The sequence below is a fragment of the Pseudomonas sp. TTU2014-080ASC genome, from assembly GCF_001446935.1.
GTDB lineage: Bacteria > Pseudomonadota > Gammaproteobacteria > Pseudomonadales > Pseudomonadaceae > Aquipseudomonas.
In genome coordinates, this window is sequence record NZ_LKKK01000011.1 from 853,605 (window position 1) to 908,590 (window position 54,986).

General features: G+C 55.6%; 59 protein-coding genes and 2 pseudogenes (1 of these 61 only partly in view). 26 read left to right on the forward strand and 35 right to left on the reverse strand.

All coding sequences use genetic code 11. The features are described 5' to 3' along the window. Positions 1-34 carry the end of an elongation factor P maturation arginine rhamnosyltransferase EarP gene (gene earP, locus AO726_RS14400; protein WP_058068742.1) on the forward strand. The gene continues 1,100 nt to the left of window position 1, outside the view, so only the last 34 of its 1,134 coding nucleotides appear in the window; the start codon falls outside the window, past its left edge; its stop codon occupies positions 32-34. Between the two features lie 46 nt (positions 35-80). After that, positions 81-656 carry an elongation factor P gene (gene efp / locus AO726_RS14405; protein ID WP_058068743.1) on the forward strand — a complete coding sequence of 192 codons (576 nt, stop codon included), beginning with the start codon at positions 81-83 and terminating at the stop codon, positions 654-656. 60 nt (positions 657-716) lie between these two features. On the opposite strand, the gene AO726_RS14410 is transcribed toward efp, so the two are convergent. After that, positions 717-1,679, reverse strand: a complete 963-nt coding sequence (locus AO726_RS14410) for a LysR family transcriptional regulator (RefSeq protein ID WP_058068744.1) — start codon at positions 1,677-1,679, stop codon at positions 717-719. Positions 1,680-1,785: 106 nt separating this feature from the next. On the opposite strand from AO726_RS14410, the gene AO726_RS14415 reads away from it, so the two are divergent. Further along, entirely contained in the window at positions 1,786-2,541 is a 756-nt protein-coding gene (locus AO726_RS14415; RefSeq protein ID WP_058068745.1) for a sulfite exporter TauE/SafE family protein, read from the forward strand. On the opposite strand, the gene AO726_RS14420 is transcribed toward AO726_RS14415, so the two are convergent. Next, a complete protein-coding gene (locus tag AO726_RS14420; protein ID WP_058068746.1) occupies positions 2,531-3,385 on the reverse strand; it encodes a LysR family transcriptional regulator in 855 nt (284 codons plus the stop codon). The genes AO726_RS14415 and AO726_RS14420 overlap by 11 nt on opposite strands. Before the next feature lie 166 nt (positions 3,386-3,551). Between AO726_RS14420 and AO726_RS14425 the strand changes: the two genes are divergently transcribed. The 4 genes from AO726_RS14425 (at position 3,552) to queF (ending at position 6,349) form a co-directional block, all read left to right on the forward strand. Then, positions 3,552-3,716: a DUF1127 domain-containing protein gene (locus AO726_RS14425; RefSeq protein ID WP_342633124.1), complete on the forward strand. Its 165-nt coding sequence runs from the start codon at positions 3,552-3,554 to the stop codon at positions 3,714-3,716. Between the two features lie 40 nt (positions 3,717-3,756). Then, complete coding sequence (locus AO726_RS14430) at positions 3,757-4,686, forward strand: DMT family transporter (RefSeq protein ID WP_058068747.1); 930 nt, start codon at positions 3,757-3,759, stop codon at positions 4,684-4,686. Between the two features lie 90 nt (positions 4,687-4,776). Further along, a complete protein-coding gene (pyrF, locus tag AO726_RS14435; RefSeq protein WP_058068748.1) occupies positions 4,777-5,475 on the forward strand; it encodes an orotidine-5'-phosphate decarboxylase in 699 nt (232 codons plus the stop codon). Positions 5,476-5,518: 43 nt separating this feature from the next. Beyond that, positions 5,519-6,349, forward strand: coding sequence for an NADPH-dependent 7-cyano-7-deazaguanine reductase QueF (gene queF / locus AO726_RS14440; RefSeq protein ID WP_058068749.1), 831 nt, complete (start codon positions 5,519-5,521; stop codon positions 6,347-6,349). 41 nt (positions 6,350-6,390) lie between these two features. Here queF and AO726_RS14445 read toward each other — a convergent pair whose 3' ends face one another. Both AO726_RS14445 and AO726_RS14450 read right to left on the reverse strand, forming a co-directional pair. Continuing rightward, a complete protein-coding gene (locus tag AO726_RS14445) occupies positions 6,391-6,657 on the reverse strand; it encodes a DUF4404 family protein (protein WP_058068750.1) in 267 nt (88 codons plus the stop codon). A gap of 119 nt (positions 6,658-6,776) precedes the next feature. Then, entirely contained in the window at positions 6,777-7,403 is a 627-nt protein-coding gene (locus tag AO726_RS14450; protein WP_241492118.1) for an HAD family phosphatase, read from the reverse strand. A 209-nt stretch (positions 7,404-7,612) separates the two neighbouring features. On the opposite strand from AO726_RS14450, the gene AO726_RS14455 reads away from it, so the two are divergent. Continuing rightward, positions 7,613-8,314, forward strand: coding sequence for an MlaA family lipoprotein (locus AO726_RS14455; RefSeq protein ID WP_058068752.1), 702 nt, complete (start codon positions 7,613-7,615; stop codon positions 8,312-8,314). A gap of 53 nt (positions 8,315-8,367) precedes the next feature. Here AO726_RS14455 and AO726_RS14460 read toward each other — a convergent pair whose 3' ends face one another. Further along, on the reverse strand, positions 8,368-8,667 hold the full coding sequence (locus tag AO726_RS14460; RefSeq protein ID WP_058068753.1) for a PilZ domain-containing protein: 300 nt from the start codon (positions 8,665-8,667) through the stop codon (positions 8,368-8,370). 208 nt (positions 8,668-8,875) lie between these two features. Here AO726_RS14460 and rssB point away from each other — a divergent pair, with 208 nt between their 5' ends. Next, positions 8,876-10,060 (forward strand): two-component system response regulator RssB, encoded by a 1,185-nt coding sequence (gene rssB, locus AO726_RS14465; RefSeq protein ID WP_058068754.1) that lies wholly within the window; start codon positions 8,876-8,878, stop codon positions 10,058-10,060. Between the two features lie 8 nt (positions 10,061-10,068). Beyond that, positions 10,069-10,551 carry an anti-sigma factor antagonist RssC gene (rssC, locus tag AO726_RS14470; protein WP_058068853.1) on the forward strand — a complete coding sequence of 161 codons (483 nt, stop codon included), beginning with the start codon at positions 10,069-10,071 and terminating at the stop codon, positions 10,549-10,551. A gap of 49 nt (positions 10,552-10,600) precedes the next feature. Here rssC and tal read toward each other — a convergent pair whose 3' ends face one another. After that, the gene (tal, locus tag AO726_RS14475) at positions 10,601-11,527 is read right to left on the reverse strand and encodes a transaldolase (RefSeq protein WP_058068755.1); all 927 of its coding nucleotides are present in this window, start codon (positions 11,525-11,527) and stop codon (positions 10,601-10,603) included. A gap of 41 nt (positions 11,528-11,568) precedes the next feature. Then, entirely contained in the window at positions 11,569-12,579 is a 1,011-nt protein-coding gene (gene dusA, locus AO726_RS14480; RefSeq protein WP_058068756.1) for a tRNA dihydrouridine(20/20a) synthase DusA, read from the reverse strand. A gap of 344 nt (positions 12,580-12,923) precedes the next feature. On the opposite strand from dusA, the gene AO726_RS14485 reads away from it, so the two are divergent. Next, entirely contained in the window at positions 12,924-13,142 is a 219-nt protein-coding gene (locus AO726_RS14485) for a DUF2970 domain-containing protein (protein WP_058068757.1), read from the forward strand. 1 nt (position 13,143) lies between these two features. On the opposite strand, the gene AO726_RS14490 is transcribed toward AO726_RS14485, so the two are convergent. Continuing rightward, entirely contained in the window at positions 13,144-14,247 is a 1,104-nt protein-coding gene (locus tag AO726_RS14490; RefSeq protein ID WP_241492119.1) for an ABC transporter substrate-binding protein, read from the reverse strand. Between the two features lie 137 nt (positions 14,248-14,384). On the opposite strand from AO726_RS14490, the gene pnuC reads away from it, so the two are divergent. Next, positions 14,385-14,951, forward strand: coding sequence for a nicotinamide riboside transporter PnuC (gene pnuC / locus AO726_RS14495; protein ID WP_058068758.1), 567 nt, complete (start codon positions 14,385-14,387; stop codon positions 14,949-14,951). Beyond that, positions 14,948-15,487: an AAA family ATPase gene (locus tag AO726_RS14500; protein ID WP_058068759.1), complete on the forward strand. Its 540-nt coding sequence runs from the start codon at positions 14,948-14,950 to the stop codon at positions 15,485-15,487. Before pnuC ends, AO726_RS14500 begins: the two co-directional genes overlap by 4 nt. 107 nt (positions 15,488-15,594) lie before the next feature. Here AO726_RS14500 and AO726_RS14505 read toward each other — a convergent pair whose 3' ends face one another. Both AO726_RS14505 and AO726_RS21460 read right to left on the reverse strand, forming a co-directional pair. Further along, positions 15,595-15,882, reverse strand: coding sequence for a DUF3509 domain-containing protein (locus AO726_RS14505; protein ID WP_058068760.1), 288 nt, complete (start codon positions 15,880-15,882; stop codon positions 15,595-15,597). A 68-nt stretch (positions 15,883-15,950) separates the two neighbouring features. Further along, complete coding sequence (locus tag AO726_RS21460; RefSeq protein ID WP_058068761.1) at positions 15,951-16,172, reverse strand: hypothetical protein; 222 nt, start codon at positions 16,170-16,172, stop codon at positions 15,951-15,953. 429 nt (positions 16,173-16,601) lie between these two features. On the opposite strand from AO726_RS21460, the gene dnaX reads away from it, so the two are divergent. The 4 genes from dnaX (at position 16,602) to AO726_RS14530 (ending at position 21,021) form a co-directional block, all read left to right on the forward strand. After that, a complete protein-coding gene (gene dnaX, locus AO726_RS14515; protein ID WP_058068762.1) occupies positions 16,602-18,692 on the forward strand; it encodes a DNA polymerase III subunit gamma/tau in 2,091 nt (696 codons plus the stop codon). Between the two features lie 18 nt (positions 18,693-18,710). Further along, positions 18,711-19,037 (forward strand): YbaB/EbfC family nucleoid-associated protein, encoded by a 327-nt coding sequence (locus tag AO726_RS14520; RefSeq protein WP_058068763.1) that lies wholly within the window; start codon positions 18,711-18,713, stop codon positions 19,035-19,037. Between the two features lie 89 nt (positions 19,038-19,126). Next, entirely contained in the window at positions 19,127-19,726 is a 600-nt protein-coding gene (recR, locus tag AO726_RS14525; protein ID WP_058068764.1) for a recombination mediator RecR, read from the forward strand. 146 nt (positions 19,727-19,872) lie between these two features. Then, positions 19,873-21,021, forward strand: a complete 1,149-nt coding sequence (locus AO726_RS14530; protein ID WP_058068855.1) for an acyl-CoA dehydrogenase family protein — start codon at positions 19,873-19,875, stop codon at positions 21,019-21,021. Positions 21,022-21,083: 62 nt separating this feature from the next. Here AO726_RS14530 and AO726_RS14535 read toward each other — a convergent pair whose 3' ends face one another. The 3 genes from AO726_RS14535 to AO726_RS14545 form a co-directional block, all read right to left on the reverse strand. After that, positions 21,084-21,296, reverse strand: coding sequence for a cold-shock protein (locus AO726_RS14535; protein WP_058068765.1), 213 nt, complete (start codon positions 21,294-21,296; stop codon positions 21,084-21,086). A 179-nt stretch (positions 21,297-21,475) separates the two neighbouring features. After that, the gene (locus AO726_RS14540) at positions 21,476-22,324 is read right to left on the reverse strand and encodes an SDR family NAD(P)-dependent oxidoreductase (RefSeq protein WP_058068766.1); all 849 of its coding nucleotides are present in this window, start codon (positions 22,322-22,324) and stop codon (positions 21,476-21,478) included. Continuing rightward, entirely contained in the window at positions 22,321-23,874 is a 1,554-nt protein-coding gene (locus AO726_RS14545; RefSeq protein WP_058068767.1) for a flavin-containing monooxygenase, read from the reverse strand. The genes AO726_RS14540 and AO726_RS14545 overlap by 4 nt, the downstream gene beginning before the upstream one ends. A gap of 112 nt (positions 23,875-23,986) precedes the next feature. Here AO726_RS14545 and AO726_RS14550 point away from each other — a divergent pair, with 112 nt between their 5' ends. Then, a complete protein-coding gene (locus AO726_RS14550; protein WP_058068768.1) occupies positions 23,987-24,694 on the forward strand; it encodes a TetR family transcriptional regulator in 708 nt (235 codons plus the stop codon). A gap of 35 nt (positions 24,695-24,729) precedes the next feature. Here AO726_RS14550 and AO726_RS14555 read toward each other — a convergent pair whose 3' ends face one another. From AO726_RS14555 to fnr, 3 genes are all read right to left on the reverse strand, one after another. Further along, positions 24,730-25,560 (reverse strand): metal-dependent hydrolase, encoded by an 831-nt coding sequence (locus tag AO726_RS14555; protein ID WP_058068769.1) that lies wholly within the window; start codon positions 25,558-25,560, stop codon positions 24,730-24,732. Positions 25,561-25,764: 204 nt separating this feature from the next. Further along, the gene (locus AO726_RS14560; protein ID WP_058068770.1) at positions 25,765-26,313 is read right to left on the reverse strand and encodes an adenine phosphoribosyltransferase; all 549 of its coding nucleotides are present in this window, start codon (positions 26,311-26,313) and stop codon (positions 25,765-25,767) included. Between the two features lie 70 nt (positions 26,314-26,383). Continuing rightward, positions 26,384-27,112 (reverse strand): fumarate/nitrate reduction transcriptional regulator Fnr, encoded by a 729-nt coding sequence (fnr, locus tag AO726_RS14565; RefSeq protein ID WP_058068771.1) that lies wholly within the window; start codon positions 27,110-27,112, stop codon positions 26,384-26,386. Between the two features lie 151 nt (positions 27,113-27,263). Here fnr and AO726_RS14570 point away from each other — a divergent pair, with 151 nt between their 5' ends. After that, positions 27,264-27,713 carry a hypothetical protein gene (locus AO726_RS14570; protein ID WP_152987292.1) on the forward strand — a complete coding sequence of 150 codons (450 nt, stop codon included), beginning with the start codon at positions 27,264-27,266 and terminating at the stop codon, positions 27,711-27,713. 13 nt (positions 27,714-27,726) lie between these two features. Here AO726_RS14570 and hemN read toward each other — a convergent pair whose 3' ends face one another. The 14 genes from hemN to ccoN (AO726_RS14640) all read right to left on the reverse strand — a co-directional run bounded on the left by hemN (position 27,727) and on the right by ccoN (AO726_RS14640) (position 41,426). Further along, on the reverse strand, positions 27,727-29,109 hold the full coding sequence (gene hemN, locus AO726_RS14575; RefSeq protein WP_058068773.1) for an oxygen-independent coproporphyrinogen III oxidase: 1,383 nt from the start codon (positions 29,107-29,109) through the stop codon (positions 27,727-27,729). Positions 29,110-29,197: 88 nt separating this feature from the next. Further along, complete coding sequence (locus AO726_RS14580; RefSeq protein ID WP_058068774.1) at positions 29,198-29,881, reverse strand: sulfite exporter TauE/SafE family protein; 684 nt, start codon at positions 29,879-29,881, stop codon at positions 29,198-29,200. Further along, positions 29,874-30,086: a cbb3-type cytochrome oxidase assembly protein CcoS gene (gene ccoS / locus AO726_RS14585; protein WP_058068775.1), complete on the reverse strand. Its 213-nt coding sequence runs from the start codon at positions 30,084-30,086 to the stop codon at positions 29,874-29,876. Before ccoS ends, AO726_RS14580 begins: the two co-directional genes overlap by 8 nt. 60 nt (positions 30,087-30,146) lie before the next feature. Further along, positions 30,147-32,555, reverse strand: coding sequence for a heavy metal translocating P-type ATPase (locus AO726_RS14590; RefSeq protein ID WP_058068776.1), 2,409 nt, complete (start codon positions 32,553-32,555; stop codon positions 30,147-30,149). Positions 32,556-32,563: 8 nt separating this feature from the next. After that, on the reverse strand, positions 32,564-33,076 hold the full coding sequence (locus AO726_RS14595) for a FixH family protein (protein WP_058068777.1): 513 nt from the start codon (positions 33,074-33,076) through the stop codon (positions 32,564-32,566). 11 nt (positions 33,077-33,087) lie between these two features. Continuing rightward, a complete protein-coding gene (gene ccoG, locus AO726_RS14600; protein WP_058068778.1) occupies positions 33,088-34,500 on the reverse strand; it encodes a cytochrome c oxidase accessory protein CcoG in 1,413 nt (470 codons plus the stop codon). Between the two features lie 165 nt (positions 34,501-34,665). Then, positions 34,666-35,661, reverse strand: coding sequence for a cytochrome-c oxidase, cbb3-type subunit III (ccoP, locus tag AO726_RS14605; protein ID WP_058068779.1), 996 nt, complete (start codon positions 35,659-35,661; stop codon positions 34,666-34,668). Beyond that, positions 35,658-35,843: a CcoQ/FixQ family Cbb3-type cytochrome c oxidase assembly chaperone gene (locus tag AO726_RS14610; RefSeq protein ID WP_058068780.1), complete on the reverse strand. Its 186-nt coding sequence runs from the start codon at positions 35,841-35,843 to the stop codon at positions 35,658-35,660. Before AO726_RS14610 ends, ccoP (AO726_RS14605) begins: the two co-directional genes overlap by 4 nt. 6 nt (positions 35,844-35,849) lie before the next feature. Beyond that, positions 35,850-36,458 (reverse strand): cytochrome-c oxidase, cbb3-type subunit II, encoded by a 609-nt coding sequence (ccoO, locus tag AO726_RS14615; protein WP_058068781.1) that lies wholly within the window; start codon positions 36,456-36,458, stop codon positions 35,850-35,852. After that, positions 36,458-37,900, reverse strand: coding sequence for a cytochrome-c oxidase, cbb3-type subunit I (ccoN, locus tag AO726_RS14620; protein WP_058068782.1), 1,443 nt, complete (start codon positions 37,898-37,900; stop codon positions 36,458-36,460). The genes ccoO (AO726_RS14615) and ccoN (AO726_RS14620) overlap by 1 nt, the downstream gene beginning before the upstream one ends. 355 nt (positions 37,901-38,255) lie before the next feature. Beyond that, positions 38,256-39,191: a cytochrome-c oxidase, cbb3-type subunit III gene (gene ccoP / locus AO726_RS14625; RefSeq protein WP_058068783.1), complete on the reverse strand. Its 936-nt coding sequence runs from the start codon at positions 39,189-39,191 to the stop codon at positions 38,256-38,258. Then, positions 39,188-39,373 carry a cbb3-type cytochrome oxidase subunit 3 gene (locus AO726_RS14630; RefSeq protein WP_177330555.1) on the reverse strand — a complete coding sequence of 62 codons (186 nt, stop codon included), beginning with the start codon at positions 39,371-39,373 and terminating at the stop codon, positions 39,188-39,190. The genes ccoP (AO726_RS14625) and AO726_RS14630 overlap by 4 nt, the downstream gene beginning before the upstream one ends. A 5-nt stretch (positions 39,374-39,378) precedes the next feature. Continuing rightward, on the reverse strand, positions 39,379-39,987 hold the full coding sequence (gene ccoO, locus AO726_RS14635; protein WP_058068784.1) for a cytochrome-c oxidase, cbb3-type subunit II: 609 nt from the start codon (positions 39,985-39,987) through the stop codon (positions 39,379-39,381). Then, on the reverse strand, positions 39,987-41,426 hold the full coding sequence (ccoN, locus tag AO726_RS14640; protein WP_058068785.1) for a cytochrome-c oxidase, cbb3-type subunit I: 1,440 nt from the start codon (positions 41,424-41,426) through the stop codon (positions 39,987-39,989). Before ccoN (AO726_RS14640) ends, ccoO (AO726_RS14635) begins: the two co-directional genes overlap by 1 nt. Before the next feature lie 102 nt (positions 41,427-41,528). On the opposite strand from ccoN (AO726_RS14640), the gene AO726_RS14645 reads away from it, so the two are divergent. Beyond that, entirely contained in the window at positions 41,529-42,209 is a 681-nt protein-coding gene (locus tag AO726_RS14645; protein WP_058068786.1) for an alpha/beta family hydrolase, read from the forward strand. A gap of 90 nt (positions 42,210-42,299) precedes the next feature. Continuing rightward, entirely contained in the window at positions 42,300-42,884 is a 585-nt protein-coding gene (gene nfuA, locus AO726_RS14650) for a Fe-S biogenesis protein NfuA (protein ID WP_058068787.1), read from the forward strand. Positions 42,885-42,970: 86 nt separating this feature from the next. Here nfuA and AO726_RS14655 read toward each other — a convergent pair whose 3' ends face one another. Then, positions 42,971-44,011, reverse strand: a complete 1,041-nt coding sequence (locus tag AO726_RS14655) for an RNA methyltransferase (RefSeq protein WP_058068788.1) — start codon at positions 44,009-44,011, stop codon at positions 42,971-42,973. A 113-nt stretch (positions 44,012-44,124) separates the two neighbouring features. Between AO726_RS14655 and AO726_RS14660 the strand changes: the two genes are divergently transcribed. After that, positions 44,125-44,427 carry a DUF1883 domain-containing protein gene (locus tag AO726_RS14660; RefSeq protein WP_058068789.1) on the forward strand — a complete coding sequence of 101 codons (303 nt, stop codon included), beginning with the start codon at positions 44,125-44,127 and terminating at the stop codon, positions 44,425-44,427. 26 nt (positions 44,428-44,453) lie between these two features. Here AO726_RS14660 and AO726_RS14665 read toward each other — a convergent pair whose 3' ends face one another. Then, positions 44,454-45,359 (reverse strand): DMT family transporter, encoded by a 906-nt coding sequence (locus AO726_RS14665; protein WP_058068790.1) that lies wholly within the window; start codon positions 45,357-45,359, stop codon positions 44,454-44,456. 171 nt (positions 45,360-45,530) lie between these two features. Between AO726_RS14665 and aceK the strand changes: the two genes are divergently transcribed. The 4 genes and pseudogenes from aceK to AO726_RS14680 all read left to right on the forward strand — a co-directional run bounded on the left by aceK (position 45,531) and on the right by AO726_RS14680 (position 49,785). Continuing rightward, complete coding sequence (gene aceK / locus AO726_RS14670; RefSeq protein ID WP_058068791.1) at positions 45,531-47,258, forward strand: bifunctional isocitrate dehydrogenase kinase/phosphatase; 1,728 nt, start codon at positions 45,531-45,533, stop codon at positions 47,256-47,258. A 271-nt stretch (positions 47,259-47,529) separates the two neighbouring features. Next, positions 47,530-47,811, forward strand: a pseudogene (locus AO726_RS21625) (PAS domain-containing protein); the annotation flags it as partial. Between the two features lie 321 nt (positions 47,812-48,132). Next, positions 48,133-49,095: pseudogene (locus AO726_RS21630) on the forward strand (methyl-accepting chemotaxis protein); the annotation flags it as partial. A 75-nt stretch (positions 49,096-49,170) separates the two neighbouring features. After that, entirely contained in the window at positions 49,171-49,785 is a 615-nt protein-coding gene (locus AO726_RS14680) for a tRNA-uridine aminocarboxypropyltransferase (protein ID WP_058068793.1), read from the forward strand. Between the two features lie 98 nt (positions 49,786-49,883). Here AO726_RS14680 and AO726_RS14685 read toward each other — a convergent pair whose 3' ends face one another. Genes AO726_RS14685 through AO726_RS14695 form a run of 3 tightly spaced genes read right to left on the reverse strand, consistent with a single transcriptional unit; the run spans position 49,884 to position 54,791 of the window. Beyond that, positions 49,884-51,242, reverse strand: coding sequence for an HlyD family type I secretion periplasmic adaptor subunit (locus AO726_RS14685; protein ID WP_058068794.1), 1,359 nt, complete (start codon positions 51,240-51,242; stop codon positions 49,884-49,886). 8 nt (positions 51,243-51,250) lie between these two features. After that, positions 51,251-53,410: a type I secretion system permease/ATPase gene (locus AO726_RS14690; RefSeq protein WP_058068795.1), complete on the reverse strand. Its 2,160-nt coding sequence runs from the start codon at positions 53,408-53,410 to the stop codon at positions 51,251-51,253. Between the two features lie 25 nt (positions 53,411-53,435). Then, on the reverse strand, positions 53,436-54,791 hold the full coding sequence (locus tag AO726_RS14695; RefSeq protein ID WP_058068796.1) for a TolC family outer membrane protein: 1,356 nt from the start codon (positions 54,789-54,791) through the stop codon (positions 53,436-53,438). Between the last annotated feature and the right edge of the window lie 195 nt (positions 54,792-54,986).

The following is a 54,986-nucleotide window of genomic DNA, read 5'->3' on the forward strand; positions in this document are numbered from 1 at the left end:
AGCGCTGGTGCAGTTTTACCTAAATTGGCTATGATACGCGGCCAAAAATTCTGTCACTCCATTCAAACCCGGATATTCGTATGAAAACCGCACAAGAAATGAAGCCCAACAGTGTGGCCCTGATTGATGGCCAACCTTGGCTGATCCAGAAAGCTGAATTCACCAAGTCCGGTCGTAACAGCGCCATCGTTAAGATGAAGCTGAAGAACCTGCTGAACGGTTCCAAGACCGAGACCGTTTACAAGGCCGACGACAAAATGGAGCCGGTTATCCTTGAGCGCAAGGAAGTAAACCTGTCCTACATCAGCGGCGAAGACTATGTATTCATGGATCCTGAGTACAACTCTTACGAGCTGCGTGCTGAAGACCTGGAAAGCGTTCTGCCGTTCATCGAAGAAGGCATGACCGATATCTGCGAAGCTGTGTTCTTCGAAGGTAAAGTGATCTCCGTTGACCTGCCGACCACCATCGTGCGTCAGGTTGTGTACACCGAGAACGCTGCTCGTGGTGACACTTCTGGCAAGGTGATGAAGCCTGCCAAACTGCGCAACGGCACCGAGATCAAGGTTGCTGAATTCGTTGAGATCGACGACTGGATCGAAATCGACACTCGTGACGGTTCCTACAAGGGTCGCACTCAGGCGCCACAAGCCTAATCCGCTTGTCCGCTGTAAAAAGCCCGGCCATATGCCGGGCTTTTTATTTTCGTTTGAAAGTCAGTACAGGGCTGCGGGTAGATAAGCCTGCAGGGCCTGATCCCACGGGGGGGGAAAGCCGAAGCGCTGTTGCAGGAATGTCAGTAACAAGCGAAGGCGCGGACTGCTCTCTCTTTCCAGGCGCAGGGCATAGATACCGCTCGGTTCAGGGGGCGGCAGGCCGTTTTCACAAAATAGTGGTACCAATTCGCCACGTAGCAAGTATTCGCTGATCAGCCAGGTGGGCAGGTGGGCGATGCCGAGTCCGGCTAATGCACTGAATAGCAAGGTTTCGGCGTTGTTGGCGGTCATCCGAAGGCGTTTGGGGCGAAAGTGTTGCAGTTTGCCGTCGTGTTCGAAGCGCCAGGCGAAGGGCGGTGCAAGGCTGTCCCAGTCCAGTCCGTCATGTTCAAGAAGCTCAGTCGGATCGCGGGGGATACCGCGTGAGGCGACGTATTCGGGGCTGGCGCAGAGTATGCGCACCATCGGCGCTAACGGTGTGGCCACCAATCGTGAGTCTTCTAAGGGGCCGATGCGTAGAACCAGGTCCACTTCGCCGAGGTGGGTGCCATGTAGGTCGACAAAGCTATCAATCAGGCGGAGTTGTACATCAAGGCCCGGATAGGCGACCAGAAACTCTGCAATCGCAGGGGCTAGGTGGCGGCGGCCAAAGGGGGCAGGCGCGTCGATGCGAATCAGGCCTTCAGGCGCGCTACTCAGGGACACTGCTTCGGCCCGGGCTAAGTGCAGTTCAGCCAGTATTCGCCGCGCCCGCTCAGCAAATGCAAGTCCGGAGGCTGTGGCGCGGACCGCGTGGGTACTGCGGCTGAATAAGGTGCTACCCAGTGAGCGCTCGAGTGCATCGATACGTCGGGCAACAGCGGATGGCGTCAGAGGATGGCGACGGGCAGCTGCAGAAAAACTGCCGGTTTCGAGGACATCGAGGAATAGATTGAGCTGATCTGTCAGGGTGTCTGGGTTCATTGATGTGCTTGCCTTTGCGAATTGCGCATAGCCATTGTGCGTGGCTGTGCGTTTCGCTGCTAGCGCTGCGTCACTAGGCTATGCCGTTCTAGGTCAGGAGGCGCGCATGAGTCTGATGGATTTTGTTCTCAATGTAGTGTTAGGCGCGGTGCTTGGCAGTCTGGGTGGGCTATTTGGTATTGGCGGCGGCCTGATTGCGATTCCAGCGCTTGGGGTGCTATTCGGCCTTGATCAACAACTGGCGCAAGGCACGGCGCTGGTGATGGTGGTGCCTAATGTGATGCTGGCTTTGTGGCGTTATCACCAGCGCAACCGCATCAATCCACGGCACGCGCTGATCCTAGCGGCCAGCGGCTTTGTCTTTGCGCTACTGGGGGCGCGCTGGGCTGTTAGTCTGGACGCCGAACAAATGCGAATAGCCTTTATAGTGTTTCTAGTCCTGCTGGCGTTTTATACCGTGCTGCGTTTGTTCAGTCCTGCGGTCCATAGCAGCGGCGAGCTACGTTATCCGTGGCCGTGGCTCGGTATGTTGGGCGCTGGAGCCGGTCTGACAGGCGGGCTGCTCGCGGTTGGCGGTGCGGTGGTGGCGACACCTGTTCTGACGATGGTGTTCGGGGTAACGCAGGTTGCGGCACAGGGGCTTTCGCTAGCTCTGGCGTTGCCTAGCACGGTGGTGACGCTGGTGACTTATGCGCTGCACGATCATGTCAATTGGCTGCTGGCCATCCCGCTGGCCATAGGTGGCTTGCTGAGTATTAGTTGGGGGGTGCGGCTCGCACATGCCTTGCCTGAGCGTGTATTGAAGGCTTTGTTCGCTGTATTCCTGCTGGTTTGTGCGGTGCTGTTGGGGCTTAAAGTCTGAAACCTTCGATGATGTATTCAGCCAGGGTTTCGCTGACCTGATTCCGTCGCCGTGGGTTGTGCATCAGAACGATGCTGGCCGTTGGCAGTGCAGGCATGGACTCCGCTTCGCTGAGTATCTGTAGCTCGGCTGGAATCAAGCTTTGCAACTGAGCGGTAATCGCCAGACCTGCGCTGGTAACGGCCATAATCGCAGAGAGGCCGGCACTGGTATAAGCAACCCGATAATCACGGCCTATCCCATCAAGAGCGTTGCGCACCCAGCCGTTACAAAAGCAAGGTGGGGTGAACAGTGCCAGGGGCAAGGTCTGCATTTCGTGCAAGTTGCTGCCGCGAGCCTGTGCCCAAGCCAGCTGTTCCTGACGTAATAGCTGGCCGTTTTCGTTGCCTGGCTCACGGGTGACTATGGTCAGATCCAAGTCCTGACGTTGCAGCAGTTGAGTACTTGGCTCGCAGTGCATCTCCACCTGAATCAGAGGGTAAGTCTGGGCGAAGCGCAATAGGATGCTGGGCATAAAGCGCATGACGTAATCATCTGGTGTACCTATGCGCACGGTACCGACCATATGTGGCTCGCGCATGCTATTGAGCACTTCGGCATGCAACTTGAGGATTCGTCGGGCGTAGCCCAATAGCAGCTGGCCTTCGACTGTCAGGCTGACTTGCCGGCCATCCCTGACAAAGAGTGCGCGCTGCAAAACGTCATCTTCCAGGCGTTTGATCTGCATGCTGACCGCTGATTGTGTGCGGTTAACCACTTCAGCGGCGCGGGTAAAACCGCCGTGTTCAACAATGGCGACGAATGTACGCAGCAGTTCGCTGTCGATGCTCGGGTAGTGGCTCATTCATCAACCTCTGGAATGGATTGCATAAGAAAGATTCGTTTGATTGATGTTAGTGGCGGCGCAACACTCTCGCCAAGCTCTAAAGGAGGGCGACGAGATGAGTGGTCAACAGACTTTCAACAAATTTGCTTTGCTCGTGAAGGCAGTGCCGGATGCTGCGCCAGCCATGCGCAGAGTGGTTCGCCAAGTGCTGCGTTGGTGGCAGCTGGCCCGGCAGCGGAGGCGTCTAGCGGCACTTGATGAATGCGCACTCAAAGACTTAGGGCTGAGCAGGGCAGATGCAATACAGGAAAGTGAGCGGCCTTTCTGGGATGATCCTCTGTCTCGTTAGTCACAGGATGCGGCTACAGGCTTGGTGAGTGAGTGGTGTGATGAGTGGAGTGCGTAAAGAGGCTGATCTGTTTCTGTTCGGTCTGATGGTGCTGCTGTGTGCTCTGTGGGGATCGCAGGGGGTTGTTATCAAACTGGCTGCGCAGGATGTTGCAGCGATGATGCAGGTCGCTTTGCGTTCGGGGATCGCTGCGTTGCTGGTGGCCTGTGTGCTGTTATGGCGTCGTGACTGTCAGGGCTGGATCGGCAGTACATGGCGTCCCGGCGTGCTGGCTGGGACGCTGTTTTGCCTTGAGTTTTTGTTTATTGCCCAGGGGCTGCAATACACCACAGCATCGCATATGTCTGTGCTGCTCTATACCGCGCCTATTTTCTCTGCATTGGGCCTGCACCTGATGCTGGTCAGTGAACGCTTGCGTTGGTTGCAGTGGGTAGGCGTATGCGTGTGCTTTATAGGCATTCTGGTGGCTTTTGCCTGGGGCATAGAGTTCTCGGATCTGAAGGGGCGAGTGCTGTTCGGTGATGCTTTGGGTTTGTTGGCGGGAATAGCTTTTGGCGGGACTACTGTCGTCGTACGCGGATCACGTTTGTCCGAGGCACCAGTGCCCCTGACGCTGTTTTACCAGTTGGGCACTGCAACTGTGTTGTTGCTGATTTATGCGCTCGTGTCGGGGCAGGTGAAGCCGCTGGTTTGGAGTTATCTAAGCGTGGGTAGCGTGCTGTATCAGGGAGTGTTGGTCTCTTTCTTCAGCTATCTGGCGTGGTTTTGGTTGTTGCGCCGCTATTTGGCTTCGAATATCGGTGTATTTGCTTTTATGACGCCGATGTACGGCGTGCTGTTTGGCGTGCTGATTCTCGACGAGCCTCTCACCGCTAATTTCATTGTCGGTGCGTTGTTGGTGTTACTGGGCATCATGCTAGTAAGCAATCACGCCTTGATTTCACGGCATTTGCTGCGGGTGAGAGGCTGAGTTTGTGGGGATGATCAGTGCCGAGTGCGGCAAGCGGGCGGCGCTTCCGCTACAATGCGCGGCGAATTTGCTTAGCCGAGAGCCTGTACCATGTCCGCTTGCCAGACCCCCATCATCGTTGCCCTGGATTTCCCGACCCGCGCTGCCGCTTTGGCGCTGGCTGATCAGCTTGATCCCAAGTTGTGCCGGGTGAAAGTCGGTAAGGAGCTGTTCACCAGTAGCGGTGCTGACGTGGTTGGCACATTGGCTGAGCGGGGCTTTGAGGTCTTCCTGGACCTGAAATTCCACGATATTCCCAACACCACCGCCATGGCCGTTAAGGCCGCTGCCGAGATGGGGGTGTGGATGGTTAACGTGCACTGTTCCGGTGGGCAGCGCATGATGGCGGCCTGCCGTGAAACGCTGGATAAACTGAGCGGTGCAAAGCCGCTGCTGATTGGCGTAACGGTGCTGACCAGCATGGAGCGTGAAGACCTGGCCGGTATCGGTTTGGATGTTGAGCCACAGGAGCAGGTGCTGCGCCTGGCTGCTTTGGCAGAAAAATCTGGGATGGACGGCTTGGTGTGTTCAGCTCAGGAAGCTCCGGCACTCAAGGGGGCTTTTCCGTCACTGAAGTTGGTCACGCCGGGCATTCGTCCTGCAGGCAGCGCTCAGGATGATCAACGCCGCATTCTGACACCGCGTCAGGCGATGGAGGCAGGCTCGGATTATCTGGTGATTGGTCGTCCGATCAGTCAGGCAGCCAATCCGGCTCAGGCGCTGGCCGCAGTTGCAGCTGAGCTGGCCTGAGCGCCTGGCTTAACTTTTCCCGTTTCTTGATAGCAGGTTTTTTATGCATCCCGCTGCTGAAGATTCGCCACTGGGTAAATCCAGCGAATATGTCGCGACGTACACGCCGTCGCTGCTGTTTCCCATTCCCCGCGCAGCCAAATGGGCGGAGCTGGGGTTAAGCGCCGAGACCTTACCTTATCAAGGCGTAGACTTTTGGAACTGTTTCGAACTGTCCTGGCTGCTGCCATCTGGCAAACCTGTGGTGGCCATGGGTGAATTTGCGATTCCGGCGGACTCGCCCAATATCATTGAGTCCAAGTCGTTCAAGCTGTACCTGAACTCGCTGAATCAGACAGTGTTCAGCGATGCCGAGCAGTTACAAGGCGTTCTGGTCAAGGACCTGTCAGCAGCAGCGGGCAAGCCTGTTGCTGTGCGGGTTCGCAGTTTGGCGGAGGTCACGGCAGAAGGTGTATCGGTGCCTGAGGGGGAGTGCATTGATGAGCTGGATGTCAGCATCAGTAACTACGAGCAGCCGGCTCCTGAATTGCTCCGTTGTGATGCGTCGAAGCAGGTTGAAGAAGCGCTGCACAGTCATTTGCTAAAGTCGAACTGTCCAGTAACAGGACAGCCAGATTGGGGCACTGTAGTGGTGAAGTATCGCGGGCCTGCGGTAGATCGCAGCAGCTTTCTGGCGTATTTGGTGAGCTTCCGCCAGCACGCGGACTTCCATGAGCAGTGTGTGGAGCGCATTTTTCTCGATTTACAGCGCCTGCTCCAGCCGCAATCACTGACGGTGTATGCGCGTTATGTCCGTCGTGGCGGATTGGATATCAACCCTTACCGCAGTACTGAGGCCATCAGTCCGGCCAATCAGCGTCTGGTGCGCCAATAATAAAAACCCCAGCCTACGTGCTGGGGTTTTTATTTCCTCTCTTAAATACCGATGTTGGCCAGCGTTTGCAGGATATTGCGCAAGGTACCGGCCAGAGTTGGATGGCTGCTTTCAAAGCGTTCGATGGCAAGGTTGACGCCATCCACTAGGTTGGCGTCAGGCGCGGCTGCCATTTGCTCGGCCAGTTGCAGCTCAATTTCCTGGCTCAGAATAAAAAGCTCCGTGCGTTCTTCCGTGCTCAGCTGAGTCTGTTCGGACAGTTGCTTACGCAGGTCCTGTAACTGTTGTTGCAGTTGGGTCGTCGGCATCAGGATCTCCCTTACTTGGCAGAGCGGCATAACAGCTCAATCACGAAGTACCTCACCTTGAAGACTAATCCATCGTCACCGGCCTTGCTTGCTCTGGATCAAGCTCAGACTCAGGCTGACTAAGGCTTCTCACCTTTGACTCGTCGTTGAGTGATATCCGCGAGGCACTCAGGCACATCTGTGATCTGATCAATCACTGAGTGTACGCCCATGCGGTACAGCGTTAGGATTGCAGTGCTACGTAGGTCATCTCTGCGGCCTTGTGGCAGGGCTTGCCATGCCTCTTGAGAATATCCGCAGAGCGAACCGCATACCGCCAAACCGACAGTCCACAAGCCCGCATTCAATCCAGCCTGCAGTACCAGAGGATTGCCGCTGACCAGAATGCAGCCATGAATTGAAGGGGCGTTTAGAGTGGCCAGAGCCTGCCATAGGCTGTCTGGAGCAGGCAGGCTACGACCGCTGTCCAGTGTGATTCCGGGCAGGTCGGCCGGTAGTTGAGTACTCAGGACTTTTGTCAGTGTTGGTCCCAAGGTCTCGACCCATGCACAGGTGATGGCCTGGCTCTGCAGTTGCTGGGCAACAGACACGGCTCCCCGAATGGGCTGCGCCAAGTCTGCAATTGCTGGCTGGATATTGGGCGAGGTGCTTTCAGCTGTGTTGTTCAGGGATGATGCGCGCGCGCCAAAATCCACCAGGCAGCCAGAAAGGCTAAATAGAACTGCATTGAGGGCAGGTGTGTTCATGGGCCATCCCATTGTTAGTCTGACTAACAATATGAAACTAGAATGACGTTCATGTGACGTTACCGCCCGGCTGGGTGTGAACGCTGTCAGTACTCACGCTGATTTTTGTTGTTTATATAAAGACATTGCTGCTGTTGAAGAGATGGCGCTTTATACTTCGAAACTTGATGTCAGGCAGAATGCTGCCGGCAATACGAGGAGTAAACCGGATGCAAGTAACCGCTGAGAACTGGCTCAAGCCGTTGAGCCGATTGGCTGCCTGTGCAAGTTTTGCGTTACTGCCAGTTGTAGCGTGTGCCAGTGAAGATGACCCGTGGGAGGGTTACAACCGCTTTATGTTTGAGGTCAACGATACCGTTGATGCTTACACCTTAAAGCCACTTGCCAAAGGATATCAGGCTGTAACCCCGGACTTTCTTGAAGATGGCGTGCACAACGTGTTCCGCAATATCGGAGACGTGAGCAATCTGGCCAACAACCTGCTTCAGGGCAAATTGCACAACGCTGGGGTTGATACCAGTCGTCTGATCGTTAACACCACGTTCGGCGTACTGGGCTTTTTTGATGTGGGCACCAAGATGGGCCTGCAGCGCAGCGATGAAGACTTCGGTCAAACGCTGGGCAAGTGGGGCGTAGGTAGTGGCCCTTACGTGGTTCTGCCGTTGTTGGGGCCGAGCACAGTGCGCGATGCCATCGGCAAGGTGCCAGATGCTTACCTGACAGCACCGGCTGCTATTGATCATGTACCAACACGCAATACAGTAATTGCGGTTCAGGCAGTGGATCTCCGCGCCAGTTTGCTGAAGGCCGAGCGCTTGGTCAGCGGCGATAAATACATTTTCCTGCGCAACGCGTACTTGCAAAATCGTGAGTTCCGCGTCAAAGACGGGCAGGTTGAAGACGACTTTTAATCTTCCCCCTGAAAAATGGCGGCCAGTGTGCCGCCATTTTTGTATCACTACATTTACTTCATCTGCAGGATGGCGAGCCCCAGCGATTGCTTGCCGTTTTCAAGAAGGTTGACCCTGACAACCTCAGCCTCCGCTTCGAGCCCGCGCAACTCACTGTGATCAGAAGCGATATGCACCTGTACCTTATCGCCGAGCCTGACGTTGCTTGCAGCCTCAAGCTGCATCCCGGTGCTTGATAAATCAAGGCATACGGCGGGGATCTCCTTACCGTCATGGTGCAGGCTTACAGCTGCTTCCATACGCATGCGGATGTAGTCGCGTTTCTCGCTGTAGGCTCGGTCAGGTGAGCTCATGGGCATTTCCTCTTTTGGTCAGGGGGTGCAGCCTTCTTATTAAACCGGCTTATTTAAGGCCGAAAGTCTCTCTTGGACAACCGTTATCAGCTTGAATCGTGGTCCGGATGGGAGTACCGTCTGCGCCTGAATATGTGCCGAGTACGCATGTTTCATGTTTTAGGTTTGGCGTACCAACTTGGCCCGGCGCAGTTTGTCTGGAAATCTCATGCACAAAACCAGTGCCACGCTGCTGATAATTGACGACGACGATGTAGTGCGAGCCAGTTTGGCTGCCTACCTTGAAGACAGTGGTTTTCACGTGCTGCAAGCCTCAAACGGCCTGCAGGGGCTGGACGTCTTCCAAAGCAAGTCTCCTGATTTGGTCATCTGTGATCTGCGCATGCCGCAAGTTGACGGATTGGAGCTGATTCGCCGAATTAATGCACTTCAGGTTGAAACCCCGGTAATTGTGGTTTCTGGCGCTGGGGTGATGTCTGATGCCGTTGAGGCTCTGCGTTTGGGGGCTGTCGACTACCTGATCAAACCCTTGGCTGATCTAGCTGTGCTTGAGCACTCCGTGCATCGCGCGCTGGATCGAGCTAGTTTGCGCAAAGAGAACCAACGCTATCGTGAGGAGCTTGAGGCCGCCAATCGCGAGCTTCAGGCCAGCCTGCACCTGCTTCAGGAGGATCAGAACGCAGGGCGACAGGTGCAGATGAATATGCTGCCGGAGACGCCTGGGGAGATTGATGAGTTCAGCTTTGCCCATCAAATCATCCCGTCTCTTTACCTCTCAGGTGACTTCGTCGACTACTTCCGTGTAGATGACTCGCGCATCGCCTTTTATTTGGCCGATGTTTCTGGTCATGGCGCGTCATCGGCATTCATCACCGTATTGCTTAAGTTTATGACCACTCGTCTGTTGTACGAGTCGCGTCGTTCCGGTGTTTTGCCGGATTTCAAGCCATCAGAGGTGTTGGGGCACATCAATCGCGGGTTGATCAACTGCAAGCTGGGCAAGCACGTCACCATGCTCGGTGGGGTGATTGATCAAAATAGTAATCGCCTGACCTACAGCATCGGCGGACATCTGCCTCTGCCTGTGCTGTTCACTGACGGCAAGGCTCAGTATCTGGAAGGGCGCGGCTTACCGGTTGGTCTGTTCCAGGAAGCTGAATATTCTGATCTGGAGCTGGACTTGCCAGAGTCCTTTAGTCTGACGCTCCTGTCTGATGGGATTTTTGACCTGCTGCCTGGAGACACGCTCAAGGACAAAGAAGCGCAACTGCCCCGTATTATTGAGTCTGCGGGCGGCTCGTTGGATGGTTTGCGTGAAGCCTTTGGGCTGGCCAAGTTACACGATATGCCGGATGATATTGCGTTGCTGGTGTTAAGCAGGAACCTTGCATGAGCCTTGGGATGAATCCTGGTCGAATTCAATTTGCTGAGCAGGATGGGACTTTTGTTCTGAAGTTTGTCGGTGAAGTTCGCCTGACACTCTGTTCCGCTTTGGATGCGACTATTGAGAAGATTTTCACTGCGCTGAATTTTTCGGCAATCGTGATTGATCTGACAGAAACACGCAGTATCGACAGTACGACGCTGGGTTTGCTGGCCAAGTTGTCGATTTTGTCGCGGCAGAAAATCGGTTTGTTGCCGACTGTAGTGACTACCCACGAGGACATTACGCGCTTGTTGCTGTCCATGGGCTTTGACCAGGTGTTTAACATCGTTCAAAAGCCGGTGGAGTGCCCTGACAGCCTGAACGATTTGCCGTCACAGGACGAGTCGGAAGATGTGGTGCGTTCCCGCGTGCTGGAGGCTCACCGGATTCTGATGAGCCTTAATGAATCCAACCGCGAAGCCTTTCATGACTTGGTCAATGCATTAGAGCATCATTGATGCTGACTGCTTAAACAAACAGGGCGCTCATTGAGCGCCCTGTTTGTTTTCAGGCCAAGCTGGCGAGCAGTTTTTCCAGTTTTTCTTGGTCGCGAGTGAACAAGCGGATGCCTTCAGCGAGTTTTTCGGTCGCCATGGCATCTTCGTTCATGCCCCAGCGGAACTGGGTTTCGTTGAGTATCTGCTTACTTTCGGCTGAACGGCCTGGGCTGAGTACGCGTTTCAGCGGTTGTGTGTCGTCCGCCAGTTGCTGCAGCAGTTCCGGGCTGATGGTCAGGCGATCGCAGCCTGCAAGCTGCTCTATCTGCCCGATATTGCGGAAGCTGGCCCCCATCACCACGGTCTGATAGTTATGGGCTTTGTAATAGTTGTAGATCCGGGTCACAGACAGTACGCCTGGATCTTCCTCGGATGTGTAATCGCGACCTTCAGCTTTTTTGTACCAGTCGTAGATACGACCTACGAACGGTGAAATCAAAAACACCCCGGCATCGGCACAGGCTTGTGCTTGGGCAAATGCAAACAGCAGGGTAAGGTTGCACTGGATCCCGGCCTTCTCCAATTGCTCGGCCGCGCGGATGCCTTCCCAGGTGGAGGCAATCTTGATCAGCACGCGCTCGCGACTGATGCCTGAGGCTTCATACAGCTCGATCAGGCGCTCTGCGCGGCGCAGAGTTGCGCTGGTGTCGAACGAGAGGCGGGCGTCCACCTCTGTAGAGATGCGTCCTGGAATGACCTTAAGAATCTCACCTCCTACCGCCACGCCAAAGTGGTCACTGGCCAAGCCAAGATCTCCCTTCGCTGAGTGGATAGACTTTTGCAAGAGAGAACTGTAACCCGGTAATGCGGCAGCTTTGAGCAGCAAGGACGGATTGGTCGTTGCATCGACCGGTTTAAGGCGAGAAATGGCGTCAAGGTCGCCAGTGTCGGCGACCACTGTAGTGAATTGTTTGAGTTGTTCCAGCTTGGATGTCATGACACGGCCTTGTCGTTACGAATGCAGCGACATTACCCGAGTCAGTGGCCTTGCAGCAATTCACTCGCCTGATCAAATAACGCTAACGGCGTGTCTGTTTTGTGAATGTCGACCGAGAGTAACTGGCGGAACTTGCGGGCACCTTTGAAGCCTTGCGCAAGGCCGAGCATATGGCGGGTGACGTGATGCAGGGTGCCGCCTTCTTCAATGTGGGCGGCAATGTAGTCGCGCATGCTGATAAAAGCATCGAAACGGCTTAAAACAGGGCGAGACGAGTCAAATAGCTGCTGATCGACCTCGGCAAGAAGGTACGGGTTTTGATAGGCCTCCCGACCGAGCATGACGCCGTCAAACGTGTGAAGGTGCTCCTTGCATGCTTCCAGTGTTTTGATGCCGCCGTTGAGAATGAACTCCAGCTCTGGAAAGTCCTGCTTAAGCTGCGCAGCAACGTCGTAGCGCAGTGGTGGAACTTCACGGTTTTCTTTAGGCGACAGACCTTCGAGTATCGCAATACGGGCGTGCACGGTAAAACTGGTGCAGCCAGCCTCTTTGACTGTGCCGACAAAGTCGCACAACTCGGCATAGCTGTCGCGACCATTGATACCAATCCGATGTTTGACTGTAACTGGGATGTCGACAGCGTCCTGCATGGCTTTCACGCAGTCAGCGACCAACTGAGGGTGGCCCATGAGGCAGGCACCTATCATGTTGTTCTGCACGCGATCACTGGGGCAGCCTACGTTCAGGTTGATTTCATCGTAACCCGCCTGTTGCCCGAGTTTGGCGCTGGCTGCCAAGTCGGCGGGAGCGCTGCCACCCAGCTGCAGTGCCAATGGGTATTCGGCAGCGTTGTGACGCAGAAAGCGCTGCGCATCGCCATGCAGAAGCGCACCGGTAGTGACCATTTCGGTGTAGAGCAGCGCATGCTGTGACAGCTGGCGGTGAAAATACCGGCAGTGACGATCCGTCCAATCCATCATCGGCGCAACGCTAAAGCGGCGGGACAGGGAAGGACGCGTGGTTGCTGGGTTTGAGGCTGATTTCTCGGGCATTGAATTTGTCTTTTGGGGTGTCGTTCTCGCCCGTAGATTTTTTGATGCCCGGTGCTACGTTGTAGCACTTAGGTCGTGTGAGGGGGCGATAGCGGCGCGCTCGTGTGAGGGCGGTGGCATAGGCTATGCCTCGCAGATCAGGATCAAGCGAGACGGGAGAATAGTTTATCAAGAAAGAAGGCTTCCGAACGCAAGGTGGCAGCCCATATATGTACCAAGCGCCTGAGACTAAGCTGGTGGGGCCCGATTTATTCGTCTGTGCTGTACGGGCAGAGTGACCCCAAGCTGATTTACAGTGGCGCATATCTGTTGCACAGCTACGCTTTCCTAGGGAGGTACTTGCTATGGATAAAGATAATAGTGATCAGCCGCTCACCTGGCGAGAGCTGCTTCAGAGCGTGCTCAGTGCTGCGCTGGGCGTGCAGAGTGGGAAGAACCGAGCCAGAGATTTTTCAAGGGGCAAGCCCAGTCAGTTCATTGCACTGGGCATAGGTTTTACGGCGATGTTTGTCTTGCTGGTGTATTGCCTAGTGCGGCTGGTGTTGTATATGGCCGGCGTTTGAATCAATGCGTGAGGCTCTGTATCGAGAACTGATAGTCCTCGAGCTCGGGATGGTAGACCGCGCTGAAGTCTTTAAAGTTGAGTTCGTAGTCCGGTAATTTCAAGTGCAGCATGAGCTGCTGCGCCTGTTCTGCGTCCAGTAGGGTAAACAGGTTGTCGACGCGGTCTTTGCCGCCACGCTTCGCGAAGTCCTCGCCTGAGTGGTAGTCATGGAGCATCACCAGTGCCCAGCCACCAAGGGAAAAGTGGCCGCTGGCGAGAGCGGAAATTTCGTTGTTGACCCTGGCTTGAAGCACTCTGTCAGAGTTATTTAAGCCCGACAGGTACAGATCCTGCCCGGGGATTTTGCCCATTTCTCGGGCTGCCTTCATCACACCGAATGCCATCTCGTCATTAGCCGACCAGACCAAGCGAGGTGTGTTGTAGCGCTTGAGAAGGATCTTGGCTTGATCGTAAGCCCGCTGTTCGCTCCACTCGCCAAACACGACCTGGTGAAGCTTGATTTGTGGGTGTTCACTCAAGGCGCGGAGCAGGCCTCGTTCACGCAGGGTGGATGATGGTGTGGAGCGGACTCCGGCAAACGCGAGCATTTCAGCCGGTGCTCCTTTCGTTTTGGAAATGAGCTCTTTAGCCATCAGATAACCGGCGTCTTCATCGTTGGCGATGATGCTGCCAATCCAGTTCTCATAGCGTTCACGGGTTCCACCGCTGATTTCCTGTTGCTCAGGTGTCAGGGTGCTGTGGAGGCTAAACAACTTGACGGATGAGTCGGAGAAAATACGAAGAATTTCAGGGCCGACGTACATCTCGTTCACAAAGATCACGTAGTCAGGCTTGGTGTCGTTTTCGGCGAGTGCTCGGGCTGATTGAATGATGTTCTCGCGATCACGTTCACCGTAAATCACGCTCAAATTCAAACCGAGATTTTTCGCAGCTGCGTGCATGAATTGACTGTACGTGACCCAGAACGGCTCATTGGAAAACCCTGGGTTCAGAAATACAACTTCAGGCGTGTGACGTTGGGAAGTAGTGGTAGCTGCCTGGCTGAATTGCAGAGAGGCCAGTACTACAACAGCACCTATAAAGCGGATTACAAAGCTGAACACGCGTACTCTCCTGCTAAGAGCGCGCAGTATATCCGGAAAATAGGGCCTGTCAGATAGAGGTAAAGGTATGAAGTGTAAAGGAACAGACCGTTTTAAAGCATACCGTTACAATCCTTGTTCATTGTTTTGGAAGTGTTATGTCTCTTATTGAAATCATCGCCACAGCGACAGGGGTACTGGCTGTTTGGCTTACTATTCGGCAGAACCCTTGGTGCTGGCCGGTTGGGCTGGTGATGGTGTTGCTGTATACATGGATTTTTTACGACAGCAAGCTCTACTCAAACATGCTTTTACAGTTGGCTTACGCTCTGCTACAGGGCTATGGCTGGTGGCAGTGGGTGTACGGTGGAGAGGCTAAAGCCGGGGTTAAGATCGGACGTTTATCTGCGTCGAGGTTGTTTCAGGGTGTTTCTCTGGGTGTGATTGGGGGATGTGGGCTGGGTTATCTCATGTCTGCATACACCGACGCGAGTGCGCCTTGGCAAGATGCATTTCTGAGCGCGTTCAGCCTGGTTGCGCAATGGTGGATGGCGCAAAAGCACATGGAGTGCTGGCTATTGTGGGTGGTATTGGATGTGCTGTTTGTCGGTCTTTTTCTTACTCAGGCGCTGTATTTAACCGCCTTCTTGTATGCGGTGTTCACGGCTCTGGCAGTGCGCGGCTGGGTGGTCTGGCGGCGTGAATATGTAGTGGCCACTGCATGAAAGTTCTCGTGCTCACAGGTCCGGAATCCTCAGGTAAGAGTTGGCTGAGCTGCTTGGTTAAAGAGCGGTTTGGTGGCGTTACGGTTGGTGAATATGTTCGCCACTTTATTGAGCAGACGGGACGAGATACCTGTCTCGATGACATAGAGGTGATCGCCAGGGGCCAGTTACAGTGGGAGGACTCTGCCAGGGCTGAACGCCCCAGCTTGCTGATTCTGGATACTCACCTGCTGAGCAATATCCTTTGGAGCCAGACGCTGTTTGGCAGCTATCCCCATTGGTTGGAGACGGAACTGCTGGAGCGTCATTACGACTTGCATCTGTTATTGAGCCCAGCAGATGTTGAGTGGGTAAGTGATGGGCAGCGATGCCAGCCAGAACTTTACTCGCGCCAAATGTTTTATCAGGACTGTAAGGGGTGGTTGATCAAACACGATCAAGCGTTTGTTGAGATCGCAGGAAACTGGTCTGAGCGCCGTAATGAAGTACTTGATACCGTAGGCCGCTGGTTGGATCTGGCCGGTACCTCACAGTAAGTTGCGATTTACTGTAGTGAAAAAATCGTGGCGATGTCGTTAGGCATTAGGGGCGGGCGATAGCGGCCAACGCATTTCATTATGTAGGCCGCTACGAATTGCGACAGTTATTCCGCCTGATAAGTCAGCAGGCTGTCTTGTTCTTTCAGAGCTTTTCTGAGATCGGATGGAATACTTCCAGAGCGCATTGCCAATTCCAGTCGAATGTTTTCCAGCGTTTGCGCAAACGAGTCCGGGTCGCCTCGCTGGGCACGGGTCAATACGCGGCTGTAGGAAGTGGCATCGTTATCGTCAAGCAGAGAGAGTACGATGCCTCCGTCCGGGCGCGGATTGCTGAATGTTACCCGTAGGGGCGAGAACATTTTTTCCAGAAAATCCTGGTTGATGTTATCCATAACTATTCTCCACCTAATAGCTGAAGCAACTGAGAGTGCTAATCAAAAAAATAGTTCTTATTAAAGCGCTAGCTCGAAATAGCTTGTTTGGCTTTATCAATAACCTGTTGCAGATTAGACCTACTGTACTGGCCGGGGTAGAGCCGTTGAGTGTGTTTGGCAATGCCAGACTGGTTAACGACTGTGAAGCTGAAGCTGCTTTTACGAGCTGCAACAATATGACACTCAAGGGGTGAAAACGCGTTACTCAGGATGTTGATGGCATCCCTGATTTCATGATGTGTATTCATTTTTATAATGTTTCCTAGACGCTATGCGCTTCTGTGCGCAAAGTAAAACTCCATGCAAAGGACCCACAATCAGGTCACAAAAGTATGGAACTGAGTCTGCGAGCGAATAAATAATCCGCCAGCAAGGGCAGTACCGTGAGGTTGGCTAAGTCTGCTTTAGAAGAGATGGCCAAATCAGTCATGTTGGCGTGCTATCAGAGCTGTGCGGCACTTAAGGTGCGCTCTGGATGCTGCCAGTAAGGTGAGCCGCTAGCGGCTTGGTGACTTACAGCTTGGTACAACAAACGGAATAATACGGGTTTGGTTAAAAAATATCCAGTAGATTTATCTGATCACGTTTCTGGGCGGCATATTCCTGCGTGCGGATGCAATTTGCCCCTTGCTCCGTTAGGATTAGTCTTCATTTGCTTTCTCTCATGATAGGTATCAATGAGTTATCAGGTATTAGCGCGTAAGTGGCGTCCGCGCTCATTCAACGAAATGGTTGGGCAAACTCATGTGCTCAAGGCGTTGATCAACGCATTGGACAGCCAGCGCCTGCACCATGCCTATCTGTTCACCGGCACCCGCGGCGTCGGTAAGACCACGATTGCCCGGATTATTGCCAAGTGCCTTAACTGCGAAACAGGCATCAGCTCGACACCGTGCGGTGTGTGCTCTGTTTGTAAAGAAATCGACGAAGGCCGTTTTGTTGATCTGATTGAGGTCGATGCTGCGAGTCGAACAAAGGTTGAAGACACCCGCGAGCTGCTTGACAACGTGCAGTACTCGCCTAGCCGTGGGCGCTTCAAGGTTTACCTGATTGACGAAGTTCACATGCTTTCAACCAGCTCTTTCAACGCATTGTTGAAAACGCTGGAAGAGCCGCCACCTCATGTGAAATTTCTGCTGGCCACTACCGATCCGCAGAAGTTGCCTGTCACCGTGCTGTCGCGCTGTTTGCAGTTCTCACTGAAGAACATGCCGCCGGAGCGGGTTGTGGAGCACCTGAGCCATGTCCTCACGGCCGAGCAGATTCCTTTTGAGAACGATGCTCTTTGGTTGTTGGGGCGTGCGGCTGATGGATCGATGCGCGATGCAATGAGCCTTACCGACCAAGCTATCGCTTTTGGTGAAGGAAAGGTGCTGGCTGCAGATGTTCGGGCCATGCTTGGGACCCTTGATCATGGGCAGGTGTATGGTGTGCTCCATGCTCTGCTGGAGGGCGATGCCCGCAAGCTGATTGAAGCCGTCCGCCACCTTGCTGAACAGGGGCCGGACTGGAATGGTGTGCTGGCTGAGATGCTGAATGTCCTGCATCGTGTGGCAATCGCTCAGGCACTGCCGGAAGCCGTGGATAACGGGCAGGGCGATCGTGAGCGTGTTCTCGAGTTGGCCCAAGCGTTGCCGAGTGAAGATGTTCAGTTCTACTACCAGATGGGGCTGATTGGCCGTCGCGATCTTCCGCTTGCGCCAGAGCCGCGCAGTGGCTTTGAGATGGTCTTGCTGCGGATGTTGGCCTTCCGCCCGGCAGACAGTCAGGATGCCCCACGGATAGCGCTAAAGCCACTGGGAATCAGCAAGGCCACAGCTGATTCTGCCAACACCGAAGTGGCCAGTGTCGAAGCTTCGACACTGGCGCCTAATGTGTCGGCAGTTGCACAGCCGCAGGTGACTGCTGAGGTCGCAGCTGTGGTGCCTGAGCCCGCCGCAGTACCTTTGGTTGAGTCAGAGCAGGCAGAGCCTGCTGAAGTTGTGGCTCAGGCTGAACAGCCAGTTGTGGCAGATGTTGCTCCTGAGCCCGCAGTTGAAAACTCAGTGGCTGACGTTGACTTGCCGTGGAACGAGCCACAGCAGGTTGAAGCGAAAGTCACCGCCGTTGCGGAGACGGCTGAGCCCGAGCCTGTTGCCGCAGTTGAAGTTCTCCCTACTGAGTCAGAGCCTCAGGTTGAGCCCAGCCCGAAAGCTGTCTCTGAGCCTGTTGCAGTCATTGAAGAGGCAGCCGAAGACGATGATGAGCCGCCACTGGGTGACTATGACTACGTCGATGTAGACGCTGATTCCTTCGACTATGATTTCTCAGCCGCCCAAACCGAAGAAGTCACTGAGCCTGAAATTCTGCCCGCTGTTGCGCCTGCAACGGGACTTGCAGCCGACTGGCTGGAAATGTTCCCAAAATTAGGCCTGTCAGGCCTGACCGGTAGTATCGGCGCTAACTGCACACTGATAGCGGTCGAGGGTGATGACTGGCTGCTGCATTTGGATCCGGCTCATTCGGCGCTGTTCAATGCAACTCAGCAGCGTCGGCTCAACGAGGCCCTCAATCAGTACCAGGGCCGTGAAGTGAAGCTGCGCGTTGAGCTGTGCAAGCCAGAGCAAGAGACACCGGCGCAAGCGGCCGCAAGGCATCGTGCTGAGCGCCAGCAAGAAGCCGAACGCGCTATCCAGCAAGACCCGATTGTTCAACAGATGATTCAACAGTTCGGTGCAGTTATCCGCGCCGAAAGCATTGAGCCTCTGAATAATAACCTCAACGCCTAATTACCGAGGATTGACACCATGATGAAAGGTGGAATGGCTGGCCTGATGAAGCAGGCCCAGCAGATGCAGGAAAAAATGCAGAAGATGCAGGAAGAGTTGGCCAATGCCGAAGTGACCGGCCAGTCTGGCGCAGGTTTGGTCAGCGTAGTTATGACAGGCCGTCACGATGTTAAACGCATCACCCTAGATGACAGCCTGTTGCAGGAAGACAAAGAAGTTCTGGAAGACCTGATCGCTGCGGCAGTGAACGATGCCGTTCGTAAGGTGGAACAGAATAGCCAGGAAAAAATGTCCGGCATGACGGCGGGACTGCAACTGCCTCCGGGCTTCAAAATGCCATTCTAATGCTCCTTACAGGGCGCAACTTTATAAGTTCGCCCTGTATCTAAGTTTGAGTTGCGCCCACGTTCTTGCGTCTCCAGCCGAGTTGTTACATGAGCTTCAGCCCCCTGATCCGTCAGCTTATCGATTCCCTACGTAGCCTTCCCGGTGTCGGGCAGAAGACCGCGCAGCGTATGGCATTACACCTACTTGAGCGGGATCGGGCCGGTGGTGTGCGTCTGGCGGAAGCGCTCAGCGCTGCAATGGCGGGCGTGGGGCATTGCCGGCAGTGCAGAAGCCTGAGTGAAGACGAGGTTTGCCAGCTGTGTCTGGATGAGCGTCGTGATAATAGCTTGCTGTGCGTTGTGCAGGGACCGGTGGATGTGTATGCGGTTGAGCAGACGGGCTATCGTGGTCGCTATTTCGTACTCAAGGGGCATCTGTCTCCGCTGGATGGGCTTGGCCCTGAGGCCATCGGTATTCCTGAGTTGTTGCAGCGCATAGAGTCTGGCCAGTTCAGCGAGGTTATTCTTGCCACCAACCCAACGGTTGAAGGTGAGGCGACAGCTCACTACATCGCTCAAATTCTCTCCAGTAAGACTTTGCACGTAACCCGCTTGGCTCACGGCATGCCACTCGGTGGCGAGCTGGAGCTGGTGGATGGCGGTACCTTAGCCCATGCGTTGGCCGGGCGGCGTCCGATTACGTTCTGATTCGCCCCCAACCCCAGATCATCTCTTTTGCCCTGCGCTGGCATGCGCGGTCGCGGGTGCGTGCCCGGCAATAAGATTAGGTGAATATCTTGATAACCAAGCAAGCGCTTGGTAAGGTTTCCGCAAATAACAACGGGACCTTTCAGATGGCCGCATTCCAAGAATACTTTGACGAGTCTCATCAGTTGGTGCGCGACTCCGTCCGCCGATTTGTCGAGCGCGAAATCCTTCCTTTTATCGATGAATGGGAAGAGGCTGAAAGCTTTCCTCGTGAGCTGTACAAGAAAGCCGGTGACGCCGGGATTCTGGGGATCGGTTTTCCCGAGCAGTTTGGCGGAAGCCACGAAGGTGATCTTTTTGCCAAGATTGCTGCCAGTGAGGAGCTGATCCGTTCCAGTTCAACTGGCTTGGTGTCTGCTTTGTGTTCACTGGATATTGGTCTGCCTCCAGTCTTGAAATGGGCTAAGCCACACATCCGTGACCGTGTTGTGCCGGAAGTGCTGGCGGGCGAGAAGATCATCTCACTGGCAATCACTGAGCCGGGCGGTGGTTCGGATGTAGCCAACCTTAAAACTCGCGCGGTTAAAGAAGGGGATTTCTACCGGGTCACCGGCAGCAAAACCTTTATTACCAGCGGCACTCGCGCGGACTACTACACTGTGGCGGTGCGCACTGGTGGTGAAGGTTTTGGCGGTGTAAGCCTGCTTCTGATAGAGAAGGACACCCCCGGTTTCACTGTTGGCCGTAAGCTCAAGAAAATGGGCTGGTGGTGTTCTGACACGGCTGAATTATTCTTCGACGATTGCATGGTTCCGGTGGAGAACCTGATTGGCGTTGAGAACATGGGATTCGCCGGGATCATGGCTAACTTCCAGTCGGAGCGATTGGCTCTGGCGCTGATGGCGAACATGACGTCGCAGATGGCACTGGAGGATGCGCTTGCCTGGGCTAAAGATCGTAAGGCGTTTGGTAAGCCAATCAGCAAGTTTCAGGTGATCAAACACCGGCTGGCGGAAATGGCCACGCAGCTGGAGGTTTCTCGCGAGTTCACTTACCGCCAGGCTGCGAAGATGTCGGCGGGCAAGAACGTGGTTAAAGAAATCTCCATGGCCAAGAACTTCGCTACAGATGTGTCTGACCGCATTACTTATGACGCGACTCAGCTGCTGGGCGGCATGGGCTTTATGCGTGAGAGCCGCGTTGAACGCTTGTACCGCGATAACCGTATCCTGTCGATCGGCGGCGGCACGCGGGAGATCATGAACGAGATCATCAGCAAGCAGATGGGGCTGTAAGTTTTACCTGCCGCAAAAAACAAACCCCGCATTACGCGGGGTTTGTTTTTTAGCAAGAGAGGTTAGGAAACCTTAACCTCTTCAGCCTGCATACCTTTCTGGCCACGAGCGGGCACGTAGGTAACTGTCTGGCCTTCCTTCAGGGTTTTGAAGCCGTCAGCCTGGATTGCTTTGAAGTGCACAAAGAGGTCGTCGCCACCGTTTGCTGGGGTAATGAAGCCGAAGCCTTTCTCATCGTTGAACCATTTAACGGTGCCAGTTTCGCGATTTGCCATGGTGTGTCTCTTGAATCGTTTTGACGTGCAGGGCCAGACGAGGCGCCTACGTTGTAGACCGGTTATCAGTACCCGGTCGAATCATAATATGCGGTTTTTCTGAGAAACGCTGCCATTTAGATCAATAATTCACGTGGAATCTGCTCGCCGGCTCACACTTGCGTACCAGCTTTGTTGCATCAGCGATTGCCTTTGGCAGCCATGCGCATAGCGGCCGTGACCAAACGCTGATAACCAGCTGGCAACAGACGCTGCATCAGATCTGCCATGCGCGCGTCGGTCCCAATCAGAATCCTGCGCTTGTTCTTCAGGACGCCATCGAGAATCACCTGAGCGGCTTTTTCCGGGGTTGTTTTGAGCAGTTGGTCGTTGAACTGACTCTTGGCTGAGGCTGCATTGGTGCCGGTCAGGCTATCCATGCTGGCGTTCATTCGAGCACTGTTGGCGATATTGGTTTTGATTCCGCCTGGGTGCACGCAGCTGGCCGAGATCCCGTATCCTGCTATATCCAGCTCTTGGCGCAGGGCCTCGGTAAAACCGCGTACGGCAAACTTGCTGGCGTTGTAGGCGCCCATGCCGGGCTGAGCAAAAATCCCGAAGATACTGGAGATATTGACGATATGGCCACTGCCGCTGGCTTTGATGTGTGGCAGAAAGGCTTTAGTACCGTTTACAACACCCCAGAAATTAATGGACATGATCCATTCATAGTCGCTGTAATCATTGCCCTCCGTCGTGCCACCTTGGGCTACACCAGCGTTGTTGATGAGCAGATTAATGCGACCGTGCTCAGCGATCACCTGGCTTGCCCAGTCCAGCACTTCTTGGCGCTGCGCCACATCAACTTTGTGCTGTGTAATGCGAATGCTGTTTGCTTTAGCCAGTTCAACAGTCTGTGCAAGGCCCTCGGTATTCACATCAGATAGGGCCAGGTGGCAGCCCTGGTGGGCTAAATTAAGGGCCAGCGCTCGTCCGATACCTGAGCCTGCGCCGGTTATGGCGGCAACTTGATTATTGAATGACTTCATACACTGACTTCCTTGCGTGAGGGGGTAATGGCTTGGCTTTGTGCGGGGTGAACCGGATGTTTGCGGCTGTAGTGATAGGCAGGGGCATCGAAGTTGTGGGTCAGTAAGCGGTAGCGCCAGGTGAAACCTGGCCAGATCGTGCAGTTGCGACCGCTGACAGGGTGTAGGTACCAGCTCTGGCAGCCACCTGCATTCCAAACAGTGTTACTGAGGCTGCCCTGCAGCGTGTGGTTGAAGGCCTCCTCAACATGCTGTTTGACTTCAAGACTCTGCAGATCAAGGCGATCCAGTTGTTGCAGGGCTTTGAGCACGTAGTTGATCTGTGACTCGATCATGTAAACCATCGAGTTGTGGCCGAGCCCAGTGTTGGGGCCCATGAGCAAAAAGAGATTTGGGAAGCCGCTGGTCATGGTGCCTTTATAGGCTCTCGGCCCTTCGGGCCAGGCGTCGGTCAGGTCAACGCCGTTGCGGCCGAAAATTGCGCCACGTGGGATGGGGTCACTGGGGGTGAAGCCGGTGCCGAAAATAATCGCGTCGACCTGCCGCACGGTGCCGTCCTGAGCACGGATTGCATCGGGTAGGATTTCATCAATGCCGTCGGTGATCACCTCGACGTTGGTCTGTGTCAGGGCCGGGTAGTAGTCATTGGACATCAGCACGCGTTTGCAACCCATGAGGTAATCAGGCGTGAGTTTGGCGCGCAGTAGTGGATCCTGGACCTGTTTTTTGAGGTACCAGAGGGCAAATTTTTGCGCTAACGACATCGACTTGGGCAGCAGAGCAAAGCCGATTACACGGCTTTCCAAAAGACTGTAAATAAAGCCACGCCAAAGCTTTTGTAGGAATGGATAGCGCTGAAACCTCTCACGCTCCCGCACACTGATCTGCCGGTCGGGCTTGGGCAGAATCCACGGTGCTGTGCGTTGGTAGAGGTGCAGTGAGCCTGCTAATTTCTGCAAATGCGGTACGAATTGAATGGCCGATGCGCCAGTACCTACTACGGCCACGCGTTTGCCGCTGAGTGGATAGTCGTGATTCCACTGCTGGGAGTGAAAAATCTCGCCATTGAAGATATCCAGGCCTTTGATTGCCGGAATGGATGGAGTGGACAGAGCTCCCATCCCGGAGACAACGAACTGCGCGGTGTAGCGTTTTCCGTGCTGGTCAGTCAGCAGCCAGTGTTCGTGTTGCTCATCCCAATCAAGCCGTTCAATCGCGCAGCCCAGGCGTGTCTGCGATTGCAGGCCGTACTTGCTCCAACAGTGCTCAAGGTAGCCTTTGATTTCCGGCTGTGTGGCAAACATCCGGTTCCATTTAGGATTAGGCTCGAATGAGTAGGAATAGAGGTGTGATTGAACGTCACAGGCGCAGCCAGGGTAGTTGTTTACCCGCCATGTACCTCCGACGCCCTGATCCTTTTCGAACAGCAGAAAGTCGTCTTCTTGCGCCTGTTTCAAGCGCATGGCCATTCCAAGACCGGAAAAACCTGTGCCGATAATGGCAATTTTGCAGTGTTCAGCGGATTGCGGATGGGTTGCGGCTGAGTTCATGACCAAGCACCTATTATTGTTATTGCGTGGTTGTATACAACTGTATACCAACTTATGCCGCTGTATACTATCGGGCAAGATAAGAAATAACTGGCCAGCATTTGGGTAGGGTATGTCATCAAACGAAACCAGCAACGGCACGTCAGCGCCGGGTAAGCAGTCGCTGATTGATGCGGCGTTGCGTCTGACTAGCACCAGCCGCAGCATAAGTAGCGTTGGTCTGCGCGAGTTGGCCAGAGAGGCAGGGCTGAACCCAAATACCTTCTACCGGCATTTTCGGGATGTTGATGATTTAGGTCTGACCATCATTCGTCAGATTGCCGCTCAACTCCGCCAGCCGCTGTGCGCATTACGACGCGAGGCGGCTGAGCGTGCCGAGCTATCACCTTCAACGGGTGCAAAGTTATTTGGCATTGATCTGCAGCGCGGTCGTTTGGTCTGCCATGAAACCGTCGAGCTGTTTTTCGATTTTGTTGAGCAGAATCCGGAAGCTTTCATGGTCGGCGTGCGAGAGCTGCACGGCCCCTCACCGGTTCTGCGGGTGGCGCTGGCTGAGCTGATGCATGACTTTGCCGAGGATATGGCCGAGGACATCATCGCTTACAAGCTACTGCCAGACATGCTGACGCGTGCGCAGGTGCTGGAAATTTCCAGCCTGATCAGCCGTAACCTGTTTCAAGCGGCTTTGGACTATATCGGCTTCCCAGAGCGCCGACAGGCAGTGCGGGCAATGGCGGAAGAGCAAATTGTGATGCTCTTTACCGGAGCCAGCGTGTTGCAGAGCATGGGGCAACTGCAGCTGGCTGATCTCAGCAAGTAAGGCGCAGGCGCTGGGTTCAGCGCCTGCTGACTGTGTTAATTGTTGAAGCCCAGCCGCTCGCGCCAGCGTTGCTCAAGAGGCTTGGTGACGTAGTCGTTAGGATGAAAACCGGGGCGGTAATAGCTCAGATAAGGACGCAGCAGCTGAGTCAGAAAGCCATTGCGTGGGCTGAGCAGCGTCTTCAGGCCTTTGCCCCAGCTGCGCCAGTTGAATAGCTGGCCGTCTTTACGTAGCAAGTGAACCTGAAACCAGCCAATTACACCGAAAAACAGCAGTGTAGACAGCAGCATCATGCTAACCCGGGTGAAGTAACCACCGCCTACAGCTTGATAGGTATCGTAGGCGACGGCCTTGTGCTCATTTTCCTCAATCGCGTGCCAGAGCCAGAGCTGGTAGAGACGCGGGTCGTTCATCTGGCAGCTTAGGTCTTCACGTTGCAGCATCTGCTCGGCCATGGTCGCGGTGAAATGCTCTAACGCGCAGGTGATGGCCAGACGCTGTTTGACGGTGCTAAAGCGCGTCACCCATTCGAGCAGGACTTTGATTCTTAGCTCCAATCGGTGCAGATCAATGTTGTGCTTGGCCGCGTACTCGTTATAAGCCGCATGCTCTTTGGAGTGCATGGCTTCCTGACCGATAAAGGCACTGATGTCCTTTTTCAGCTGGGGATCCGTGATGTGATCACGGACGGCGCGGACGCTGTCGACAAAGAACTTTTCACCATAGGGAAACAGCGACGACAGGTTGTTCATGTAATGACTGAGGAATGGATCGTTAGCGAACCAGTACTTTGGGCTGTCTGCAAAGTTGAAGTCCATACGGCGGACCGGAAAACTGGCAGCAGGCAGTTTGGCGTGTGCGGACATTGTTCGACTCCTGAGCGTGGGTGGATCTGCAGTATCGAATCTTGTGGCTGTATTGCAGATTACTCTGCCTTTGCATCTTTGGCTGTCAGCGCGCGTTAGGGGAGGTCATTTCCGGCCAGATGTACAAAAAATCACCAACTAATGATTGGCGTGTTGTTCAGGCGGGAGGGGTAGGGAGGGTGCCCAGCAGTGGGCACCAACAGGTTATTGCTCTGTGAGGCTGTAGCAGGTCAGGGCGAAGGTCGGGATGCCGCTATCTTGAAGTTTCTGTGAACCGCCCAGTTCGGGCAGATCAATTATTGCAGCAGCTTCAACCACGCTGGCGCGCATGCGCCGTACCAATTGCGCGGCTGCCAGGAGGGTTCCTCCTGTGGCGATCAAGTCATCAAAGATCAGTACTTTGTCGCCTTCGCACAAGCTGTCACTGTGAACTTCGAGCTTAGCCTCGCCGTATTCGGTCTGATACGCCTCGCTGATCACATCCGCAGGCAATTTACCTTGCTTGCGAAAGAGCACTAGCGGTTTGTTCAGCGCGTACGCCACTACAGAACCTACCAGAAAGCCTCGGGCATCCATTGCGCCGATGTGGCTAAAGTCAGCATCGATGTAGCGTTGAACAAAGGCATCGACCACCATGCGCATGGCGCGGGGGGACTGAAACAGAGGCGTGATGTCGCGAAAGATGACGCCGGCTTTGGGGAAGTCCACAACCGGGCGGATGTAACTCTTGAGGGTCAGGTCATCGTAGGGCATGAAAATATCCTGCTACGTTGCCAGCGCATACAGGGCAGTGTTGAGCTGCCCTTGTTTATGCGGTGGGATCTTACTGGTTACCGCCTGCCAGGGAGCAGAGCTCAATTGGGTCAAGAATGCGAACCTCCTTGCCCTCGGCTTCGAGCAGTTTGTTTTGCTGAAAGCGGGTGAAAACACGCGACACGGTTTCAACTGCCAAGCCCAGATAGTTGCCGATTTCATTGCGTGACATCGACAGACGGAACTGATTGGCGGAGAAGCCGCGGGCGCGGAAGCGGGCTGACAGATTGACCAAGAAGGTGGCAATACGCTCGTCTGCGGTCTTTTTCGACAAGAGCAGCATCATTTGCTGATCGTCACGTATCTCGCGGCTCATGATGCGCATCAGTTGGCGGCGCAGCATTGGCAGCTGTAGGGCCAGTTCATCAAGACGCTCAAACGGAATTTCGCAGACAGAGGTGGTTTCCAAGGCTACGGCTGATACCGGGTAGATTTCGCTGTCCATTGCTGACAAGCCGACCAGTTCGCTGGGCAGATGGAAACCGGTGATCTGTTCATCGCCAGCATCGCTCAGGCTGAAGGTTTTGAGGGCGCCGGCGCGCACAGCAAAGACGGAATTGAAGGCATCACCCTGGCGGAATAGGAATTCACCTTTCTTTAGTGGACGGCCTCGTTTAACGATTTCGTCGAGGGCGTCCATGTCTTCAAGGTTCAAAGAGAGGGGCAGGCACAGCGTCGCCAAACTGCAATCTTTGCAATGAGCTTGGTGAGACGCATGAGTTTTGATGCATTCAGACATCGCAGGAGTTCCTGAATTAAGCAACTACATACTTAAGGGTAACTCAGTGGCGGGGTGCCAGCCAAATGAATGCTAACAGTTAGTTCATTAAAGGTCGGGGGTGTTAAGGCGATATAGATATGTGTCTTTTTATTTCATAAAGATGATTGCTATGAAAGTAACTACTACGGAAATAGCCACCCGGATAAATGCATCAATTAAACCGCTGAATATGGAACTAGCTCAGGCAGAGCCTCAAGGCGAGGAGTTCTACGAGAGTGTTCGGGTCAGTCTCTCCGCATTTGGGCAGGCTAAGACGGCTACGGATAAGGCCAACAAAGAAATAGACCAGAGCCAGTTGCCGGGGGATGTGAAGCTAATCCTCAAGATGATCCGCGAGTTAAAACAGAAAATCGCGGAGCTTGTGGCCAAATTGAACGAAACAATGGCTGATTCGGCGCTGAGTACAGAGGAGCGGGAGTTGGCTGTTGATTCAATTCAAATGGAAATGTCTACGTTGCAAGCGGCACTCACAGATGCGAATGCCGCTTTGCTTGATGCACTGCAACGGAGCGGGCTTTCTGAGGCGCAGGTAGCGCAGGCAATGAGTTTGGCTGTCTGATAGCGTCGCTGGCTCAAATCACCCTGGAAAAGCGCTGTTGGCTGGCTTCGTGCAGGTAGTGGTCAAACAGCATACACAGCGAGCGCACCAGTAATCGTCCGGCCGGTTTGACTTCAATGCTGTCTGCGTTCAGTTCAATCAGCCCGTCTTGGGCCATTTGCTCAAGGGATGGCCAGACATCGGCAAAGTACTGGAAAAAGTTGATTCCATAAGCTTGTTCGATGTCGGCGAAGCGCAAATGAAAGTGGCAGATCAGTTGCTGGATTACGGCACGCCGCAGTCGGTCATCGTCGTCACAGGTCAGGCCGCGGTAAGTGGCCAGTTGATTGGCCTCAATCCGATCCTGGTAGGCGCTCAGGTCGCTGCTGTTCTGGCAGTACAGGTCGCCGATCTGGCTAATCGAGGAAACGCCAAGGCCGATCAGGTCGCAATGACCGTGCGTGGTGTAGCCTTGGAAGTTGCGCTGCAGGGTGCCGTCTTCTTGCGCAATGGCCAGTTCGTCATCAGGCAGGGCAAAGTGGTCCATGCCGATGTAGCGGTAACCCGCAGCACTCAATTGCTCAATGCTGGCCTGGAGCATGGCGAGTTTGTCGCCAGGGCTGGGCAGGTCACTGCTATTGATACGCCGTTGCGGCATAAAACGCTCGGGCAGATGGGCGTAGTTAAACAGTGAAAGTCGGTCGGGCTGCAGGGCGATGATTTCGGCCACGGTCTTGCGGAAGCTTTCCGGGGTTTGCAGTGGTAAACCATAGATAAGATCGATATTCACCGAGCGGAATTGCAGGGTGCGGGCAGCCTCGATGATAGCGCGGGTTTCTTCCAGCGATTGCAGGCGGTTAACCGCACGTTGTACGGCTGGGTCGAGATCCTGTACGCCGATGCTAATGCGGTTGAAGCCGAGCTCCCGAAGCAGGCCCATGGTCGACCAATCGGCTTCGCGCGGGTCGATTTCGATGCTGTAGTCGCCAGAGTCGTCATCCAGCAAATTGAAGTTCTGACGCAGATGGCCCATCAGCTGGCGAAGTTCATCGTGGCTTAGGAAGGTCGGGGTACCGCCGCCGAAATGTAACTGCTCCACAGTCTGCTTTTTATCCAGATGCTGAGCGATGGAGTGGGCTTCCTGCTGCAGGCGTTCCAGATAGGGCTGGGCACGTCCTCGGTCTTTGGTGATCACCTTGTTACAGCCGCAGTAGTAGCAGATGTGGGCGCAGAACGGGATGTGTACATACAGGGACAGCGGTCGCAGCTGCTCGCGACTGTTACGAAGGGCACGCAGCAGATCGAACTGGCCAACACCGTCATGGAACTGAACGGCTGTTGGGTAAGAGGTATAGCGAGGGCCAGCCTGGTCGTAACGACGAATCAGATTGGTGTCCCACTCCAGAGTATTGAGCATGTGGGCCTTCCGGGTCTGTCTATATAGGCCGGAAGTCTATGATTGCAGCGCCTGAGGTATCTTGACTTGTATCAAGCCGCCGGGAGGATCAGTGCCCCATTAGCCAGTGTTGGTGTGGTCCGGGGAGGGTCCAGAAGCCAAACAGAATAACCAGCAGACCGGCTGCAATGCGGATGCCTCGCTTGCGCATCAGGTTGCTTAACTGCTGGGCAGCCAGGCCGGTTGCAAGGAGTACGGGCAGGGTGCCCAGGCCGAAGAACAGCATCAGCAGCGCGCTATGGGCGGCATTGCCCTGACTCGCGGCCCAGAGCAGGGTGCTGTACACCAAACCGCAGGGGAGCCAGCCCCATAAACCACCCAATATGAGCGCACGTGGCAAGCTGGTTACGGGCATAAACTGGCGGGTCAATGGTTGAATGTAGCGCCACAGGCCTCTGCCAAGTGCTTCGATGCGGGTCAGTCCGCTCCACCAGCCCGCCAGATACAGCCCCATGGCAATCAGCAGCAGGGCCGCGATGACCCGTAGCGCCGTGACCAGCGGGCTGCCTGCAATAGCCCAACCCGCAAGGCCCAACAGCAGACCGGCGAGGCTATAACTGAGGATGCGGCCCAGGTTGTAGGCCAGCAACAAGCGAAGGCGCTGAGCTCGCTGCTCGGGTGGAATGGCCAGGGTCAATGCGCCCATCAGGCCGCCACACATCCCCAGACAGTGACCGCCGCCGAGAAAACCGATAATCAGTGCCGAGATCAGCAGCGGAAGCAATTCAGCCACGAGATGAGTCCTTGGGCGGCTGTTCGTCTTGGCGGGCTTCTTCTACCGCCGCCTGGTGCTTAGGGTCTTCATCATCGAACAGAATGCTGTGTGCGGGGCCGTCGAGGTCATCGTACTGGCCGCTGTCGACTGCCCAGAAGAACAGCCAGATAGCAAAAGCCACAAGTAAGATGGCGACCGGGATCAGAATGTAAAGCGCAGGCATTGGATCTCCGTAAGCTCGTAATGGCTGAATTACAGCGGGGTCATAGTATGCGCGGCCGGCTTAATGCGGGCGTACCCGCGCCAGACGCAGGGCATTGAGTACAACCAGCAATGAGCTGACAGACATACCCAGCGCTGCCCAAATGGGCGTAACCCAGCCGATGGCGGCAAAGGGTAGCACCAAGCCGTTATACAGGCTGGCCCACAGCAAGTTTTCGATGATGATGTGGCGCGTACGTTTTGCCACGCTCAGTGCCTGTACCAGGCTGCTCAGACGGTTGGACAAGAGAACGGCGTCAGCACTGGTTTTGGCCAAATCGGTGGCGCTGCCCATGGCAACGCTGATGTCAGCGGCTGCCAGTACGGGCACATCGTTAACCCCGTCGCCCAGCATCAGAACCTTACGACCCTGGCTGTGAAGCTGTTTGAGCACCTCCAGTTTTGCATCTGGGGTCAGGCCGCCACGGGCATCGTTAATGCCCAGCTGCCGAGCGACTTCCGCGACCATCGGCGAGCTGTCGCCGGAGAGCAGGAGAATCTCCCAGTTTTTGCCTTTGGCTGCCTGTATCAGCTCGGCTGCGTCCTCGCGCAGTCGGTCATCCAGCACGAACCAAGCCAGCGGCCCGCTGCCGTCGCCCAACAACAGCCATTGTCCATGCTCGCCTTGAATAGCAGGTGCGGCTGAAGCGCTGAGTGTGCAGACAAAATCGGGTTGGCCAATCCGCAGCAGGCGACCATTCACACGGCCCTCGAGGCCCAAGCCCGGATAGCTGGTAACCTCTTCGGCGGGCTGTGGTGCCTGGCCAAAAGCTTTTGCGATTGGATGCTCTGATCGGTTTTCCAAGGCTGCAGCAAGCGCCAGGCAGGTGTCGCTATCCAGTGAACTCAGCGGATGGATGGCGCTCAAGGTGAGGCGGCCTTCAGTGAGTGTGCCGGTCTTGTCCAAAACCAGCGTGTCGATGTGGTTGAGCCCTTCAAGGACGTGGCCACGCGTAAGCAGCATGCCGAGCTTGTGCAGTGAGCCGGTCGCGGTGGTGAGGGCAGTCGGCGTGGCCAGTGCCAGTGCGCACGGGCAGGTTGCTACCAGCAAAGACAGGACAATCCAGAAGGCGCGTGATGGATCAATCTGCCACCAGATGACGCCTACGACAGCTGCCACCAGCAGGACGATGATCAGGAACCATTGCGCAACCTTGTCAGCCAGCATCGCCAAGCGTGGTTTATCGCTCTGGGCACGTTCCAGCAGGCGGACGATGGCCGACAGGCGCGTCGCGTCCCCCAAGGCTTGCACTTCAACCGTCAACGGGCCTTCGACATTGAGCGTGCCTGCGGTGACAGCATCACCCGGAGTGCGCGGTTGTGGCAGGTATTCCCCGGTTAGCAGGGATTCATCAATGCTGGACTGGCCTTGCACAATCTTGCCGTCTGCCGGTAGAAGAGAGCCTGGTGGAACCAGAACCTGGTCGCCAATGTGCAACTCACTTAGCAGGATGCGCTGGCTTTGGCCCTCGGTATCCAGCCTCAGGCACGAGGCGGGTAACAGATTGACCAACTGCGCAGTGGCGGCTGCCGTACGTTCTCGCGCTCTGCGTTCGAGGTAGCGGCCAGCGAGGAGGAAGAGGGCAAACATGCCCACCGCATCAAAATACAGCTCGCCCTGGCCGGTCACGGTGGACCAGATGCCTGCAATGTAGGCACCGGCAATCGCCAGCGAGACAGAAACGTCCATGGTCAGATGGCGTGTGCGCAGGTCGCGCAGTGCGCCGCGGAAAAACTGGCCACAGCAGTAGAAGACAATCGGCGTGGTCAGAAACAGGCTGACCCAGCGCAGGATCTTGTCCAGCTCGGGGCTTAAGTCGACATTGAACTCAGGCCAAGTGGCCATCGTAGCCATCATCACCTGCATCCACAGCATGCCGGCCACACCCAGCTGGCGGATGGCGAGGCGATTTTCCTGCTGTAGCTTCTCGGCGGCGGCGTCGGCCTGCCAGGGGTGTGCGGCGTAGCCAATTTTGCGCAGTGCTTTAAGCAGGTTGCTGAGCGGTACCTGGCTGTCGCTCCAGCGCACGATCAAGCGGTGATTGGAAAGGTTCAGGCGGGCCTCTTCAACGCCCTGTATGCCTCGCAGGTGCTTCTCGATCAGCCAGCCACAGGCAGCACAGCTGATGCCCTCAATGAGCAGGCAGGTCTCGCTCAGCTCGCCCTTTTGTTCGACAAAGGGCTGCTGTACATCGTCGCGGTCGTATAGGGCCAGTTCGTCCGGCAGCACCTGAGGCAGGCTTTGCGGATTGGCGGCGGTTTCACTGCGGTGTTTGTAGTAGTGTTCCAGACCGCCACTGACAATGGCTTCAGCCACGGCCTGGCAACCGGGACAGCAGAAGTCGCGCGTTTCACCCAGGACCTGGGCATGAAAATGGCTGCCGGCGGGTACCGGCAAGCCACAGTGGTAGCAGGGGAGTGGAGTAGCCATTGCTGGATTTACTGGCCATCCCCGAGGTAGATGCTTTTCCCGCCCTCGACGCTCTCTTCTTCAAAGAGACGCCATTGTTTGCCACCTTCTTCTCCCAGCAGCTCAACAAAGCGGCGGCCTTCAACGGCATCCGTCATATTACCCATGTAGCTACCGTCGGCCTGCGGCTGCAGGATAACGCGACGATCACGCTCCGGTTGGGTTGGAGAGATCAGATTAAGCACGACTTGCTGCGGGCGACTGTTGCCGTTGAGTTGCAGCCTGGCCTGGCCCGTTTCGTTATCCAGCACGACACTGGCGGTCACTTGCAGGCGAGCCGCCAGCTGTTCACGTTCCAGAGACTGGTTGATGCCCTTACCAACGTCGTAATAGTCATCAGAAATCAGACCCGGCGGGTTCTTGCTGGCGATGGTCAACAGGGTGATTCCCTGAATCACCGAATAACCCAGCAGGGCGAGCAGGAACCAAGGCCAGAACTGCTTGTACCAAGGTTTGATAGGGCTGTTTTCAACTTCGCTCATGGGGCTCTCGTTTAGCGGACGCTGGGGCCGATAAAGCGGCTGTCGGCGTCAGAGGTAATATCGGGTGCATCCACGCCTTTCACATGGAAGGTGATTTCGTTGGCGCTGGAAGGCAGATTCTCCGGTGCGATTGAGAGTTCTACCGGGAGTGACAAAACTTCGCCAGCCTCAGCTGTAACTTCACGTTTCCCTTCGTACACCAGTCCGTCCAGGCCTTTGGCTTCGATCGCGTAGGTGACGCTGTGTTGCGCCTTGTTCATGATCTTCAGGGTGTAGACGTTCTCGATCCGGCCTTCTTCGTTTTCTCGGAACAGCACGCGGTCTTTGAGCACGTCCAGTTCAACCAGTGAACGGCTGGAAATGGCATAGGCAAACACGCACATCATGGCGATAAGGGCAATGGCATAGCCAATCAGGCGAGGGCGCACCAAGTGGGTTTTCTTGCCGGAAAGATTGTGTTCGGTGGTGTAGCTGATCAGCCCTTTGGGGTAATTCATCTTGTCCATGATGCTGTCGCAGGCATCGATACAGGCGGCACAGCCAATACACTCAATCTGCAGGCCGTCGCGGATGTCGATGCCGGTCGGGCAGACCTGCACGCAGAGTTTGCAGTCGATACAGTCGCCCAGACCTTGTGCTTTGTAATCGGCATCACGTTTGCGCGGACCACGGTTCTCACCGCGGCGCGGGTCGTAGGAAACGATCAGGGTGTCTTGGTCAAACATCACGCTCTGGAAGCGTGCGTAAGGGCACATGTAGATGCACACCTGCTCGCGCAGATAACCGGCGTTGCCGTAAGTGGCCAAGGTAAAGAAACCAACCCAGAACAGCGCCCAGCCACTGGCTTCAAGGGTCAGTAAGTCCGGGATCAGCTCGCGAATTGGGGTGAAGTAACCGACAAAGGTCACAGCGGTGGCCAGTGAGACGGCCACCCAGATGCTGTGCTTGGCCAGCTTCTTAAAGAACTTGTTCGCGCTCATCGGCGCTTTGTCCAGCTTCATGCGCTGGTTGCGGTCGCCTTCAGTGACTTTCTCTGCCCACATGAAGACCCAGGTAAATACACTTTGCGGACAGGTGTAGCCACACCACACACGCCCGGCGAATACGGTAATAAAGAACAGGCCAAAGGCGCAGATGATCAGCAGTGCGGAGAGCAGGACGAAATCCTGTGGCCAGAATGTAGAGCCAAAAATATAAAACTTACGCTCCGGCAGGTTCCACCAGACAGCCTGATGGCCACCCCAGTTGATCCAGACAGTGCCGAAGTAAAGAAGAAAGAGGGTAGCGCCACCGACCATGCGCAGGTTACGGAACAGGCCGCTGAAAGCGCGGGTGTAAATCTTTTCGCGACTGGCGTAGAGATCAACAGTCGACGAGGTGGAAGAGGCAGGTGTTACGTCTTTTACAGGAATCTGATTGCTCATCAATGCATACCACGGCGGTTGATTGGCAGCCCTGGCTGATACGTGCCGGCCTGGGTCATTTCACGGTACTACTAATATGGTACGCCTGAAAAAGCACTGCCCGGGTGCGACGCTAGGTCGCGCTCCGGGCAGTCGGGTCTTTCGGGTTAGGAAAGAGCCAGGCTTTTACTGTTCAGCTGCCTTGTGCGACAGGCTGTACACGTAGGCAGCCAGCAGGTGAACCTTATCGTTACCGAGGAAGGCTTCCTGAGCAGGCATGGCGTTGGAGCGACCGTAGCGAATGGTCTGCTGCAACTGAGCGTAGCTGCTGCCATAGATAAATGCAGCCGGGTTGGTCAGGTTAGGTGCGCCCATGGCTGCCATACCTTTACCGTCTGCACCGTGACAGGCGAAGCATACAGCTCCGAATACTTCTTTACCTTTAGCGATGTCAGCTTCGGTGCCTTCAGGCAGCTTACGGCCAGCCAGTTCGGTCAGGACGTAGGCGGCAACGTTACGTACGCCGTCTTCACCAATAACACTGGCTTGCGGAGGCATCACGCCGTGACGGCCACTGAGGATAGTGGCTTTGATCTCGGCAGTAGAGCCGCCCCAGCGCCATTCGCTGTCGGTCAGGTTCGGGAAGCCGTAGCTGCCCTTGGCATCGGAACCGTGGCAAACCGAGCAGTTGGAGGCAAACAGACGGCCACCCATTTTTAGGGCTTTCTCGTCTTTAGCCACTTCTTCGATTGGCATGGCTGCGTATTTGGCGAAGATCGGGCCATATTCAGCGTCGGCCTTCAGCATCTCTTTTTCCCACTGTGCAGCACCGGTCCAGCCGCTGTGGCGGTTGGAACCGTCGGCGATCTGGACGCTGCTGACAAACGGAGTTTTGGCTTCGTTGTCCAGGTAGTCGTAGCCCGGCAGCAGGCCTTTCCAGTTACCTAGGCCTGGGTACAGAGCCAGGTAGCCAAGTGCGAACACGATGGTGCCCACAAACAGCATGAACCACCATTTCGGCAGCGGGTTGTCATACTCTTCGATGCCATCAAAAGAATGGCCCAGAGTCTCTTCGGTTGTCTCCTGACGCTGGCCTTTACGGGTACCGAAAATCAGCCAAGTCAGGGCGAAAATGGTGCCCAGAGACAGAATGGTTACGTACCAACTCCAGAACGTGGTCATTGGTTATTGCTCCTGGAAGATTGCTCGTCACGCTCGTTGGGTTTGGGATCGTCGGCGAAGGGCAGGTTAGCGGCTTCGTCGAAGCTGGATTTACGCTTGCTGCTGTAGGCCCAGAGCACCACGCCGATAAAGGCAATGAATACAATTGCTGTGCCTATGCCACGAATAGTCCCGATATCCATCGTGCGTTACCGTTTGTTCTTGATAGAAGTTCCGAGAACCTGCAGGTACGCAACGATCGCGTCCATTTCGGTCTTGCCTTTCACCGCGTCTTTAGCACCGGCAATATCTTCGTCGGTGTAAGGAACGCCCATGCCACGCAGGACTTCCATCTTCTTGGCGGTGTATTTGCCGTCAAGCTTGTTCTCAACCAGCCATGGGTAGGCAGGCATCTTCGACTCAGGAACCACGTTGCGCGGGTTGTACAGGTGGGCGCGTTGCCACTCGTCAGAGTAGCGACCACCTACACGAGCCAGATCAGGGCCGGTACGCTTGGAGCCCCACAGGAACGGGTGATCCCAAACGCTTTCACCCGCTACGGAGTAGTGACCGTAGCGCTCAGTTTCGGCACGGAACGGGCGGATCATCTGCGAGTGGCAGCCCACACAGCCGTTGGAGATGTAAACATCACGGCCTTCCAGTTGCAGCGCGGTGTAAGGCTTGAGGCCTTCCACCGGCTCGTTAGTGACGTCCTGGAAAAACAGCGGAACGATTTGAGTCAGGCCTCCGATGCTGACGGCGATAACCATCAGCAGCGCCATCAGGCCAATATTCTTCTCAATAATTTCGTGTTTCATCAGTGCGCTACTCCGGCAGGGATCTGTGCAGCAGCTTCGTATTCAGAAGCTTTCGCGGCACGCACGGTGCGGTAGGTGTTGTAAGCCATCAGCAGCATGCCGGCGACGAAGAATGCACCGCCGAGTGCGCGGACGATAAAGCCCGGGTGGCTTGCTTCAAGGGCTTCAACGAAGGAGTAGGTGAGGGTGCCGTCTTCGTTGACTGCGCGCCACATCAAACCTTGAGTGATGCCGTTAACCCACATGGAAGCGATGTACAGAACGGTACCGATCGTTGCCAACCAGAAGTGGGCGTTGATCAGGCCAATGCTGTGCATTTGCGGACGGGCAAAGACTTTCGGGATCAGGTGATACAGCGCACCAATGGAGATCATGGCAACCCAGCCAAGCGCACCAGCGTGTACGTGACCAATGGTCCAGTCAGTGTAGTGAGACAGAGCGTTGACGGTCTTGATCGCCATCATCGGACCTTCGAAGGTCGACATGCCGTAGAAGGCCAGCGATACAACCAGGAAACGCAGGATTGGGTCGGTGCGCAGCTTATGCCATGCGCCAGACAGGCTCATCATACCGTTGATCATGCCGCCCCAGCTTGGAGCCAGCAGAATCACGGACATCGCCATGCCCAGAGACTGAGCCCAGTCCGGCAGAGCGGTGTAGTGCAGGTGGTGCGGACCAGCCCAGATGTACAGGGTGATCAGTGCCCAGAAGTGCACGATGGACAGGCGGTACGAGTAGATCGGACGCTCAGCCTGCTTCGGTACGAAGTAGTACATCATGCCCAGGAAGCCGGTGGTCAGGAAGAAGCCTACGGCGTTGTGGCCGTACCACCACTGGATCATGGCGTCGGTAGCACCTGCGTACATGGAGTACGACTTGAACAGGCTAACCGGCATTTCTGCACTGTTAACGATGTGCAGCATGGCGGTAACCAAGATGAATGCACCGTAGAACCAGTTACCTACGTAGATATGCTTGGTTTTACGCTTCATCACTGTGCCGAAGAACAGCACGGCATAAGCAATCCACACAATAGCCAGCAGGATATCAATTGGCCATTCCAGCTCGGCGTACTCTTTAGTGCTGGTGTAGCCCAGTGGCAGGGTGATAACCGCTGCAACGATAACCGCTTGCCAGCCCCAGAAGGTGAAGGCAGCCAAACCGTCGGAAATCAGGCGGGTCTGGCAGGTGCGCTGTACCACGTAGTAAGACGTGGCAAACAGGGCGCAACCACCGAACGCGAAGATTACGGCGTTAGTGTGTAGCGGACGAAGACGACCAAAGCTCGTCCATTCCAGGCCCAGGTTGAGTTCAGGCCACACAAGTTGTGCAGCGATGAACACGCCTAGACCCATGCCAATGACTCCCCAAATCACCGTCATCACGGCGAATTGGCGAACCACCTTGTAGTTATAAGCAGTCTGACTGATTGCTGTGCTCATTATGGGGTTCCACGGTTTTATGGATTTTTCAGGGGCAAAAATCGGCGGCAAGTATGGAGAAGACGCCACCTCATTGCAACGGCGCGGGCCGGCGCTATAAGGCTTTCAGGGCGCTTTTGAGCTCAGTTGGAACCTTCACGCAAGGTAGTTCTGGCAACAAAACGCAATAAAAGATTTAGCGCAAAGATGGGAATCGCCTTGAACTTGTACCGAATGGCGACTGCTGAGTAGATTAGCCCAAGTCAACGCCAGCGTCTGCAACTGGCCCTGCTGGGTGCGACCTTGCGTCGCATAAGGTTTTGCTCTGGGAGGGAGACTGGCGGCACGGGCCGCCAGTCGGTAACGCTTTTTCTGATTACTCGGGACTGTCGCTCTGGGATTTGCTCAGGCTCATGACATAGGCGGCTAGCAGGTGAACCTTGTCTTCGCCGAGGTACTGTTCCTGTGCTGGCATCTGGCCCATGCGACCATGGCGAATGGTTTGCTGGATCTGGGCCAGGCTGCTGCCGTAAATGAAGGCGCTTGGGGTGGTCAGGTCCGGTGCGCCGAGCGCAGCCATGCCTTTGCCATCAGCGCCGTGGCAGGCGAAGCAGACAGTACCGAATGCTTCTTTGCCTTTGGCGATGTCGGCTTCGGTGCCTTCCGGCAGTTGACGACCAGCCAGTTCAGTCAGCACGTAAGCAGCCACGTTGCGCACGCCGTCTTCACCGATGATTTCACCTTGCGGAGGCATCATGCCGTGACGACCGTTGAGGATGCTGGCTTTGATCTCGGCTGAAGAGCCGCCCCAGCGCCAGGAGTTGTCCGTTAGGTTCGGGAAGCCGTAGCTGCCTTTGGCGTCGGAGCCGTGACAAACCGAGCAGTAAGTGGCAAACATGCGACCACCCATTTTCAGTGCGCGCTCGTCTTTGACCACCTCTTCCAGGGGCATGGCAGCATATTTAGCGAAGATCGGGCCATACAGCTCGTTCGCCACATCCATTTCGCGCTGCCACTGCTTGTCCTGAGTCCATCCTTCTTCATAGCCTGGCAGGACGCCTTTCCAGTTGCCCAAGCCCGGGTAAAGCACCAGATAGCCGATGCTGAAAACCAGGGTGCCAATGAACAACATGAACCACCACTTTGGCAGTGGGTTGTCATATTCCTCAATGCCATCGAAGGCGTGGCCCATGGTTTCGTCGGTAGGGCTCTTGTGCACCTCGCTCTTGCGGGTGGCAAAAATCAGCCAGAACAGAGCGATAAGGGTGCCGACAGTCAGCACCGTAACGTACCAGCTCCAGAATGTGGTCATGGGGTCTTGCTCCTTGGTACAGCGTGCTTGGATTCATCGGCGAACGGCAGCATTGCGGCCTCATCGAAGGCTGGTTTGCGCTTGCTGCTGTATGCCCACAGGGTGACGCAGGTGAAAGCCAGCAGTACCAGTGCTGTACCTGCGCCGCGCAGGGTGCCGATGTCTATAAGTTCAAGGGACATAGGGACTACCTCTTGTTCTTCACCGCAGTGCCAAGCACTTGCAGGTAAGCCACAATCGCGTCCATCTCGGTCTTGCCTTTCACCGCATCTTTGGCACCGGCAATATCTTCATCGGTGTAAGGCACGCCAAGAGTGCGCAGTGCCTGCATTTTCTTCGCGGTGTCTTTGCCATCTAGGGTGCTGTCTACCAGCCATGGGTAGCCCGGCATTTTCGATTCAGGCACAACGTTGCGTGGGTTGTAGAGGTGCGCCCGTTGCCACTCATCCGAGTATCGGCCGCCTACGCGGGCCAGATCCGGGCCGGTACGCTTGGAGCCCCACAGGAACGGATGGTCCCACACGCTTTCACCTGCAACGGAGTAGTGACCGTAGCGTTCAGTCTCCGCACGGAACGGACGGATCATCTGCGAGTGGCAGCCTACGCAGCCTTCGCGGATGTAAATGTCACGGCCTTCCAGTTGCAGGGCGTTGTAGGGTTTGAGGCCTGCCACCGGCTCGTTGGTGACATCCTGGAAGAACAGCGGGACGATCTGAGTCAGGCCGCCGATGCTGACAGCCACCACCATCATCAGCGCCATCAGGCCGATGTTCTTTTCAAGAATTTCGTGTTTCATCAGTGGCTCCCCTCAATCGAAAACTGCGCAGCGGCTTCCATCTCGGCTGCCTTGGTGTTGCGTACGGTCAGCCAGACGTTCCAGGCCATCACCAGCATGCCGGCGAAGAAGATGCCGCCACCGATTACCCGGACGATAAAGCCGGGGTGGCTGGCTTCGAGTGCTTCGACGAAGGAGTAGGTGAGGGTGCCGTCTTCGTTAACGGCGCGCCACATCAGGCCCTGAGCAATGCCATTGACCCACATGGAGGCGATGTACAGAACGGTGCCGATAGTGGCCAGCCAGAAGTGCACGTTGATCAGACCGATGCTGTGCATTTCATTGCGGCCAAACACTTTAGGCAGCATGTGGTACAGCGAGCCGATGGACACCATGGCAACCCAGCCGAGAGCACCGGCGTGTACGTGGCCAATGGTCCAGTCGGTGTAGTGGGAGAGTGCGTTGACGGTCTTGATGGCCATCATCGGGCCTTCGAAGGTCGACATGCCGTAGAACGCCAGCGAAACCACCAGGAAACGCAAGATTGGGTCGGTACGCAGCTTATGCCAGGCACCGGAGAGGGTCATCATGCCGTTGATCATGCCGCCCCAGCTCGGAGCCAGCAGAATCAGGGACATGATCATGCCCAGGGATTGAGCCCAGTCCGGCAGCGCGGTGTAGTGCAGGTGGTGAGGACCGGCCCAGATGTAAACGGCGATCAGCGCCCAGAAGTGCACGATGGACAGACGATAGGAATAAACCGGGCGACCGGCCTGCTTAGGCACGAAGTAATACATCATGCCCAGAAAGCCCGCGGTCAGGAAGAAACCCACGGCGTTGTGACCGTACCACCACTGGATCATCGCATCCGTTGCGCCTGCATACAGTGAGTAGGACTTGGTCAGAGTGACTGGGATTTCCAGGTTGTTGACCACATGCAGCAGAGCGACGGTGATGATGAAGCCACCGAAGAACCAGTTGCCGACATAGATGTGGCTGACGTTACGCTTAATGACCGTGCCGAAGAACACGATGGCGTAGCTGACCCAGACGATGGTGATCAGAATGTCGATCGGCCACTCCAGCTCTGCGTACTCCTTGGAGGAGGTCCAGCCCAGAGGCAGACTGATAGCGGCCAGAAGAATCACCAGTTGCCAGCCCCAGAAGGTGAAGGCAGCCAGTTTTGGCGCAAACAGTGTGGTTTGTGATGTCCGCTGTACAGCGTAATAGCTGGTAGCGAACAGGGCACAGCCGCCGAAGGCGAAGATCACCGCGTTAGTGTGCAGCGGGCGCAGGCGTCCGAAGCTGGTCCACGGCAGGTTAAAGTTAAGCTCTGGCCAGGCCAGTTGCGCGGCGATAAAAACGCCGAGCCCCATCCCGACAATGCCCCACACCACCGTCATGATGGCAAATTGGCGCACCACCTTGTAGTTGTAGGCGGAACTGCTGGTTGTGTTCATGTCTGGGCTTCCATCCACGGTTATAGGCAGATCAACAGAAAATCCGCAGACGCATACCTGTAGGATGGGCATACGTCACAGATTCTTTTTAGCGAGGTAAGCATGAGTAATGGGCATGAGGGAGTTATTGACAGGGATCAATACACCCACGCACAGGCCGATGGCGGCTGGCTCAGGGATTTGCCACAGGGACCGGTTAAAGCCACGCTGATTCTCGCCCACGGTGCCGGTGCGCCCATGGATAGTGAGTTCATGAGCGTAATGGCACGAGGCCTTACGGCATGCGGTATTGAGGTAATTCGCTTTGAGTTTGCTTATATGGCTGCGCGCCGTGTCGACGGTAAAAAACGCCCACCGAATCCGCAGGCTCAACTACTTCAGCAGTGGCGAGATGTGTACGCCCAGGTGCGCCAACAAGTCGCAGGTCCGCTGGCAATAGGTGGTAAATCCATGGGCGGAAGAATGGCCAGTCTTCTGGCTGATGAGCTGGGGGCGGATGCGCTGGTCTGTCTGGGGTATCCGTTCTACGCCGTTGGCAAACCGGAAAAACCAAGAGTGGCCCACCTGGCTGAATTGAAAACCCGGACGCTGATTATTCAGGGCGAGCGAGATGCGCTGGGTAACCGGGAGGCTGTAGCGGCTTATGAGTTGTCACCGGCGATTCGCCTGCATTGGCTTGCCGCTGCTGACCATGACCTGAAACCGCTGAAAAGCTCAGGTTTTACTCATCCGCAGCATCTTGAGACAGCCGCACAGACGGTGGCTTCATTCCTGTCGATTTAGCACGCCGGTGGATATTCCTACTAAAACACTCCGGCTTTCGCCGCGCGAGCGTGTGGCGTACACTGCGCAGCATGATTGCGAGGAGTTGCCATGAGCACTATTACCATCACTGACGCGGCCCATGATTATCTGGCAGATCTGCTGAGCAAGCAGAATACCCCCGGCATTGGCATTCGTGTTTTTATCACCCAACCCGGCACCCAATACGCTGAGACCTGCATTGCCTACTGCAAACCAGGTGAGCAGAAGCCTGAAGACACCGCGTTGGGTTTGGCTAGCTTCACTGCCTGGATCGATGCAGTCAGCGAGCCCTTCCTGGAGGATGCAGTCGTCGATTATGCAACTGACCGCATGGGCGGCCAGCTGACTATCAAGGCGCCTAACGCCAAAGTGCCGATGGTCAATGAAGACAGCCCGATCAACGAGCGCATCAACTACTACCTGCAAACTGAGATCAACCCGGGCCTGGCTAACCATGGCGGCGAGGTCAGCCTGATTGATGTGGTTGACGACGGTATTGCCGTGCTGAAGTTCGGTGGCGGCTGCCAGGGTTGCGGTCAGGTCGATCTGACGCTTAAAGAAGGGATCGAGAAGACCCTGATTGAGCGTATTCCTGAGCTGAAGGGCGTAAGGGACGTAACTGACCATAGCCAGAAAGAAAACGCCTACTACTAAGGCGCAGGTTGTTAGGCGGTAGCCCAAACGGCTTCAGATCACGCAGTGACTGAAGCCGTTTTTATTTGGAGTGGGGGCTGTTGTGATCAGGGCTTGGCTGATTTGAACTGGTGTTTCTTGCTCAGCTCGGCAGCGCGGGCGCGTAACTGACCGCAGCCACCGTCGATATCCTGCCCTGCCGAGTTGCGAACTTTGGTCAGTACGCCGCGACTGTGCAGATAGCGGACGATCTGGATGATGCGATCGCCATCTGGGCGGTCGAATTCATCGTCCTCAAGGCTGTTGTAGGGAATCACATTCATGATTGCGTACTTGCCTTTAAGCAGACGCAGAATGCCGTCCATTTCTTCCTGACTGTCGTTGATGCCTTTGAGCAGGGTCCATTGATACTGAATGGGGTAGTCAATCAGCCGGGCGTAGCGTTCGCCGAGTTCCACTAGCTCTTCAGGATCAATACGCGGTGCTCGGGGCAGCAACTGCTGCCGCAGCTCGGCGTTGGTGGTGTGCAGTGAGAGCGCCAGCGCCGGTTTGATTTTTTGCTGCGGAAGGCGTTCGAATACGCGCGGATCGCCTACAGTAGAAAACACTAGGTTACGTTGGCCAATGCCACCTTCGGTTGCCAGCAGGTCAATGGCATCCAGCACGTTATCAAGGTTATGGGCGGGCTCGCCCATGCCCATAAACACCACTTTTTTGACGGGGCGGAAGCGTCGGGCCAAAGCAACCTGGGCAACGATTTCAGCAGTGCTGAGCTGTCGTAGCAGGCCGCTTTTACCCGTCATGCAGAAGACGCAGCCCACCGCGCAGCCCACCTGGCTGGAGACGCACAGCCCATCGCGGGGCAGCAGGACACTTTCCACCATCTGTTTATCGGCCAGCTCCACCAGCAGGCGTGCCGAGCCATCCGCACCGGGATGTTCGGATGCAAGACGAGCCAGGCCATCAAGCTTGGCAGTCAGTTGCGGGATGGCTTCACGGACCGGCAATGGCAGGAAGTTTTCGGTTTTCTGATTACGCGTACCGGTGTCCAGCGGCACACCACGCAGCCAGCAGCGGGTAATCCGGCCGATATGCATGGGTTTGGCACCGAGATCGGTAAGGCGTTGATGAAATTCGTGTATATGCATGGGGCGCGCATGCTATCACCGGTGCAGAGTAAACGGCAGCTGGGTGACGGCAGAGAAGCCTGCTGCACGTGCTATCATCCCGGCTTTGTTGTGCTAGCTGGCCGAGATCCCCGATGAAATTCATACACCAACGCGAACACCTGAACGAAGACGATGTGGTTGTCATCGAGTGCTCGCAGACCTGCAATATCCGCCTGATGAATGATGCGAACTTCCGCAGCTTCAAAAATGGTGGCCGGCATACCTATCACGGCGGTGCATTCGACAAGTTCCCGGCCAAGATCACCGTACCAAGCAGCGGCTTTTGGAATATCACCATCGATACGGTGTCGCGCCGCGCCATCAGCGTGACACGCAAGCCGACGTTCAAGCATTCAATCCGCTTTATCCGCCGTTCGCCGTCCTCACTGCGCTGAGTTAAGTTGCTTGCAAAGCCCGCTCTCTAGCGGGCTTTTTGTTGTCCCTGTTCATGAGTTGGGCGCACCACCAGCCATAGCGCCATACAGATCAGCGAACCACCATACAGGTAGCTCCAGGACAGCGGCTCATTCAGCAACAACGCGCCCCATAGCACGCCGAATACCGGGATCAGAAAGGTCGTTGTCGAGGCTTTGACAGGGCCAATGTCGCTGAGCAGGCGGAAATACAAAACGTAGGCAAACGCAGTGCAAATCAGCCCCAAAGCGGCCAGCGGCAGCCAGATATCCCAGCCTGTCCAGCGAACAGGTGCATCTACGGTGGTGCCGATCAGCATCAATGGCAGGAGCATCAGGCTGGCTGCGCTCAGGCTGGCAAATGCTGCCAGGCGATTGTCGATACCGCCATGGACAGCGAGCCAGCGGCGGGTGAGAAACCCGGCAAAGCCATAGCTGGCGGTTGAGACCAAGCAGGCCAAAGCGCCGAGCAGTAGGTTGGCGTCGAACGTCGCTGGCCCGGTTTGCGTCAGCACTGCAACTCCAAACAGCCCTAGTGCAACGCCAGCAGCCTTGCTTACGGTGACCTTCTCGGCAAAGAACAGCATGCCGATCAATACTCCCATCATGGGCGTCGTAGCATTGAAAATCGCCGAATAGCCGGCAGGTAAAACCAGTGCAGCCAGGCAATACATGGCCGATGGCAGCCCGGCATTGATTAGCCCGAGCATCAGGCAGTGTTTGAGTCTGCCGTTGAAATTCCACTGCACCCTAAGCGCCAGGAGCACTGCTAGCAGGCCTAGCATGCCGATGGCTGATCGGAAAAACGCGGTGGGCATGCTGCCCAGCAGCGGTGCGACCATGCGCATAAACAGGAAGCTGGCACCCCAAATGGCGGCGAGCAGCAGAAGACGAGCTAAATCAGTAACGCGCACAGCAGGCTCCGGCAAAAGGGCGGCAGTGTTGCCGTCTTGAGTGTTTGGTGCAATCCCAGTTGTCAGAACGTGCAGTCAGGCCACGGACTGGCTTGCGAACAAGCAAGGTCTTTAACTTGGTACAGGCTACCGATAAGCTCAGGGATCCATGCATCCTCAGCAGGAGGTTCTATGCAGCAGTGGCCGGCCGGTGCAATCGCAGCGTTGATCCTGGAAGGGTTTGACAGCTATCGCGAGCAGTTCAGGCAAATCACCAATGGCGCGCGGGTACGTTTTGAGCAGGCCCAGTGGCAGGAGATTCAGAAGGCTGCTGCCGCACGGATTGCGCTGTATGAGCAAAGCGTATCTGTGGTGATAAGTCAGTTGAGGGATGCGTATGAGGATGAGGTTCTGCTTAATGTCATGCAGTGGCCGTTGGTTAAATCGGCCTACATCAAGCTGATAGATACACGTTTTGACGATGAGCTGGCTGAGACTTGGTACAACTCGATCTTTTGCGGCCTGTTCAGCCATGACGAAATCAACGATGGCTGCATGTTCATCCATACCACTCGGCCTGCCTTGCGGGTGAACGCAAGGGCTGCGCAAACGCGCACCTATCAGCCTAATGGCGATATGCAGCAGGCGCTGCGCGCAATATTTGACGATTACAAGTTTGAAGTGGGCTACGAAGATATCGAGCGTGATATCGCACGCCTATTGAAACAGGTTAACGAGAGCCTGCCCGATTGGGTATGCAAAGACCCTGAGTTGCGCATTGAGCTCTATGAGTCACGCCTGTACCGCAATAAGGGGGCGTATTTGGTAGGGCGGATATATACCTGCGATGAGCAGTGGCCGCTGGTTATTCCGTTATTGCACCGCGAAGGCAAAGGTATTCAGGTCGATGCACTGATTACCGATGAAGCAGAAGTCTCCATTATCTTCTCTTTTACCCGTTCATACTTCATGGTGAGGGTTGGCTATCCAGCCGAGTTTATTGGTTTTCTGCGGCGTATTTTGCCGGGCAAGCATGTTGCTGAGCTCTATACCTCAATCGGCTTTTATAAGCATGGCAAGTCAGAATTTTACCGAGCGTTGATCAACCATCTGGCGACCACGGACGATAAGTTTGTAATGGCTCCGGGCGTGCGTGGCATGGTCATGAGTGTATTCACTTTGCCGGGATTCAATACCGTATTCAAAATTATCAAGGACCGTTTCTCGCCCTCTAAAAGTGTTGACCGCAACACCGTGATAGAGAAATACCGTCTGGTGAAATCGGTCGACCGGGTTGGGCGAATGGCGGATACCCAAGAGTTTGCAGACTTTCGTTTTCCGCTGAGTAAGTTTGATCCGGAGTGCTTGGCAGAGCTGCTGGAAGTTGCGCCCTCGACAGTAGAGGTTGAAGGCGAAACTGTTTTGGTGCGGCACTGCTGGACAGAGCGCCGCATGGTTCCGCTGAACCTGTATGTGGACAGTGCCAGTGAGGCCCAGGTGCGTGAGGCGCTGGACGATTATGGCTTGGCCATCAAGCAGTTGGCGGCGGCCAATATCTTTCCTGGCGATATGCTGCTGAAGAACTTTGGGGTTACCCGACATGGTCGCGTGGTGTTCTACGACTACGACGAAATTTGTTTTCTGACAGAAGTAAATTTTCGCCACATTCCGCCGCCGCGTTATCCGGAGGATGAGATGTCATCCGAGCCTTGGTATGCGGTTGCCCCAAACGATGTATTCCCGGAAGAGTTTCCACCATTTTTGTTTGCCGATATCAAACAGCGTCGCCTGTTTTCATCGCTGCATGGGGAGTTGTTTGATGCTGATTACTGGAAAAGCCTGCAAGAGGCTATTCGTGCGGGCAAAGTGATTGATGTATTTCCCTACCGCCGAAAAGACGAGGCGGATGCAGAAATTTAAATCGCGAACAGACTAAGCGAGCTCACTGCACTTAAGTTGGGGAGTTAGCGCGTTAATAGTGACTTTCTGAGTGTTCACAGATCGATTTGCTACTGCTTTTGTGTGGTTTTCTGCGGATCATCAGCAGGCTCAGGCAAATGGTTTTAAATCGTTTTGTAAGCTATTGAGTCGTTTGTTAACAAGTTACTACACGGAATTTCCCACCCAGTTTGCACTGTTGTGCTAGACCTAATAGAGCAGTTACTTAAACCGCTCTTACAGGTCAGATTAGATGCGCCAGAATCTTCCGGTAACACAACAAGAAAGAACCTTTTCTGAGCATGAGCGACTGATTTCAACGACAGATCTGAACAGCAAAATCACGTATTGCAACGATGCATTTGTGGCAATCAGTGGTTTTACCCGCGAAGAGTTGATTGGACAGCCGCATAATCTGGTACGTCATCCAGATATGCCACCTGCTGTGTTTGGTCACATGTGGGATGTGATTAAGCAGGGAAAGCCGTGGATGGGAATTGTTAAAAACCGTTCAAAAAACGGCGACTTTTATTGGGTCAGTGCGTACGTCACGCCGATTTATGAAAACGGCCAGATATCCGGCTATGAGTCGGTGCGTTCCTTGCCTACACGTGAGCAGAAGCAGCGCGCAGAGCAGCTTTATGCGCGGCTGAGGGCTGGCAAGCCGGCGATATCTGCGATGGAAACCTGGACGCGTGGGCTACTTGAGGCTTGGCCGGTCATCGTCGCGGCACTGCTGTTGGTAGGCGCGCATTTTGCTTTCACTGGGGCGCTGTTCTGGGTCGCAGCGTCCGTTGTGATGTTCGGCCTGGGTGTTTACCAGCACTATGTTCGCCAGGCGCGCATCCGTCAGACGCTGGCCGAGCACCCGAAAGCTTTTACCAGCCCGCTGGTGGCGCTGACATACACCGACAGTCGTGGTGCCCAGGCCTTGCTGGATCTGGCCATGATTAGTGAAGACGCACGCTTGCAGACAGCGCTGACGCGTATTGAGGACGCCGGCGTTAACGTGAAGAAACACGCCACGCGCTCTGCGGAGCTGTCTAGCGCCGGAGCGGCCATGCTGGATCAGCAGCGGATGGAAACCGATCAATCTGCCACAGCGATCAACCAGATGGCGGCGACCATTCAGGAGGTGACGCACAACGTGCAAAACACCTCCCATGCTGCTGAAGAGGCAGATGACTTGGCCAAACAGGGCCTGCAGTTGGCCAGTGGCAGTCTCAGTTCGATGCATCACCTGGCTGATGCGGTTGAGGAAATTGGTCTGGCGGTGAATGAGCTGGCCAACTCGACACAATCGATTGGCAGCGTGGCGGATGTGATTACCTCAATCGCCGAACAAACCAATTTGCTCGCCCTTAACGCGGCCATTGAAGCGGCCCGTGCCGGTGAGCAAGGCCGCGGTTTCGCTGTGGTGGCAGATGAGGTGCGTTCGTTGGCTTCACGCACCCGCGAGTCTACTGAGCAGATTCATCAGATCATCTCTGCTTTGCGCGCCGGCGCTGACCGAGCGGTGGTGACTGCACAGAAGGGAGCGGAAATCTCCAAGGAAAGTGTGGGCAGTGTGGAGTCTGTGCGCTCGGCGCTGGATGGCATCAGTCAGGCGGTTAGCCGTATTTCCAGCATGAGCCAGCAGATGGCGGCGGCGTCTGAGGAGCAGAGCCATGTCGCGGAAGACATCAGCCGCCAGATCACGCAGATTGCCCAACTCTCCGACCGCAGTGCGGATCAGGCTCATCAGGGCGCAACCATCGGTCGTGAGTTGGAGGCGATGGCGGACTATCTGCACAGCCTGGCGGAGCGTTTCAACCGCTAAAGATGGGCGGTGGTGGGCGCGGGCTGCGCCTGCCGCCGAGCTGGTGTGGCAAACTGCGCGGCTAAGGAGAGCCGAATGCCACGCTTACACTGCCCACGCTGCACCCGTCCTGTCGATCATTGCCTGTGCCCGCTGATTCCAAGCTTGCCCAGTCGCAGCCGAGTGCTGATTCTGCAACACCACAGCGAAGCTAAACATGCTCTGAACACCGCCAGGCTAGCGGCGCTTGGGTTGCAGAATTCTGATCTGTTGGTCGGCGAGGTGTTTGAGGATTTGCCACAGCGCCTGCAGCAATCCGGTTATGCGCCGTATTTGCTGTTTCCGGGGGATCAGACGCAGCCAATTGCTGAGGTGGCCAGCAGGCAAGCGCTCCAACCAGTTCTGCTGGTGGTCCCGGATGGGACTTGGCGTAAGGCGCGCAAGTTGCTGCATCTGAATCCGCTGTTGGCGACTTTGCCTCGCATGGCATTACCTGCGGGGCTCGAGTCCCGTTATCGGCTTCGCAAAGCGCCCATGGCGGGAGCTGTGTCGACGATTGAGGCTATTGTCGAAAGCCTTAACACCTTGGAGGCGCCGGTGCGCTTTGATGCGCTGCTCAAGCCTTTTGAGGCGTTGATTGAAGGGCAGATTGCGGCCATGGGGGAGGACACTTACCAGCGCAATCACGGGCAACCTGCGGGGCAGGAATAGGAGGGGGATTAGGTGCGTGAAGGTTAAGGCCGGATTGTTCGCGGCTTAAACCGCTCCTACGCCAGATTGACTGTGAGTAGGAGCGGGGACTGCTGCACTTAACGCTCGCGCATGGCCTCAGAGCGGGCTTTAAGCACAGGCTTGAGCAGATAGTCCAGTACGCTCTTCTCGCCGGTAATGATGTCCACGCTGGCTACCATGCCGGGGATGATCAGCAGCGGGTTATCTGGGGTGCCGAGGTGGCTTTTTTCGGTGCGCACATTGATCAGGTAAAAGCTGTTGCCTTCCTCATCGGTGATGGTATCGGCACTGATCATTTCCAGATTGGCTTTGAGCCCACCGTAGATGGTGTAGTCATAGGCGGTGAACTTAACCATGGCTTTCTGCCCCGGATGGAGGAAGGCCACGTCTTGCGGGCGCACCTTGGCTTCCACCAGTAGGCTGTCATCCAGCGGAACAATCTCAACCATGTCATTACCGGGCTGGACTACACCGCCGATGGTGTTGACCTTGAGCTGCTTGACGATACCGCGTACCGGAGACACAACCGTGGTACGTGTTACCCGGTCGTCGATGGCGACGCTGGAGGCGGTGACTTTCTGCAGGTCGGTACGAACCTGATTGAGTTCTTTGAACGCCTCGGAACGGAAGGCCAGCTCTGACTCTTCCATCTTGCTTTTGATCTCGTCAGCAGCGGCTTCTGCCCGTGGAATGGCCAGAACCGTAGCGTCCAGTGAGCCGCGAATTTCAACCAAGCTGCGTCGCAGGCGGAGAATCTCCACTTGAGAGATAGCACCGGTCGCCACAAGTGGCTCGGACATGTTCAGCTCTTGCTGCAACAGGCCTGCGCTAGAGCGGTACTGTTGGGCTTTTGAGCGAAACTCAGCCAGTTCTTGCTGTTTCTGCCGCAGCTGTTCGCCCAAGGTGCGTTTTTCGCTTTGCAGGCGCTCCTGACGCGAGCGGTACAGGTCTTCTTCGTCCTGAGCCAATTGCGGAGCTTTCTTCACGATTTCCTCCGACAGTTCGAAGGGTTTGCCCTCGGCTTCAGCGGTTAGGCGTTCAAGGCGGGCGCGCAGGGCAAGGCGGTCGGCTTCGGCTTCGCCGCGGTTGGATAGAAAACGAGTGTCATCCAGACGCAGCAGGACATCACCTTTCTCTACAACCTGGCCTTCGCGGACAAAAATTTCGCTGACGATACCGCCCTCAAGGTTCTGAATAACCTGAACCTTGCTTGAGGGAATCGCCTTGCCTTCGCCCACAGTGACTTCTTCGAGGACGGCAAAGTTGGCCCAGAGCAGGGCGCTTAGTAAACAGGCCCCAACAAGCCAGACGGTGATGCGGGTCAGGCGCGGAGTGTCCTCGAGAATGGTGCCGTCCACATCCGGCATGAACTCGGTGTCCTGGCGGCGTTTGCGCATGCCGGAAAAATAGTCGTTGAATGCGTGTCGTAATTGCATGGCGTGTCCTACACAGCTGCAGAGCCGATACGGCCCTTGCGTAGTGCTTCGATAACCGCTTCTTTCGGGCCGTCAGCCATAATCCTGCCGTTGTCGATCACGATTAGGCGATCAACCAGGCTGAGCATGGAGGCACGGTGAGTGACCAGCAGCATGGTTTTGCCTGCGCTCCAAGTCTGCAGCTTGTTGCGCAGAATGTCTTCGCTGGTGTTATCCATGGCGCTGGTGGGTTCATCCAGCAGCAAAATTGGCGGGCTCAGCAGCAGGGCGCGAGCCATTAAAACCGCCTGCCGCTGGCCGCCGGAAAGCAGCAGACCGCGCTCGCCAACAGGGCGGTCAAACCCTTGTGGATGCTGCCTGGCCAGCTCGCTGACACCGGTGAGATCGGCAATTTCGAGGATTCGTGCGTCGCTGACATAACGGGCACCCAAGGTCAGGTTGTCGCGCAGGGTCCCTGAGAGCAGTGGCAGGTCGTGGGCCACATAGCCAATCTGGTGGCGCAGGTCGGCGACGTCGAGTTGGCGCAGATCGAGGTTGTCCAGCAGGATCTGACCCTTTTCAGGTGTGTAGAAGGACATGATCAGGCGACCCAGCGTGCTTTTACCCGAGCCACTGCGGCCGATGATGCCGATGTGTTCGCCAGGATTGACCCGTAGGTTGATGCCGTTGAGCGCTGGGGTGCTTTGGTTCGGGTAGGTGAACGTCACGTCGCGTATTTCCAGCGAACCATCGAGCTGGGTGCGTTCAAGCGGGCGCTGATTGGTTTTGCGCTCTTGCGGCATGGCCATCAGAGCATCCGTGCTGGTCATGGTCAGGCGCGCTTGCTGATAGCGCGTGATCAACCCGGCAATTTGCCCCAGCGGCGCAAGAATACGGCTGCCGAGCATGTAGCACGCTACCAGTGCGCCCACGCTCATCAGGCCTCCGATGATCATGTAAACGCCGCATACGATTGTGGCGATACCCGCGAATTGTTGCAGGAAAGCTGTGCCGTTGCTGGCAATGGCTGCCAGTGAGCGGGAGTGAATGTCCAGACGGCCCAGTGCACCGTTGGTTTTCTCCCATTCGTGTTGGCGTTCACTCTCGGCGCAGCAGGCTTTCAGGGTTTCCAGGCCGCCGATGGTTTCGATCAGCAGGGCCTGGCGCTGTGAAGCCAGTTGCAGGCTCTTTTGCACGGTGTCACGCAGGCGAGCCTGGATGACGTAAGCAAAGATCGCCGTAATCGGGAACGCCAGCAGTGGGATGACTACCAGCCAGCCGCCAATCAGCCAAATCACAAGCAGCATGAGTAGCGAGAATGGCAGGTCGATTAGGCTGGTCAGCGTCACCGCTGTGAGAAATTCACGCAGCCCCTGGAAGTCGTGAATACTTTGAGCAAAGCCGCCGATTGAATTAGGGCGGTTGCTCATGGACATGCCGGTAATGCGTTCAAACAGCGTGGCGGAAAGCACGATGTCGGTTTTTTTACCGGCGGTATCCAGCAATTTGGAACGTAATAGCTTGAGGATCAGCTCAAAGCTCAACCCGACCAGCAGGCCGATGGTCAGCACCCACAGCGTTGAAGTGGCTTGGTTGGGCACAACCCGGTCGTAGGTCTGCATGACAAACAGCGGAACCAGCAGGCCCAGAAGGTTGATCATCAAACTGGCCAGGACCGCATCGGTATAGAGCCAACGCGACAGTTTCAGGGTGTCGCGGAACCAAGCCTGAACCCTTGGCACCAGCGGTCTGTGTGTTTCATCAAGGGTGTGTCGTGGACGGGCGAAGAAGGCATGGCCGGTGTATTCATCGGCCAATTGCTCACGTGTTACCCATTGTTCGCCGCCGTCCGCCTCGCAAGGCAGGATCAGCACTTTGTCGTTGTCACCGAAGCGACGCAGGACGGCCGTGCGGCCATCCTTGAGTAATAGCAGCAGGGGCAGATTAAGCGGTGAGATGCTGTCGAGATCCCGCTGTAACAAGCGGCCCTGCAGGCCTGCCCGGGCAGCTGCCCGGGCAAGCAAGTCAGGAGTCATGCGCTGCTGAGGCAGCGGTAGGCCAGCTGTAAGACTGCCACGGCTGCCAGAGCAGCCGTGCAGTTTGCAGAGGATCAAAAGGCCATCCAACAACGGATCGTCGTGATTCAGGCGCGGATCTTTCTCCGTGCCCGGTCGCTCCATGGTGGTCAAATTGTGTGACTCCTGTGGCTGAGGATTACTTCATGTCCGGAAGACGTGCGTCGCTTTTCACTTCCGAAAGGGCGATGGCCTCATTCGGCGCTACGATTTGCTGGCTGCGCAGCAGCTCGCCCATCGCGGTGACAACGCGGTACATGGAGTACTCCTCAGTAAAGCGCACTTCGCTGTAACGGCGGTTAGCGGTGAACAGTTCGTTCTCGCTATCCAGCAGGTCGAGCAGGGTGCGTTGACCCAAGCTGAATTGCTGCTGGTAGGCCTCACGTACACGGGTGGTGTAGTCAGCGTAGGCACGTGCTTTTGGCGTTTGCAGTTGGGCGTTTTCCATGGCATTCCAGGCCAGGGTCAGGTTTTCGTTGAGTACGCGCAGAGCGTTGTTACGAATATCCAGCGCCTCATTTACCTGGTGCGCAGAGGCATTCAGGCGAGCTTTGTCGCGTACGCCGTTGAACAGGTTGTAGTTCATCACTACAGCTGCACGCCAGCCTGAGTTATGGCCTTCATCACCGCCGGTGTTGTCATCAGCGTGGGTGGCCAGCTCTGCATCGAAGCGTGGGTAGAACGGTGCTTTAGCAACTTCATACTGCTTCTCAGCAGCGTGCACGTCAGCCTGTGCGGACTTCAGCAGTGGGTTGTTGTCCAGTACACGCTGGCGGGCTTCGTCTAGGCTGGCAGGCAGCGTGCCTTTGAGCGAAGAGGGTGCAGTCAGCTCTTCCGGCAGGCGGCCGACAACGCTGATGAAGTTGGCCTCAGCATCTGCCAGGTTGACCTGTTCGGTGTAGAGGTTGTTTTCAGCCAGGGCCAGACGGGCTTCTGATTGGTCCAGGTCAGCGGAGCTGCCAACACCCTGACGGCTGCGCATGCTGATTTGATCATTAATGCGTTGGTGAGCCAGCAGGTTGTTGCGGGCCAGCTCAACCATTTCGCGGCGCATCAGCAGTTCGAGGTACACCTCAGCAGTACGCAGAGCCAGGTTTTCGGAGGTGCCGAGCAGGCGATAGGCGCGGGAGTTCACCACTGCCTCGGTACGACCCACTTCGTTAGGCGTGTTAAAGCCATCAAACAGCATCTGCCGCAGGCGCAGTTCAGATGAGCCATACGTCAGTGTTTCGGTGTTGTGGTTGCCACTGGCACGAGTGCTCGGGCTATCAGTCTTTTCACGTCCATAGCCCATCAACAGGTCAACGGTCGGCAGGTAACCACCTTTAGCAATCCGCACTTCCTCGTCCGAGGTCAGCCGACTGTTTTTGCCTGCGTGAATTTCCGGATGGTTGTCGATCGTGCTTTGCATCGCTTCAGACAAGGTAAGCGCCTGAGCCTGGCCGCATAGGCTGGCTAAAACGATACAGCTCAACAGCGGATTGATTGCGCGCATTTATAAATGCTCCGTTAGTTGTGTATTTGTTGTGTGTGTTTGTTGTCAGTTTAGTGTGCGTGGCCCCAGATTAGTCGAATTTTTGACGCTACGCCATATCGCTAACTTTAAAACACTAAAAAGAAAGCGTTTAGTCTCAGTTTAGAAGATTTGGCACTATGGTATATGAGAAAATAGTCTTATGAATATATAAGA

Excerpts from the sequence above, each read along its gene's own strand:
- efp (WP_058068743.1), top strand. The coding sequence starts at position 81 with ATGAAAACCGCACAAGAAATGAAGCCCAACAGTGTGGCCCTGATTGAT.
- AO726_RS14410 (WP_058068744.1), bottom strand. The coding sequence starts at position 1,679 with ATGAACCCAGACACCCTGACAGATCAGCTCAATCTATTCCTCGATGTC.
- AO726_RS14415 (WP_058068745.1), top strand. The coding sequence starts at position 1,786 with ATGAGTCTGATGGATTTTGTTCTCAATGTAGTGTTAGGCGCGGTGCTT.
- AO726_RS14420 (WP_058068746.1), bottom strand. The coding sequence starts at position 3,385 with ATGAGCCACTACCCGAGCATCGACAGCGAACTGCTGCGTACATTCGTC.
- AO726_RS14425 (WP_342633124.1), top strand. The coding sequence starts at position 3,552 with ATGCGCAGAGTGGTTCGCCAAGTGCTGCGTTGGTGGCAGCTGGCCCGG.
- AO726_RS14430 (WP_058068747.1), top strand. The coding sequence starts at position 3,757 with ATGAGTGGAGTGCGTAAAGAGGCTGATCTGTTTCTGTTCGGTCTGATG.
- pyrF (WP_058068748.1), top strand. The coding sequence starts at position 4,777 with ATGTCCGCTTGCCAGACCCCCATCATCGTTGCCCTGGATTTCCCGACC.
- queF (WP_058068749.1), top strand. The coding sequence starts at position 5,519 with ATGCATCCCGCTGCTGAAGATTCGCCACTGGGTAAATCCAGCGAATAT.
- AO726_RS14445 (WP_058068750.1), bottom strand. The coding sequence starts at position 6,657 with ATGCCGACGACCCAACTGCAACAACAGTTACAGGACCTGCGTAAGCAA.
- AO726_RS14450 (WP_241492118.1), bottom strand. The coding sequence starts at position 7,403 with ATGAACACACCTGCCCTCAATGCAGTTCTATTTAGCCTTTCTGGCTGC.
- AO726_RS14455 (WP_058068752.1), top strand. The coding sequence starts at position 7,613 with ATGCAAGTAACCGCTGAGAACTGGCTCAAGCCGTTGAGCCGATTGGCT.
- AO726_RS14460 (WP_058068753.1), bottom strand. The coding sequence starts at position 8,667 with ATGAGCTCACCTGACCGAGCCTACAGCGAGAAACGCGACTACATCCGC.
- rssB (WP_058068754.1), top strand. The coding sequence starts at position 8,876 with ATGCACAAAACCAGTGCCACGCTGCTGATAATTGACGACGACGATGTA.
- rssC (WP_058068853.1), top strand. The coding sequence starts at position 10,069 with ATGAATCCTGGTCGAATTCAATTTGCTGAGCAGGATGGGACTTTTGTT.
- tal (WP_058068755.1), bottom strand. The coding sequence starts at position 11,527 with ATGACATCCAAGCTGGAACAACTCAAACAATTCACTACAGTGGTCGCC.
- dusA (WP_058068756.1), bottom strand. The coding sequence starts at position 12,579 with ATGCCCGAGAAATCAGCCTCAAACCCAGCAACCACGCGTCCTTCCCTG.
- AO726_RS14485 (WP_058068757.1), top strand. The coding sequence starts at position 12,924 with ATGGATAAAGATAATAGTGATCAGCCGCTCACCTGGCGAGAGCTGCTT.
- pnuC (WP_058068758.1), top strand. The coding sequence starts at position 14,385 with ATGTCTCTTATTGAAATCATCGCCACAGCGACAGGGGTACTGGCTGTT.
- AO726_RS14500 (WP_058068759.1), top strand. The coding sequence starts at position 14,948 with ATGAAAGTTCTCGTGCTCACAGGTCCGGAATCCTCAGGTAAGAGTTGG.
- AO726_RS14505 (WP_058068760.1), bottom strand. The coding sequence starts at position 15,882 with ATGGATAACATCAACCAGGATTTTCTGGAAAAAATGTTCTCGCCCCTA.
- AO726_RS21460 (WP_058068761.1), bottom strand. The coding sequence starts at position 16,172 with ATGAATACACATCATGAAATCAGGGATGCCATCAACATCCTGAGTAAC.
- dnaX (WP_058068762.1), top strand. The coding sequence starts at position 16,602 with ATGAGTTATCAGGTATTAGCGCGTAAGTGGCGTCCGCGCTCATTCAAC.
- AO726_RS14520 (WP_058068763.1), top strand. The coding sequence starts at position 18,711 with ATGATGAAAGGTGGAATGGCTGGCCTGATGAAGCAGGCCCAGCAGATG.
- recR (WP_058068764.1), top strand. The coding sequence starts at position 19,127 with ATGAGCTTCAGCCCCCTGATCCGTCAGCTTATCGATTCCCTACGTAGC.
- AO726_RS14530 (WP_058068855.1), top strand. The coding sequence starts at position 19,873 with ATGGCCGCATTCCAAGAATACTTTGACGAGTCTCATCAGTTGGTGCGC.
- AO726_RS14535 (WP_058068765.1), bottom strand. The coding sequence starts at position 21,296 with ATGGCAAATCGCGAAACTGGCACCGTTAAATGGTTCAACGATGAGAAA.
- AO726_RS14540 (WP_058068766.1), bottom strand. The coding sequence starts at position 22,324 with ATGAAGTCATTCAATAATCAAGTTGCCGCCATAACCGGCGCAGGCTCA.
- AO726_RS14545 (WP_058068767.1), bottom strand. The coding sequence starts at position 23,874 with ATGAACTCAGCCGCAACCCATCCGCAATCCGCTGAACACTGCAAAATT.
- AO726_RS14550 (WP_058068768.1), top strand. The coding sequence starts at position 23,987 with ATGTCATCAAACGAAACCAGCAACGGCACGTCAGCGCCGGGTAAGCAG.
- AO726_RS14555 (WP_058068769.1), bottom strand. The coding sequence starts at position 25,560 with ATGTCCGCACACGCCAAACTGCCTGCTGCCAGTTTTCCGGTCCGCCGT.
- AO726_RS14560 (WP_058068770.1), bottom strand. The coding sequence starts at position 26,313 with ATGCCCTACGATGACCTGACCCTCAAGAGTTACATCCGCCCGGTTGTG.
- fnr (WP_058068771.1), bottom strand. The coding sequence starts at position 27,112 with ATGTCTGAATGCATCAAAACTCATGCGTCTCACCAAGCTCATTGCAAA.
- AO726_RS14570 (WP_152987292.1), top strand. The coding sequence starts at position 27,264 with ATGAAAGTAACTACTACGGAAATAGCCACCCGGATAAATGCATCAATT.
- hemN (WP_058068773.1), bottom strand. The coding sequence starts at position 29,109 with ATGCTCAATACTCTGGAGTGGGACACCAATCTGATTCGTCGTTACGAC.
- ccoS (WP_058068775.1), bottom strand. The coding sequence starts at position 30,086 with ATGCCTGCGCTTTACATTCTGATCCCGGTCGCCATCTTACTTGTGGCT.
- AO726_RS14590 (WP_058068776.1), bottom strand. The coding sequence starts at position 32,555 with ATGGCTACTCCACTCCCCTGCTACCACTGTGGCTTGCCGGTACCCGCC.
- AO726_RS14595 (WP_058068777.1), bottom strand. The coding sequence starts at position 33,076 with ATGAGCGAAGTTGAAAACAGCCCTATCAAACCTTGGTACAAGCAGTTC.
- ccoG (WP_058068778.1), bottom strand. The coding sequence starts at position 34,500 with ATGAGCAATCAGATTCCTGTAAAAGACGTAACACCTGCCTCTTCCACC.
- ccoP (WP_058068779.1), bottom strand. The coding sequence starts at position 35,661 with ATGACCACGTTCTGGAGTTGGTACGTAACCATTCTGTCTCTGGGCACC.
- AO726_RS14610 (WP_058068780.1), bottom strand. The coding sequence starts at position 35,843 with ATGGATATCGGGACTATTCGTGGCATAGGCACAGCAATTGTATTCATT.
- ccoO (WP_058068781.1), bottom strand. The coding sequence starts at position 36,458 with ATGAAACACGAAATTATTGAGAAGAATATTGGCCTGATGGCGCTGCTG.
- ccoN (WP_058068782.1), bottom strand. The coding sequence starts at position 37,900 with ATGAGCACAGCAATCAGTCAGACTGCTTATAACTACAAGGTGGTTCGC.
- ccoP (WP_058068783.1), bottom strand. The coding sequence starts at position 39,191 with ATGACCACATTCTGGAGCTGGTACGTTACGGTGCTGACTGTCGGCACC.
- AO726_RS14630 (WP_177330555.1), bottom strand. The coding sequence starts at position 39,373 with ATGTCCCTTGAACTTATAGACATCGGCACCCTGCGCGGCGCAGGTACA.
- ccoO (WP_058068784.1), bottom strand. The coding sequence starts at position 39,987 with ATGAAACACGAAATTCTTGAAAAGAACATCGGCCTGATGGCGCTGATG.
- ccoN (WP_058068785.1), bottom strand. The coding sequence starts at position 41,426 with ATGAACACAACCAGCAGTTCCGCCTACAACTACAAGGTGGTGCGCCAA.
- AO726_RS14645 (WP_058068786.1), top strand. The coding sequence starts at position 41,529 with ATGAGTAATGGGCATGAGGGAGTTATTGACAGGGATCAATACACCCAC.
- nfuA (WP_058068787.1), top strand. The coding sequence starts at position 42,300 with ATGAGCACTATTACCATCACTGACGCGGCCCATGATTATCTGGCAGAT.
- AO726_RS14655 (WP_058068788.1), bottom strand. The coding sequence starts at position 44,011 with ATGCATATACACGAATTTCATCAACGCCTTACCGATCTCGGTGCCAAA.
- AO726_RS14660 (WP_058068789.1), top strand. The coding sequence starts at position 44,125 with ATGAAATTCATACACCAACGCGAACACCTGAACGAAGACGATGTGGTT.
- aceK (WP_058068791.1), top strand. The coding sequence starts at position 45,531 with ATGCAGCAGTGGCCGGCCGGTGCAATCGCAGCGTTGATCCTGGAAGGG.
- AO726_RS14680 (WP_058068793.1), top strand. The coding sequence starts at position 49,171 with ATGCCACGCTTACACTGCCCACGCTGCACCCGTCCTGTCGATCATTGC.
- AO726_RS14685 (WP_058068794.1), bottom strand. The coding sequence starts at position 51,242 with ATGCAATTACGACACGCATTCAACGACTATTTTTCCGGCATGCGCAAA.
- AO726_RS14695 (WP_058068796.1), bottom strand. The coding sequence starts at position 54,791 with ATGCGCGCAATCAATCCGCTGTTGAGCTGTATCGTTTTAGCCAGCCTA.